The 55,971-nt window shown below is 72.3% G+C and carries 52 protein-coding genes and 1 tRNA gene (2 of these 53 only partly in view); 30 read left to right on the forward strand and 23 right to left on the reverse strand.

Annotation, left to right across the window (positions count from 1 at the left end):
* Positions 1 to 181, forward strand: partial view of a DMT family transporter gene (locus M3147_RS10470; RefSeq protein ID WP_251203420.1) — the 3' end only. The gene continues 809 nt to the left of window position 1, outside the view; the window shows 181 of its 990 coding nt (coding positions 810-990); its start codon lies beyond the left edge, outside the window; the stop codon is at positions 179 to 181.
* On the forward strand, positions 174 to 1,232 hold the full coding sequence (locus M3147_RS10475; RefSeq protein ID WP_251203421.1) for a phosphotriesterase family protein: 1,059 nt from the start codon (positions 174 to 176) through the stop codon (positions 1,230 to 1,232). Before M3147_RS10470 ends, M3147_RS10475 begins: the two co-directional genes overlap by 8 nt.
* A 100-nt stretch (positions 1,233 to 1,332) precedes the next feature.
* On the opposite strand, the gene ku is transcribed toward M3147_RS10475, so the two are convergent.
* Positions 1,333 to 2,286, reverse strand: coding sequence for a non-homologous end joining protein Ku (ku, locus tag M3147_RS10480; RefSeq protein WP_251203422.1), 954 nt, complete (start codon positions 2,284 to 2,286; stop codon positions 1,333 to 1,335).
* Between the two features lie 90 nt (positions 2,287 to 2,376).
* On the opposite strand from ku, the gene M3147_RS10485 reads away from it, so the two are divergent.
* Positions 2,377 to 4,893: an ATP-dependent DNA ligase gene (locus M3147_RS10485; RefSeq protein ID WP_251203423.1), complete on the forward strand. Its 2,517-nt coding sequence runs from the start codon at positions 2,377 to 2,379 to the stop codon at positions 4,891 to 4,893.
* Between the two features lie 24 nt (positions 4,894 to 4,917).
* Here M3147_RS10485 and M3147_RS10490 read toward each other — a convergent pair whose 3' ends face one another.
* Complete coding sequence (locus tag M3147_RS10490; protein WP_251203424.1) at positions 4,918 to 5,184, reverse strand: DUF7218 family protein; 267 nt, start codon at positions 5,182 to 5,184, stop codon at positions 4,918 to 4,920.
* A 117-nt stretch (positions 5,185 to 5,301) separates the two neighbouring features.
* On the opposite strand from M3147_RS10490, the gene M3147_RS10495 reads away from it, so the two are divergent.
* Positions 5,302 to 5,694, forward strand: a complete 393-nt coding sequence (locus M3147_RS10495; protein ID WP_251203425.1) for a DUF7882 family protein — start codon at positions 5,302 to 5,304, stop codon at positions 5,692 to 5,694.
* Positions 5,691 to 5,948, forward strand: a complete 258-nt coding sequence (locus M3147_RS10500) for a hypothetical protein (protein WP_251203426.1) — start codon at positions 5,691 to 5,693, stop codon at positions 5,946 to 5,948. The genes M3147_RS10495 and M3147_RS10500 overlap by 4 nt, the downstream gene beginning before the upstream one ends.
* Positions 5,949 to 5,964: 16 nt before the next feature.
* Here the strand turns inward: M3147_RS10500 and M3147_RS10505 are convergent, their stop codons facing one another.
* Positions 5,965 to 6,288, reverse strand: a complete 324-nt coding sequence (locus tag M3147_RS10505; RefSeq protein ID WP_251203427.1) for a DUF7882 family protein — start codon at positions 6,286 to 6,288, stop codon at positions 5,965 to 5,967.
* A gap of 94 nt (positions 6,289 to 6,382) precedes the next feature.
* Here M3147_RS10505 and M3147_RS10510 point away from each other — a divergent pair, with 94 nt between their 5' ends.
* The 7 genes from M3147_RS10510 (at position 6,383) to M3147_RS10540 (ending at position 14,663) form a co-directional block, all read left to right on the forward strand.
* Entirely contained in the window at positions 6,383 to 7,396 is a 1,014-nt protein-coding gene (locus M3147_RS10510) for a LacI family DNA-binding transcriptional regulator (protein ID WP_251203428.1), read from the forward strand.
* Between the two features lie 317 nt (positions 7,397 to 7,713).
* Positions 7,714 to 9,399, forward strand: coding sequence for a glycoside hydrolase family 13 protein (locus tag M3147_RS10515; protein ID WP_251203629.1), 1,686 nt, complete (start codon positions 7,714 to 7,716; stop codon positions 9,397 to 9,399).
* 113 nt (positions 9,400 to 9,512) lie between these two features.
* Positions 9,513 to 10,871, forward strand: a complete 1,359-nt coding sequence (locus M3147_RS10520; protein WP_251203429.1) for an ABC transporter substrate-binding protein — start codon at positions 9,513 to 9,515, stop codon at positions 10,869 to 10,871.
* Between the two features lie 116 nt (positions 10,872 to 10,987).
* Entirely contained in the window at positions 10,988 to 11,863 is an 876-nt protein-coding gene (locus M3147_RS10525) for a carbohydrate ABC transporter permease (RefSeq protein ID WP_285873787.1), read from the forward strand.
* Entirely contained in the window at positions 11,860 to 12,834 is a 975-nt protein-coding gene (locus tag M3147_RS10530) for a carbohydrate ABC transporter permease (protein WP_439954196.1), read from the forward strand. The genes M3147_RS10525 and M3147_RS10530 overlap by 4 nt, the downstream gene beginning before the upstream one ends.
* A gap of 172 nt (positions 12,835 to 13,006) precedes the next feature.
* Positions 13,007 to 13,082, forward strand: a tRNA-Arg gene (locus tag M3147_RS10535).
* Between the two features lie 177 nt (positions 13,083 to 13,259).
* Positions 13,260 to 14,663 (forward strand): MFS transporter, encoded by a 1,404-nt coding sequence (locus M3147_RS10540; protein ID WP_251203431.1) that lies wholly within the window; start codon positions 13,260 to 13,262, stop codon positions 14,661 to 14,663.
* A gap of 11 nt (positions 14,664 to 14,674) precedes the next feature.
* Here M3147_RS10540 and M3147_RS10545 read toward each other — a convergent pair whose 3' ends face one another.
* Complete coding sequence (locus M3147_RS10545) at positions 14,675 to 15,118, reverse strand: MarR family winged helix-turn-helix transcriptional regulator (protein WP_251203432.1); 444 nt, start codon at positions 15,116 to 15,118, stop codon at positions 14,675 to 14,677.
* Positions 15,119 to 15,238: 120 nt separating this feature from the next.
* Here M3147_RS10545 and M3147_RS10550 point away from each other — a divergent pair, with 120 nt between their 5' ends.
* The 9 genes from M3147_RS10550 to M3147_RS10590 all read left to right on the forward strand — a co-directional run bounded on the left by M3147_RS10550 (position 15,239) and on the right by M3147_RS10590 (position 27,576).
* Entirely contained in the window at positions 15,239 to 15,718 is a 480-nt protein-coding gene (locus M3147_RS10550) for an Lrp/AsnC family transcriptional regulator (protein ID WP_251203433.1), read from the forward strand.
* A 250-nt stretch (positions 15,719 to 15,968) separates the two neighbouring features.
* Entirely contained in the window at positions 15,969 to 17,447 is a 1,479-nt protein-coding gene (locus M3147_RS10555) for an amidase (protein WP_251203434.1), read from the forward strand.
* Positions 17,444 to 18,691 (forward strand): alpha/beta hydrolase family protein, encoded by a 1,248-nt coding sequence (locus M3147_RS10560; RefSeq protein WP_251203435.1) that lies wholly within the window; start codon positions 17,444 to 17,446, stop codon positions 18,689 to 18,691. The genes M3147_RS10555 and M3147_RS10560 overlap by 4 nt, the downstream gene beginning before the upstream one ends.
* Before the next feature lie 59 nt (positions 18,692 to 18,750).
* A complete protein-coding gene (locus M3147_RS10565) occupies positions 18,751 to 20,211 on the forward strand; it encodes an MFS transporter (protein WP_251203436.1) in 1,461 nt (486 codons plus the stop codon).
* The gene (locus tag M3147_RS10570; protein ID WP_251203437.1) at positions 20,208 to 20,966 is read left to right on the forward strand and encodes an SDR family NAD(P)-dependent oxidoreductase; all 759 of its coding nucleotides are present in this window, start codon (positions 20,208 to 20,210) and stop codon (positions 20,964 to 20,966) included. Before M3147_RS10565 ends, M3147_RS10570 begins: the two co-directional genes overlap by 4 nt.
* Before the next feature lie 53 nt (positions 20,967 to 21,019).
* Positions 21,020 to 22,267, forward strand: coding sequence for an aminotransferase class V-fold PLP-dependent enzyme (locus M3147_RS10575; protein ID WP_251203438.1), 1,248 nt, complete (start codon positions 21,020 to 21,022; stop codon positions 22,265 to 22,267).
* A complete protein-coding gene (locus M3147_RS10580; RefSeq protein WP_251203439.1) occupies positions 22,257 to 24,428 on the forward strand; it encodes a hydantoinase/oxoprolinase family protein in 2,172 nt (723 codons plus the stop codon). The genes M3147_RS10575 and M3147_RS10580 overlap by 11 nt, the downstream gene beginning before the upstream one ends.
* On the forward strand, positions 24,425 to 26,215 hold the full coding sequence (locus tag M3147_RS10585) for a hydantoinase B/oxoprolinase family protein (protein ID WP_251203440.1): 1,791 nt from the start codon (positions 24,425 to 24,427) through the stop codon (positions 26,213 to 26,215). The genes M3147_RS10580 and M3147_RS10585 overlap by 4 nt, the downstream gene beginning before the upstream one ends.
* On the forward strand, positions 26,212 to 27,576 hold the full coding sequence (locus M3147_RS10590; protein ID WP_251203441.1) for a transaminase: 1,365 nt from the start codon (positions 26,212 to 26,214) through the stop codon (positions 27,574 to 27,576). The genes M3147_RS10585 and M3147_RS10590 overlap by 4 nt, the downstream gene beginning before the upstream one ends.
* Positions 27,577 to 27,592: 16 nt before the next feature.
* On the opposite strand, the gene M3147_RS10595 is transcribed toward M3147_RS10590, so the two are convergent.
* The 3 genes from M3147_RS10595 to M3147_RS10605 form a co-directional block, all read right to left on the reverse strand.
* Positions 27,593 to 30,154 carry a LuxR family transcriptional regulator gene (locus tag M3147_RS10595; protein ID WP_251203442.1) on the reverse strand — a complete coding sequence of 854 codons (2,562 nt, stop codon included), beginning with the start codon at positions 30,152 to 30,154 and terminating at the stop codon, positions 27,593 to 27,595.
* A gap of 91 nt (positions 30,155 to 30,245) precedes the next feature.
* A complete protein-coding gene (locus tag M3147_RS10600; protein WP_251203443.1) occupies positions 30,246 to 30,416 on the reverse strand; it encodes a hypothetical protein in 171 nt (56 codons plus the stop codon).
* Between the two features lie 102 nt (positions 30,417 to 30,518).
* Entirely contained in the window at positions 30,519 to 30,926 is a 408-nt protein-coding gene (locus M3147_RS10605; protein WP_251203444.1) for a VOC family protein, read from the reverse strand.
* Positions 30,927 to 31,339: 413 nt separating this feature from the next.
* Here M3147_RS10605 and M3147_RS10610 point away from each other — a divergent pair, with 413 nt between their 5' ends.
* The 3 genes from M3147_RS10610 to M3147_RS10620 all read left to right on the forward strand — a co-directional run bounded on the left by M3147_RS10610 (position 31,340) and on the right by M3147_RS10620 (position 34,918).
* Positions 31,340 to 32,734: a thioester domain-containing protein gene (locus M3147_RS10610; protein WP_251203445.1), complete on the forward strand. Its 1,395-nt coding sequence runs from the start codon at positions 31,340 to 31,342 to the stop codon at positions 32,732 to 32,734.
* 450 nt (positions 32,735 to 33,184) lie between these two features.
* Positions 33,185 to 34,507 (forward strand): hypothetical protein, encoded by a 1,323-nt coding sequence (locus tag M3147_RS10615; protein ID WP_251203446.1) that lies wholly within the window; start codon positions 33,185 to 33,187, stop codon positions 34,505 to 34,507.
* A 102-nt stretch (positions 34,508 to 34,609) separates the two neighbouring features.
* Positions 34,610 to 34,918 (forward strand): GNAT family N-acetyltransferase, encoded by a 309-nt coding sequence (locus M3147_RS10620; RefSeq protein WP_251203447.1) that lies wholly within the window; start codon positions 34,610 to 34,612, stop codon positions 34,916 to 34,918.
* A 339-nt stretch (positions 34,919 to 35,257) separates the two neighbouring features.
* Here the strand turns inward: M3147_RS10620 and M3147_RS10625 are convergent, their stop codons facing one another.
* From M3147_RS10625 to upp, 7 genes are all read right to left on the reverse strand, one after another.
* On the reverse strand, positions 35,258 to 35,743 hold the full coding sequence (locus M3147_RS10625; RefSeq protein ID WP_251203448.1) for a MarR family winged helix-turn-helix transcriptional regulator: 486 nt from the start codon (positions 35,741 to 35,743) through the stop codon (positions 35,258 to 35,260).
* Positions 35,744 to 36,083: 340 nt separating this feature from the next.
* Positions 36,084 to 36,224: a hypothetical protein gene (locus M3147_RS10630; RefSeq protein ID WP_251203449.1), complete on the reverse strand. Its 141-nt coding sequence runs from the start codon at positions 36,222 to 36,224 to the stop codon at positions 36,084 to 36,086.
* A gap of 432 nt (positions 36,225 to 36,656) precedes the next feature.
* Positions 36,657 to 37,085, reverse strand: a complete 429-nt coding sequence (locus M3147_RS10635; RefSeq protein ID WP_251203450.1) for a hypothetical protein — start codon at positions 37,083 to 37,085, stop codon at positions 36,657 to 36,659.
* A gap of 23 nt (positions 37,086 to 37,108) precedes the next feature.
* Positions 37,109 to 37,846 (reverse strand): hypothetical protein, encoded by a 738-nt coding sequence (locus M3147_RS10640; RefSeq protein ID WP_251203451.1) that lies wholly within the window; start codon positions 37,844 to 37,846, stop codon positions 37,109 to 37,111.
* Positions 37,825 to 38,502: a hypothetical protein gene (locus M3147_RS10645; protein ID WP_251203452.1), complete on the reverse strand. Its 678-nt coding sequence runs from the start codon at positions 38,500 to 38,502 to the stop codon at positions 37,825 to 37,827. The genes M3147_RS10640 and M3147_RS10645 overlap by 22 nt, the downstream gene beginning before the upstream one ends.
* A 241-nt stretch (positions 38,503 to 38,743) precedes the next feature.
* Positions 38,744 to 39,505: a winged helix-turn-helix domain-containing protein gene (locus M3147_RS10650; RefSeq protein WP_251203453.1), complete on the reverse strand. Its 762-nt coding sequence runs from the start codon at positions 39,503 to 39,505 to the stop codon at positions 38,744 to 38,746.
* A 532-nt stretch (positions 39,506 to 40,037) separates the two neighbouring features.
* Entirely contained in the window at positions 40,038 to 40,670 is a 633-nt protein-coding gene (gene upp, locus M3147_RS10655; RefSeq protein ID WP_243569483.1) for a uracil phosphoribosyltransferase, read from the reverse strand.
* Between the two features lie 59 nt (positions 40,671 to 40,729).
* Between upp and tadA the strand changes: the two genes are divergently transcribed.
* The gene (gene tadA / locus M3147_RS10660) at positions 40,730 to 41,230 is read left to right on the forward strand and encodes a tRNA adenosine(34) deaminase TadA (protein WP_251203454.1); all 501 of its coding nucleotides are present in this window, start codon (positions 40,730 to 40,732) and stop codon (positions 41,228 to 41,230) included.
* Here the strand turns inward: tadA and M3147_RS10665 are convergent.
* Positions 41,197 to 41,820, reverse strand: coding sequence for a TetR family transcriptional regulator (locus M3147_RS10665; protein ID WP_251203455.1), 624 nt, complete (start codon positions 41,818 to 41,820; stop codon positions 41,197 to 41,199). The two genes, tadA and M3147_RS10665, sit on opposite strands and share 34 nt — an antisense overlap.
* Positions 41,821 to 41,935: 115 nt before the next feature.
* Here M3147_RS10665 and M3147_RS10670 point away from each other — a divergent pair, with 115 nt between their 5' ends.
* A complete protein-coding gene (locus tag M3147_RS10670) occupies positions 41,936 to 42,721 on the forward strand; it encodes an SDR family NAD(P)-dependent oxidoreductase (protein WP_251203456.1) in 786 nt (261 codons plus the stop codon).
* Positions 42,722 to 42,805: 84 nt separating this feature from the next.
* Here M3147_RS10670 and M3147_RS10675 read toward each other — a convergent pair whose 3' ends face one another.
* The gene (locus M3147_RS10675; protein WP_251203457.1) at positions 42,806 to 43,768 is read right to left on the reverse strand and encodes a cation diffusion facilitator family transporter; all 963 of its coding nucleotides are present in this window, start codon (positions 43,766 to 43,768) and stop codon (positions 42,806 to 42,808) included.
* 89 nt (positions 43,769 to 43,857) lie between these two features.
* Here M3147_RS10675 and proC point away from each other — a divergent pair, with 89 nt between their 5' ends.
* Together proC and M3147_RS10685 are read left to right on the forward strand one after the other, a co-directional pair.
* Entirely contained in the window at positions 43,858 to 44,703 is an 846-nt protein-coding gene (gene proC / locus M3147_RS10680) for a pyrroline-5-carboxylate reductase (RefSeq protein WP_251203458.1), read from the forward strand.
* Positions 44,700 to 46,004: a beta-N-acetylhexosaminidase gene (locus tag M3147_RS10685; RefSeq protein ID WP_251203459.1), complete on the forward strand. Its 1,305-nt coding sequence runs from the start codon at positions 44,700 to 44,702 to the stop codon at positions 46,002 to 46,004. Before proC ends, M3147_RS10685 begins: the two co-directional genes overlap by 4 nt.
* Before the next feature lie 109 nt (positions 46,005 to 46,113).
* On the opposite strand, the gene M3147_RS10690 is transcribed toward M3147_RS10685, so the two are convergent.
* Positions 46,114 to 46,362 carry a hypothetical protein gene (locus tag M3147_RS10690; RefSeq protein ID WP_251203460.1) on the reverse strand — a complete coding sequence of 83 codons (249 nt, stop codon included), beginning with the start codon at positions 46,360 to 46,362 and terminating at the stop codon, positions 46,114 to 46,116.
* Positions 46,363 to 46,525: 163 nt separating this feature from the next.
* Between M3147_RS10690 and M3147_RS10695 the strand changes: the two genes are divergently transcribed.
* Both M3147_RS10695 and M3147_RS10700 read left to right on the forward strand, forming a co-directional pair.
* Positions 46,526 to 46,912 carry a YciI family protein gene (locus tag M3147_RS10695; protein WP_251203461.1) on the forward strand — a complete coding sequence of 129 codons (387 nt, stop codon included), beginning with the start codon at positions 46,526 to 46,528 and terminating at the stop codon, positions 46,910 to 46,912.
* Positions 46,909 to 48,195, forward strand: coding sequence for a DUF6596 domain-containing protein (locus tag M3147_RS10700; RefSeq protein ID WP_251203462.1), 1,287 nt, complete (start codon positions 46,909 to 46,911; stop codon positions 48,193 to 48,195). The genes M3147_RS10695 and M3147_RS10700 overlap by 4 nt, the downstream gene beginning before the upstream one ends.
* 50 nt (positions 48,196 to 48,245) lie before the next feature.
* Here M3147_RS10700 and rlmC read toward each other — a convergent pair whose 3' ends face one another.
* The 6 genes from rlmC to kdpA all read right to left on the reverse strand — a co-directional run.
* Positions 48,246 to 49,418: a 23S rRNA (uracil(747)-C(5))-methyltransferase RlmC gene (rlmC, locus tag M3147_RS10705; RefSeq protein ID WP_251203463.1), complete on the reverse strand. Its 1,173-nt coding sequence runs from the start codon at positions 49,416 to 49,418 to the stop codon at positions 48,246 to 48,248.
* A gap of 35 nt (positions 49,419 to 49,453) precedes the next feature.
* Complete coding sequence (locus M3147_RS10710) at positions 49,454 to 50,155, reverse strand: response regulator (RefSeq protein ID WP_251203464.1); 702 nt, start codon at positions 50,153 to 50,155, stop codon at positions 49,454 to 49,456.
* Entirely contained in the window at positions 50,152 to 52,650 is a 2,499-nt protein-coding gene (locus M3147_RS10715) for an ATP-binding protein (RefSeq protein WP_251203465.1), read from the reverse strand. Before M3147_RS10715 ends, M3147_RS10710 begins: the two co-directional genes overlap by 4 nt.
* Positions 52,651 to 52,798: 148 nt before the next feature.
* Positions 52,799 to 53,404 (reverse strand): potassium-transporting ATPase subunit KdpC, encoded by a 606-nt coding sequence (kdpC, locus tag M3147_RS10720; RefSeq protein ID WP_251203466.1) that lies wholly within the window; start codon positions 53,402 to 53,404, stop codon positions 52,799 to 52,801.
* Between the two features lie 26 nt (positions 53,405 to 53,430).
* Positions 53,431 to 55,536 (reverse strand): potassium-transporting ATPase subunit KdpB, encoded by a 2,106-nt coding sequence (kdpB, locus tag M3147_RS10725; RefSeq protein ID WP_251203467.1) that lies wholly within the window; start codon positions 55,534 to 55,536, stop codon positions 53,431 to 53,433.
* Between the two features lie 3 nt (positions 55,537 to 55,539).
* On the reverse strand, positions 55,540 to 55,971 hold the 3' portion of the coding sequence (gene kdpA / locus M3147_RS10730) for a potassium-transporting ATPase subunit KdpA (RefSeq protein WP_251203468.1). It continues 1,242 nt past the right edge of the window; 432 of the gene's 1,674 nt are visible here — the last part of the coding sequence; its start codon lies beyond the right edge, outside the window — the gene reads right to left on this strand; it ends in the stop codon at positions 55,540 to 55,542.

The raw sequence follows: 55,971 nt of genomic DNA on the forward strand, positions 1-55,971 counted from the left end.
CGCCTCGACGGCGGGACAGCTCATCGGATCGATCCTGATCGAGCTGGCCGTGCCCTCGCACGGCGGCAGCCTCCACCTCGTGACCGTGGTCGGCGCGCTCGTGGCCCTCGCCGCCGCCGCGATCGCCATGATCCCCGCCCGCAGCGCGGCACCGGCTCGAACGGCGGACACCGGTGACTGAGGTGCGCCCCGCCGTCGTGCAGACCGTGCTCGGGCCGGTCGCCGCGGCCGAGCTGGGCGTGGTGCTGCCCCACGAACACCTGTTCAACGACCTCACCCCGGTGCTCGCCCCAGCCGCCTACCGGGCGACGCGCGCCCTCGTCGGGCAGCGGGTGGCGCCGCGCTGGCAGTCGCTGCTGCGACAGGACCCGTACTGCTGCGCCGACAACCTGGGGCCGAAGCCGGTGGAGGAGGTCGTCGCGGAGGTGACGGGCTTCCAAGCCCTCGGCGGGCGGACGATCGTGGATGCCACGGGCAGCCCCGCCATCGGCCGCGACCCCGAACGGCTGGTCGAACTCGCGCGGACGACGGGGGTGCACGTCGTGATGGGCACCGGCCCGTACCTGGAGAAGCTCGAGGGCTCCCGCATCACGGCGCGCACGGTCGACGAGCAGGCGCGCGAGATGGTCGACGAGCTGAGCCGCGGCGTACGCGGCATCCGTGCCGGCGTCATCGGGGAGATCGGAGTGTCACCCGAGTTCACCCGGGCCGAACGCGCCGCGCTGCGCGCGGCCGGGATCGCGCAGACCGAGCGGCCCGAGGTCGGCATGAACATCCACCTGCCCGGGTGGCAGCGTCGCGGACACGAGGTGCTCGACCTCCTGGTCGACGAGCTCGGCGTCGACGCCGGCCGGATCGCGCTCGCGCACAGCGACCCGTCGGCGCCGGACGTCGCCTACCAGACCGCGCTGCTCGACCGCGGGGCGGTCCTGGAGTTCGACATGATCGGGCTGGACATCGCGTTCCCGGGCGAGGGCGCCTCGCCGGCACCGCACGAGACCGCGGATCGGATCGCCGCGCTCGTGGCCGAGGGGTACGCCGGCCAGCTGACCCTGTCTCAGGACCTCTTCCTGAAACAGATGTGGAGGACGAACGGCGGCAACGGGCTGAGCTTCATCCACTCCGTCTTCCTCGAACTGCTCCGCGAACGGGGCGTCGGGGCGGACGCGATCGAGCAGATGACGGTCACGGCGCCCGCGCGGTGGCTCGCCGGCCCGACGTCGTCGGACTGACGCGCGCCCAGCGCGCGGTGAGCGCCCGCTCAGCGCCCGCTGGCGGCGCGTTCGGCCGAGGTGATGACCAGGTCGACGCCGTCCGCTACGACGCCGTCCGCTACGAGGCCGCCTTCTTCTTGGCGGCGGGCTTCTTGCTCGGGGCGTTCTTCGCAGCGGGCGTCTTCGTCGGGGCCTTCTTCGTTGCCGTCCGCTTCTTCGGGGCCGGGTCGGCTTCGGCATCCGCCTCGTCGTCGGCATCCGCCTCGTCGTCGGCAGAGGCATCCGCCCCGCCGCGCTTGGCCGAGATGGAGCGCCGCAACGCCTCCATCAGGTCGATGACCTCGGCGCCCTCCTCCTCGGGCTCCTCGCCGAAGGTGGCGGCGGTGTCGAGCGCGTCGCCCTGCTCCAGCTTCGCCTCGATGAGGGTGCGCAGCTCCCGCTGGTACTCGTCGACGTACTGCGTCGGATCGAAGTCGGAGACGAGGCTCTCGACGAGCTGCTTCGAGAGGGCGAGCTCCTTGTCGCTGATCTTCACCCGTTCGTCGAGCGCCGGGAACGCGGCCTCGCGCACCTCGTCGGCCCAAAGCAGGGTCTGCACCACGAGCACCTCCTCGTGCACGCGGAGCGCGGCGAGCCGCGTCTTCTGCCGCAGCGCGAGCCGGACGATCGCGGTACGGTCGGTGGACTCGAGGGTCTCCCGCAGCAGCACGTACGCCTTGCTCGACGCGGAGTCGGGCTCGAGGTAGTACGAGCGGTCGAACATGATCGGATCGATCTGCTCGCTCGGCACGAACTCGACGACCTCGATCTCGCGGCTGCGTTCGGCCGGCAGCGCCTTGAGGTCGGCGTCGGTGATGACGACGGTGCGCTCCCCGTCGTCGTACGCCTTGTCGATGTCCTGGTAGGCGACGACCTTGCCGCAGACCTCGCATTTGCGCTGATATCGGATGCGCCCACCGTCCTCGGCGTGCACCTGGTGCAGGCTCACGTCGTGGTCCTCGGTCGCGCTGTACAGCTTCACGGGCACGTTCACGAGGCCGAACGTGACCGCGCCCTTCCAGACGGCTCGCATCCCACCAGTGAACACCCAGGGATGCCTCACCGGAACCCCCTTGCGTGCACCCCCTCGCCTCCCCGGGGCGCGAGCGGGCAGGATGGAGGCATGGCGGATGCAGAGCGCCAGCTCGTCGAGGTCGACGGCCGACGGTTGCGGCTGACGAACCTCGACAAGGTCATGTATCCGGAGACGGGCACGACGAAGGGCGAGGTGATCTCGTACTACGCCGAGATCGCCCCCGTCATGGTGCCCCACGTCGCCGGGCGCCCCGTCACTCGCAAGCGCTGGGTGCACGGCGTCGGCACCGCCCTGCACCCCGAGACGCCCTTCTTCGAGAAGAACCTCGCCGAGCACGCGCCGGAGTGGTTGCGCCGCGGGGTCATCCAGCACTCCGACGGGCCGAAGACGTACCCGATCGCGGGCGACCGCGCGAGCCTCGTCTGGATGGCGCAGCAGGCGGCCCTGGAACTGCACGTGCCGCAGTGGCGTTTCGCCCCGGACGGCTCCGCCCCGAACCCGGACCGGATGGTCTTCGACTTCGACCCGGGGGAGGGCGTCGGCCTCGCCGAGTGCGCCGAGGTGGCCCGGCTCGTACGCGACCTCATCGGCGGGATGGGCCTCGACGCGGTGCCCGTCACGAGCGGCAGCAAGGGCCTGCACCTCTACGCCGGGCTCGACGGCTCGCAGACTTCCGAGCAGGTCTCGGAGGTGGCGCACGAGCTCGCCCGCGCCCTCGAGGCGGATCATCCCGAGCTCGTCGTGTCGAGCATGCGCAAGGCGTTGCGCACCGGCAAGGTGCTCATCGACTGGAGCCAGAACAACGGCAAGAAGACGACGATCGCGCCGTACTCGCTGCGCGGACGGCTCCGCCCCACGGTGGCCGCCCCTCGTGACTGGGCGGAGCTCGATGCGCCGGGGTTCGGGCAGCTGGAGTTCCACGAGGTGCTCGCCCGGGTCGCCGCCTCCGGCGATCCCATGGCGCCCCTCGGTCGCGGGTCGGCTCCAGGCGGCGACGCGCTCGACGCGTACCGCGCCAAGCGCACGGTCGGCGCGACGCCCGAGCCGATCCCGGCGGCGCGCGAGCGAATCGAGACGGCGGGTGCGGATGCCTCGGGCGCGGCGGATGCCTCGGGCCACCGTTTCACGATCCAGGAGCACCACGCCCGCCGCCTGCACTTCGACCTGCGGCTCGAACGCGAGGGCGTGCTGCGGAGCTGGGCGGTGCCGAAGGGGGTGCCCGAGACGCCGGGGGTGAATCACCTCGCCGTGCAGACCGAGGACCACCCGCTCGAGTATCTCGACTTCGAGGGCACGATTCCCGCCGGGGAGTACGGCGCCGGATCGATGACGGTGTGGGACACCGGGGTCTACGAGCTCGAGAAGTGGCGCGACGACGAGCTGATCTTCACGCTCGAAGGGCGCGTCGGCGGCCCGCTCGGGCGGGTGCGACTCGCCCTCATCCGCACGGACGGGGCGGGCGAGAAGAGCAGCTGGCTGCTGCACCGCATGAAGGAGCAGCGCCCCGGGCAGTGGCACGCGGCGCCGGCCGTGCCGGCCGAGGCATCCGTCATCGCGGCGCCGGCCGAGGCATCCGTGCCGGCCGAGGCATCCGTGCCGGCGCCCGAGCCGACTCGGCCCCGCGCACGTGGCGCCCGCCCGCCGGCCATCCCCTACGCGCCCATGCTCGCCGTCGCCGGAGCCCCCGGTCTCGTCGGCGAGGATCGGGCGCTCGAGTGGAAATGGGACGGCATCCGCGTGCTCGCCCGCGTCGAGGACGGCGCGGTACGGCTCGCGAGCCGCACCGGCCGGGACGTCACCGACGTCTACCCGGAACTCGCGGGACTCGCGAACGCGCTCCGCGCCGATGCGGTGGTCGACGGGGAGATCGTCGCGCTCGACGAGGACGGCCGCCCGGACTTCGGCCTGCTGCAGCATCGGATGAACCTCGCCGACCCGCGGGAGATCGCGAAGACCGCACCGCGCATCCCCGTCCGCTTGCTGCTCTTCGACGTGCTCGAGCTGGCCGGGTCGCCGACGGTCGACGAGCCGTACCTGCATCGCAGGGGGCGGCTCGAGCGGCTCCTCCGCCCCGGAACGAGCGTGCCCGTCGAGGTCCCCGCCGCGGCCGACGGCCCGGTCGCGGCGGCGCTCGCCGAGGCCGAGCGGCTCGGGCTCGAGGGGGTCATGGCGAAGCGCCGGGACGCGCCCTATCGATCGGGGGAGCGCAGCGACGACTGGCTGAAGCTGAAGCTCGCGCGCACGCAGGAGGTCGTGATCGGCGGGTACCGGAAGGGCGCCGGGACCCGCACGGGACGGATCCGCTCCCTCCTGCTCGGCCTGCCCGGCGCGCAGGGGCTCGAGTACGTCGGGCGGGTCGGCAGCGGCTTCCGGGAGCGCGAACTCGACCGGCTGCTCGCCCGCCTCAGGGAGTCGGAGCAGGGCGCCTCACCGTTCGTCGACGTGCCGGCGGCGGACGCGGCCGACGCCGTCTGGGTCAGCCCAGAGCTCGTCGGGGAGATCGAGTTCGGCTCATGGACCCGTACCGGCGTCGTCCGGCACGCGCGCTGGCGCGGCCTCCGACCGGACCTCGACCCGGCCGAAGTGCGTCGGGAGGGCGGCTGACCGCGTCGACCGGCACGCCGTGGCTCAGTGGTTCCGCAACGCCGAGATGAGCTCCGACTTGCGTTTGCCGCTGTAGCCCGTGAGGCCCAGTTCCTTGGCGCGCTGCTTGAGCTGCGGGACCGTCCAGGCCTCGTAGTCGCCGTGCGATCCGCCCCTGCGGCCGATCTCGCTGCGGCCCTGCTTCGCCGCGGCGTTCGACACCCGCGCGGCCTTCTCCTTCGAGGCGCCGTCGTCGCGGAGCTTCTCGTACAGCTCCGGATCCTTCAACGAGGCGTTCCTGCGACCGGGCATGGCGTGCTCCTTTCGTCGTTCGTCCCGACGGTAGGTCGATACCCGCCCCGGCTGCAGGGGGTTGACAGCCTCCGCCACCGCTCGCATCGCTGCGCGGGTCGGCGTAGCATCGGCGGCATGGGCACGCTGTACTACGGCGACTCCGGGACGCCGATCGGCATCGAGGACCGCGCGCTCGCGCACCTGAAGGTCGCGATCACGACGAAGCTCCGTCGCAACGAGAGCTTCACGTTCTCCTGGCGGCACGCCGACGAGCAGCCGCGCGGTCGCAGCACCCTGTGGATGCATCCGTCCATCCCCCTGCGCTTCGTGTTCGACGAACCGGAGCGTCCGGAGCTCAGCGTGCGCTGGATCGAAGACCTCATGCGCTCGGCCAACAGCACCGGGGGGATCGAGCTCGTGCCCGAGAACCTCGACACCGGGCCCATCCCGACCGAGTCCGGGCAGCCCGTGCGGGTCGGGGTGGACGTGCAGGAGATCGAGCACACCGACGATGAGGAGTCGAAATGAGCGACGGCGACGACGACGTGCTCCGGGCCGAGGACGCGACGGCCCGCATCGAGATCGAGCGCTGGTGGCCGCACCTGTCGATCGAAGCGAAGCACCGGCTGCTGCAAGACCTGGAAGCCGAGCTCGACGAGGAGGCGATCGCCGAGATCGTCGTCATCGCCGCACGCAGCGGCCGACCGGACGCGGAGCCGCCCGTGCGGCTCGCGCCCCACGAACGCGACTACGTGCGCACGCAGATCGAGGCGGTCGACTGAGCGGACGGCCGGCCGGCTACTCGGAGTCGAACGGTTCCGAATCGTCCGGCTCGAGCACATGCTGCAGGCCGCCGGCGCTGTTCGCCGAGAGCAGCAGCTGCTCGATCCAGAGCCGGTTGAGCTTGGGCGGCCGATTGCCGCTGAAGACGAACTGCACCGGGATCGATTCGTTCAGCCACACCGTCGTGCGCCCTGACCCGCGGTCGACGCCGTGCTCCCAGGTGAACGCGAACGACTCGGAGCGCCGCAGCTTGTTCAGGATCGCGACCCGCAGGTGGGCGAGCGTCCGGTCGTCGATGTCGAACTCGCGCAACGAGGCGCCGTAGACCAGTTTGCCCATGCGCCAAGCCTATTCGGCCTCGCCCGGGCGGAGCGGATGCGCCGGACCGATTGTTCGTCGAGTTCTTGCGCGCACTTCGCATACGATTGCTCGCATGTCGAGACGACTGGCGGATGTCGCACGCAAGGTCGGCGTGAGCGAGGCCACGGTCAGCCGGGTGCTGAACGGCAAGCCCGGGGTGTCTGCGTCCACGCGGGACGCCGTGCTCACGGCGCTCGACGTGCTCGGCTACGAACGGCCGACGAAACTCCGCGGCGAACGCGCCCGGCTGGTCGGACTGGTCATGCCCGAGCTGCAGAACCCGATCTTCCCCGCGCTCGCCGAGTCGATCGGCGGCGGGCTGGCGCAGAACGGCTTCACCCCGGTGCTCTGCATCCAGAGCGCCGGCGGCGTCTCCGAGTCGGACTACGTCGAGCTGCTCCTGCACCAGCAGGTCTCGGGCGTCGTCTTCGCCGGTGGCGCCTACTCGCAGGCGGATGCCTCGCACGAGCACTACGGGCGGCTCGTCGAGCTGAAGCTCCCGACGGTGCTGCTGAACGCCCCGGTCGACGGCCTCGGCTTCGCGACGGTGTCGTGCGACGACGCCATGTCGATCGAGCAGGGCTACGGGCATCTCGTGCAGCTCGGGCACCGGCGCATCGGCATCCTGCTCGGGCCGCGCGATCATGTGCCGTCCAGGCGCAAGCTGGCGGCGGCGAGGCGGATGGCGGAGCGGCACGGCCTCGCCCTCGACGAGGAGCTCGTGGTGCACTCGCTGTACTCGCTCGAGTCGGGGCAGGCGGCGGCCGCGAAGCTGTTGCAGGCGGGCGTCACGGCGATCGTCTGCGCGAGCGATCCGATGGCGCTCGGCGCGGTGCGGGCGGTGCGCCGGGCAGGACTCCGGGTGCCCGAGGACGTCTCCGTGATCGGCTACGACGACTCGGCGCTGATGAACTGCACCGAGCCGCCGCTCACGACGGTGCGCCAGCCGATCGAGGCGATGGGCAAGATGGTGATCGAACTGCTGCTGCGGCAGATGACGAGCGAGCGCGCCCTCGGCGACGAGGTGCTCTTCGCCCCCGAGCTCGTCGTCCGCGGCTCCACGGGCCCGGCCCCCACCCCCGCCTGATTCAGGGTTGCCCGACTTTCATGAAAGTCGGGCAACCCTGCGTGACCACCCTCTCGACTTGCCCGACTTTCATGAAAGTCGGGCAAGTCGGGTGCTGAGTCGGGTGCGGAGTCGGGTGCTGAGGTGGGTGCTGAGTCGGGGGGTGCCGCTTGCGCGGGTGGTGCAAGCGGCTGACGCAATTTCACGCAAGTCGTCGAAACATTTTGTCGATTTGTTGAATAGTTGCATCATCCTGTTGCTCTCATTACGTTGACCGGCAAGACGCCGTCGTCAGACGCGACGGCGCGCCGAACGACGAGGAGCACCAGCGCGTGACCATGCCACTCACCGCCACCACGGCCGGCCCCGGCACTCCGGCCGGCGACGCCGACTGGTGGCGCAGCGCCGTCATCTACCAGGTGTACGTGCGCAGCTTCGCCGACTCGGACGGCGACGGCATCGGCGACCTGCAGGGCGTGCGCAGCCGGCTCGACTACCTCGCCGAGCTCGGCGTCGACGCACTCTGGTTCACCCCCTGGTACCCCTCGCCGCTCGCCGACGGCGGCTACGACGTCGCCGACTACCGGGCGATCCACCCCGCCTTCGGCACCCTCGCCGACGCCGAGGAGCTCATCGAGGACGCGGCCGCCCGAGGCATCCGCACCATCATCGACATCGTCCCGAACCACGTCTCGCACGAGCACCCCTGGTTCCAGGACGCCCTCGCCGCCGGCCCCGGCAGCCCCGAGCGCGAGCGCTTCTGGTTCCGGCCCGGCCGCGGCCCGGCCGGGGACGAGAAGCCGAACGACTGGGTGTCGGAGTTCACCGGCGAGCCGTGGACCCGCACGACGAACCCCGACGGCACGCCCGGCGACTGGTACCTGCACCTCTTCACCCCCGAGCAGCCCGACCTCAACTGGACCCACCCCGACGTGCGGCGCGAGCACGAGGAGATCCTGCGGTTCTGGTTCGACCGCGGCGTCGCCGGCGTGCGCATCGACTCCGCCGCGCAGCTCATGAAGCACCCCGAGCTGCCCGACTACCCGACCGCGCCCGGGCCGGGGGAGCACCCCCACATCGATCGCGACGAGCTGCACGAGCTCTACCGTTCCTGGCGGCGGATCGCCGAGAGCTACGACGACCCCCGCGTGCTCGTCGGGGAGATCTGGCTGCCCGACGCCCAGCGCTTCGCGGCGTACCTCCGCCCGGACGAGATGCACACGGCGTTCAACTTCGACTTCATGACGCGCCCGTGGGACGCCGCCGAGCTGCGGGCCTCGATCGAGCTGATGCTGCGCGTGCACGCTCCGGTCGGCGCGCCGAGCACCTGGGTGCTCTCGAACCACGACATCACCCGACCGGTGACGCGCTACGGCCGTGAGGACTCGAGCTTCGCCTTCCGCAAGAAGCGCTTCGGCACCCCGAGCGACCTCGCCCTCGGAACCCGGCGCGCCCGCGCCGCCGCGCTGCTCACCGCGGCCCTGCCCGGCTCGCTCTACCTCTACCAGGGCGACGAGCTCGGCCTTCCCGAGGTGGAACTCCCCGTCGCCGTGCTGCAGGATCCCATGCACTTCCGCTCCGGCGGCATCGACCCCGGCCGCGACGGCTGCCGGGTCCCCCTGCCCTGGCGCGGGCTCGCAGAACCCTTCGGCTTCAGCCCGGCGGGCGCCGCGGCGGCGCCGTGGCTGCCGCAGCCGGCCGACTGGTCCGGCCTCACCGTCGAGGCGCAAGAGGCCGACCCCGCCTCCATGCTCGCGCTGTACCGGCGGGCCCTCGGCATCCGTCGCGAGGACCCCGCGCTCCGCTCCGGCGCGCTCGAGTGGGTCGACGCGGACCCCGGCGCGATCGCCTTCCGCCGCGGCGACGGATTCCTCAGCATCACGAACCTCGGCGCGGCTCCCATCGAGCTGCCGCCGCACGAGTCGATCCTCCTCGCGAGCGCCCCGCTCGACGGGGGCCGGCTCGCCGCCGACGCCACCGCCTGGCTGCGCATCGCGCCGTCGGGCACGACGACGGCGCCCTGACCCGCACCATCCGCCCGCACCGCCCGCACCACGCACCACGCACCACGCACCATCCACCCGCACCACGCACCATCCGCACCACTCACCGCATCACAGCACCGAAAGGACCGACAATGAAGTCATCACGTACCGTCGCGGCCGGCATCGCCGCGCTCGCCATGGTCGGCGCGCTCGCCGCCTGCTCCTCCGGGGGCAGCGACGGCGACGGCAAGCTCGAGCTCCGCGTCGCCACCTTCCCGCCCGGCGCCGACCAGGCGGCCTACGACGCCTTCGCCGAGCAGGAGAAGCAGTTCGAGAAGGAACACCCCGACATCGACATCATCGGCGTCGAGTACGAGTGGACCGCCCCGACCTTCGCCGCCCAGCTCGCGGGCGGCAGCCTGCCGGACGTGTTCACCGTGCCCTTCACCGACTCCAAGACGCTGCTCGAGAACGGCCAGCTCATGGACCTCACGAAGGAGATCGACGAGCTCGGCTACACCGACAAGTTCAACCCGATCCTGCTCGAGGAGGTCACCGGCAGCGACGGCAAGGTCTACGGCTTCCCCCGCCAGGCCTACGCCAACGGCCTGCAGTACAACCGGGACCTCTTCGAGCAGGCCGGTCTCGACCCCGACCAGCCGCCGGCCACCTGGGACGAGGTGCGGGCCGCAGCGAAGACCATCGCCGAGAAGACCGGCAAGGCCGGCTACGCGACGATGACGAGCAACGGCACCGGCGGCTGGCAGCTCGCGGCGCAGGCCGACTCCCGCGGCGCCGAGCTGCAGACGGCCAACGACGACGGTACCTTCACGTCGACCATCGACAACCCGGCCACGAAGGCGACGCTGCAGTACCTGCACGACCTGCGCTGGGAAGACAACTCGATGGGCGCGAACTTCGACCTCGACTGGGGCAGCATCAACCAGGAGTTCGCCGCCGGCAACATCGGCATGTACACGAGCGGCTCGGACGTCTACACGGCGCTCGTGCGCGACTACGGCATGGACTCGGCGCAGTACGGCCTCACCGTCATCCCGCTCGAGGACGGCGGCGGCGTGCTCGGCGGCGGCGACATCGCCGTCGTCGCCCCCACGGTCGACGATGACACGAAGGCGGCCGCGGTCACCTGGATCGACTGGTACTACATGCAGAAGCTGCTGAACGAGGACGCCGCGGTCGCCGACGCGAAGGCGCTGGCCGCGAGCGACCAGGCCGTCGGCACCCCCGTGCTGCCGGTGCTCGACCAGGCCACCTACCTCGAGTCGCGCGAGTGGATCCAGGACTACATCAACGTTCCGCTCGACCAGATGACCGGCTTCACCGAGGGCATCTTCGACCAGAGCCCGGTCGGCGAGTTCAAGGGCCAGACGCAGCCGATCTACGCCCTGATGGACAACGTCGTGCAGGCGGTCCTCACCGACCGGAACGCCGACATCGACGCGCTGCTGAAGCAGCTCGACACCGACGCGCAGGCGCTGCTCGACCAGTGAGCACCACCGCGATCGATCAGACGGATGCCCCGGCCGAGGCCGGCGCGGGGCATCCGTCGCCCGAGGCGGCGGCGCGCCCCCCATCGCGCCGCCGCCGTCGCACCCCGCTCACCTGGCTGCGCGGGGGAGGGCTCTGGAACCTGGCGTTCCTCGCGCCCATGCTCGTCGTGTTCGGCGTCTTCAGCTGGTGGCCGATCGCCCGCTCGGTGATCATGAGCTTCCAGAAGACGAACCTGATCAGCGACCCCGTGTGGGTCGGCCTCGACAACTTCGCTCGGGTGCTCGCCGACCCGAGCCTCGGCACCGCCGTCGTGAACACCCTGTACTTCGCGGGCCTCGCCCTCGTCTTCGGGTTCCCGCTGCCGATCATCATGGCGGTGCTGATGAGCGAGGTGCGCCGCGGCAAGGGCCTGTACAGCGCGCTCGCCTACCTGCCGGTCGTCGTGCCGCCCGTCGTCGCGGTGCTGCTGTGGAAGGTCTTCTACAACGCCAGCCCCGACGGGGTGTTCAACACGATCCTCGGCTGGGTCGGCATCCCGCCACAGCCCTGGTTGCAGTCCTCGGCGACCGCCATGCCCTCCCTCGTCATCGAGGCGACCTGGGCGGCGGCCGGCGGCTCGATCATCATCTACCTGGCCGCACTCATCGCCGTGCCGCCGGAGCTCTACGATGCGGCCGAGGTCGACGGCGCCGGCATCTGGCGCAAGATCTGGCACGTCACGCTGCCGCAGCTGCGCGGCATCCTCTTCATCATGCTGATCCTGCAGGTGATCGGCACGGCGCAGGTGTTCCTCGAGCCGTACCTGTTCACGGGCGGCGGACCGAACAACGCGACCCTCACGGTGCTGCTGCTCATCTACCGCTACGCCTTCCAGAACAGCCTCGGCGGCGCCTACGGCGAGGCGACCGCCCTCAGCCTGATGCTCGCGATCTTCCTCGGGCTGCTCAGCTGGCTGTACTTCAAGCTCACCGACCGCTGGAGCACCAATTGACCGCGCCCGCCCCCTCCTCCGCCCAGCCGTCCGTGGCGCTGCGGCAGAAGCTCGCCGGGCTCGGCAAGCGCCGCCGCGAGCGCGCCGACGGCGGCACCGACCGCGGCATCCTGAGCGGCCACGACCGGCAGAAGCGGGGCGTGCGCGTCTCGATGGCCGGCGTGCACGTCGTGCTGTTCGTCGGGCTCGTCGTCGCCGGGCTCGGACCGCTGCTCTGGCTCGCCAAGGCGGCGGTCACGCCGACGCAGGACACGCTCAGCCATCCCTTCGAGCTCTGGCCCAACGGGATCGACTGGGCGAACCTCGCGACCGCGTGGAACGACATCCACATCGACCAGTACTTCCTGAACACGATCTGGGTGGCCGCCGGCTCCTGGTTCTTCCAGCTGCTGATCGCGACGACCGCGGGCTACGCGCTCTCGGTGCTGCGGCCGAAGTACGCGCCGATCCTGAACGCCCTCGTGCTGGCGACGTTGTTCGTGCCCGCCGTGGTGCTGCTCGTGCCGCTCTACCTCACGGTGCTGCATCCGCCCGTCATCGACACCTCGCTGCTGAACACGTACTGGGCGGTCTGGCTGCCTGCGGCGGCGAACGCGTTCAACATCCTGCTCGTGAAGCGCTTCTTCGACGGGCTGCCGCGCGAGGTGTTCGAGGCGGCGCGCACCGACGGGGCGGGGCCGTTCCGGGTGTTCTGGTCGATCGTGCTGCCGATGTCGAAGCCGATCCTTGGTGTCGTCTCGGTGTTCGCGGTGATCGCCGCGTGGAAGGACTTCCTCTGGCCGCTGCTCGTGCTGCCGGACCCGGCGGTGCAGCCCCTGTCGGTGCGCCTGCCGGCGGTGCAGTCGCAGACGGAGCTCGACGTGTTCCTCGCGGCGCTCGCGATCTCGACGCTCATCCCGATCGTGCTGTTCCTCGTGTTCCAGCGGCTCTTCCTGAGCGGCGCGGGGCTCGGCGGTGCGGTGAAGGGCTAGGCCCAGTTCCCGAGCGCTGCTCCCGAGTTGCCCGACTTTCATGAAAGTCGGGCAACTCGGATGGGTCGATCGGGATGGGTCGGGGCGCGGCGCTCGATTCGCAATCGGGTCGGCCGTGGGATAGAGTGACGTGGTTGCCTGATCGCAGTGAGTGCGCCAGGCGGCATCTGATGCGCCCGTAGCTCAATGGATAGAGCATCTGACTACGGATCAGAAGGTTGGGGGTTCGAGTCCCTCCGGGCGCACCAAACAGAACGGCCCCAGCTTCGGCTGGGGCCGTTCTGCGTCCCCCCCGGCCCCCCGCCTCCGCCCCCCAGCTGCGAGGTGCACGACGATCGGGGCGACACGCCGACGCCGCACGGCGCGTCGCCCCGATCGTCGTGCACCCGGTCGCGGTCGGCGACGGCGCGCGTCATACTAGTTAAGTGACTGAACTAGATGCGCTGCCGCCGCGGCGCGCGGCGACCGTGCTCGTCGGCCTCACTGTCGGCCTCTTCGGCTCCGCGTCGAGCGCCATGATCGTCGCCAACACGCTGCCCGCGATCGAGGCCGATCTCGGCGCGGACTCGGCCGCCGGCAGCTGGGTCGTCGTCGGCTCGCTGCTCGCGATGACCGTGTCGATCCCGCTCTGGGGGCGGCTCGCCGACGCCTTCGACGGCAAGCGCGTCGTGCAGGCGGCTTTCGTCCTCTTCATGATCGGATGCCTCGGCGCAGGCCTCGCCCCGGGCCTCGGCGGTCTCATCGCGACCCGGGCGCTGCAGGGCGTCGCGATGGGCGGCATCCTCGTCTCGAGCCAGGCGGTCATCGCCCGGGCCGTTCCCGGCCAGCGCCGGGCGGCCTACCTCGGCTACCTCGGCGCGACGATGTCGATCGCGAGCCTCTGCGGCCCGCTCATCGGCGGCGTCCTCGTCGAGCTGCCCGGCGCCGGCTGGCGCTCCGCGTTCTTCGTGCTCATCCCATTCGCCCTCGTCGGGCTCGTCGTCGTCGAGGCGGCGCTGCCGCGGCGGCCCGGGCCGGGCGGCTTCCGCATCGACGCCGCGGGGATCGCGCTGCTCGCGCTCGCCGTCACCTCGCTGCTGCTGCTCGTGACCTTCGGCGGCGTCGGCTTCGCCTGGTGGTCGCCGCAGGGCCTCGCGCTCGGCGCCCTCGGGCTGTTCGGTGCGCTCGCCCTCGTGCTCGTCGAGCGCCGGGTCGCCGACCCCGTGGTCGACCTCGCCGCGCTCGCCGTGCCCGCAGTGCGCTGGAGCGTCGTCGGCAGCGTCGCGATCGGCGCCGTGATGTTCTCCGCGGTGCTGTACCTCAGCCAGTACTGGCAGCTCGGGCGCGGGGTCTCGGCGGCGGTCACCGGCCTCCTCGTGGCACCGCTGCTCGCGGCGACGCTCGTCGCCTCGATCGTGAGCGGCCACCTCGTCGCGCGGGGGCCGCGCGCCCGCGCCGGCACCATGCTCGTCGGCGCGATCCTGCTCACCGCGGGGCTCGCCGGGCTCGCCACGGTCGGGCTCGAACCGCCGGGGTGGCTCATCGTGGCGGCCGCGAGCCTCGTCGGGCTCGGCATGGGGGCGCTGATGCAGACGTTCCTGCTCGTCGCTCAGCTCGCGGTCGGGTCGGAGCGGGTCGGCCGCACCACCTCCCTCGTGAGCATGCTGCGCTCGCTGAGCGGTGCCGCGGGCGTCGCGGTGCTCGGCGCGGTCGTCGCCTCGCTCGCGCCGGGGGAGGGGTATCCGGTCGCCGTGGCGGTCGCCTTCGGCGTCGCGGCCGCGGTCTCGCTCGGCGCGGTCGTCGCCTCGCTCGTGCTCGGCCGCACGCGGGATGCGGCGCAGCCCGGGTAGCTGGTGCCGGCTCAGACCCGGCTGCCGAAGTCCCGGTCGACCTGCTCGTCGAGGGCGAGCTCAAGGGGCAGCGTGTCGAGCGCGGCGAGTGCGCCCGCCGCATCGCCGAGGACCTCGCGGAAGCGGACGAGGAGCAGCCGCTCGGCCTCCTGCAGCCGCTCGATGCCGTGCTCGGTGACGACGAAGACGACGCCGCGGCCATCCGTCTTCGAGGATTCGCGGGCGATCAGCCCCGCCTTCACCATGCCGTTCGTGAGCGAGGTGACCGCCGGGCGCGTCACCGCGGTGGCCTGCGCCAGCTCGTAGGCGCGCCGTCCGGCGTCGCGCGCGCTGTTCAGGGCGCGGTACTGGGCGAGGTTCAGCCCGGCCTCCTCGCAGGCCTGCTGCGCGATGCGGGCGAGCCGGATCACGGTGCGGACGGAGGCGAGGAGTGCGGCGGGATCGTCGGTGTGCATGGCTGCCTTTCGGGTGCGTGGCCCGCCTCGTACCCTACGGCTCCGCGACGGTATCCTGCAGGAGCGCGATCGGAGCGGCCCGCGGGGCCCGGCCGATCCCGACGGAATCGGAGGCCGGGGATGGCGGACGCAGTGACGGGTGCCGGAGCGACCCCCGCGCTCGACGACATCGACAAAGCGCTCATCCGTCTGCTGCAGACCGACGGGCGCATGCCCTACGCGAAGCTCGGCCCGGCGGTCGGGCTCTCGAGCGCCGCGGCCCGGCAGCGCGTGCAGCGGCTGATGGAGTCCGGCGTCATCGAGATCGTCGCCGTGTCCCAGCCGCTGAAGCTCGGCTTCCACATCCAGGCGATGGTCGGCATCCGGGCGGACGGCGACATCCGCGCCCTCGCGGCGGCGCTCGCCGAGGTCGAGCAGCTCGTCTACGTCGTCGTCGCGTCGGGGCACTACGACCTCATCGTCGAGCTCGTCTGCACCGACGCCCGCGAGCTGCTGGCGATCGTGAACGATCGCATCCGCACCCTGCCCGGGGTGACCTCGACCGAGACCTACAACTACCTCTACATCGAGAAGGTCAAGTACGCCTGGGGGACCGCCTAGGCCCTCGCCGCGCTGCGGTCGGCCTCGGGTCGGCCGGTGTTCGGCGACCCCGCGGGCTCGGCTGCGGGCGCTCGCGGACGGCATCGGATCGCTCGAGGCATCCACTCGTCGACCACTGAATCACTCGTGCTCGCGATCGAATCGATTGTTCCGTTATGGATTCGCAATCGAAACAGTGGCGGAAAAGTAGTTAAGCGGCAATACTTCTTTTAGCGCGACCGACCGGAGCGCCGACCACGAAGGAGTGAGCATGATCGGACTACCCGACGACCTCGACGGCCTCGGCCAGGCCGAGCTCGTCCGCGCGGGCGAGGTCACCCCGGCCGAGCTGCTCGAAGACGCCATCGAACGGGTCGAGACCCGCAACCCCGCCGTGAACGCCGTGATCGGCACCATGTACGACGAGGCGCGCCGGGCGGTCGCCGCGCCGATCCCCGACGGGCCGTTCACCGGCGTGCCGTTCCTCCTGAAGGACGGCGGCGGCGTCGGCTACGCCGGGGTGCCGATGACCTCGGCGAGCCGCTTCCTGCAGGACTACGTGCCCGCGACGGACGGCGAGCTCACCCGCCGCTACAAGGCGGCCGGCCTCGTGCCCTTCGGCAAGACCAACCTGCCCGAGTTCGGCCTCCAGCCGACGACGGAGCCCGAGCTCTTCGGCCCGACCCGCAATCCCTGGAACCTCGAGCTCTCCGCCGGCGGCTCGAGCGGCGGCGCCGCCGCGGCCGTCGCGACCCGCATGGTCCCGATGGCCAACGCGAGCGACAGCGGCGGCTCGATCCGCATCCCCGCCTCGAACTGCGGCGTCTTCGGCATGAAGCCGACCCGGCTGCGGATCAGCTCCGCCCGTCGGCACACCGGGCTCAGCAGCCGGATGGCGGTGCTCAGCGAGCACGCCGTCACCTTGAGCGTCCGCGACTGCGCCACCCTGCTCGACGCGACCGCGGGCCCGCTCCCCGGCGACCCCTTCGTCGCCCCGCGCCCCGAGCGCCCCTACGCCGAGGAGGTCGGCCGCGACCCCGGCCGCCTACGGATCGTCTACAGCACCGCCTCGCCCCTCGGCATCCCGCTCCACCCCGACTGCATCGCCGCCGTCGAGGACGCCGCCCGGCTCTGCGAGGAGCTCGGCCACCACGTCGAACTCCGCGAGCCCGAGATCGACGGCGCGGCGCTCATCGGACCGTTCTCCACGGTCTCGGCCGGCGGCCTCGCCTGGGACATCGCCCGGCTCGAACGCCTCACCGGCCGCACCGCGACCGCCGAGCTCTTCGAACCGGCGACCTGGGCCATGATCGAGCAGGGCCGCTCGAGCGGCGTCACGATCCTGCAGTACCTCGACGCCCTCGCCGAGCTGCAGACGCTCAGCCAGCGGCTCGCTGACTTCCAGCGGCCCTACGACGTGTGGCTCACCCCGACGGCGGGGAGCGTCGCGCCGCCGCTCGGCGCCTTCGCGTCGGATGCCTCGGACCCGCTCCGCGGGCAGCGCGCCGCCGGGCTGTTCCTCCCCTTCACCACCCTCATCAACGTGACCGGCCAGCCCGCCATGTCCGTCCCGCTGTACTGGACGGCCGACGGCATCCCGGTCGGCACCCACTTCGTCGGCCCGTACGGCGACGAAGGGCTGCTCTACCGCCTCGCGGCCCAGCTCGAGGCGGCCCGCCCCTGGGCGGGCCGGCGGCCCGACACCGCACGAACCCCCGCACACCGCGCCGAGAAGGAGACGCAGCAGTGACCGACACCGCAGCACGACCGATCACCCCCGTGAACGAGTACGTCCCCGGCCCGCACTGGACCTCGTTCCGCTTCTTCGAGAGCGAGGTGATGGACGACCAGTTCAAGCACCAGCTGGGCCAGATGTTCTACGGCGGCTCCGACCTCGGCGAATGCCTCGAGGTCGCCGGGCGCATCGCCTCGGACGACGAGCAGATGTGGCTCGACGAGTGGTCCTCGCTCGCCGGCCGCATCCAGGAGCGCGCCGAGCAGGCCGAGGGCCGCGGCCACCGCCAGTCCGCCGCCTCGCTCTACAAGCGGGCCGCGACGTACTGGCGCGGCTCGCTCATCCACCACGCGCTGCCCGACGAGCCGCGCACCCGCAGCAACGCGCTCGACGCGTACCGCTGCTGGGATCGCTACCTCGAGCTCTCCGGGTTCCCGGGCGAGGCGCTGCAGATCCCCTACGAGTCGAGCTTCCTGCCCGCCTACCTCTACCGCAGCCCCATCGCGGAGGCCGAGGCGCCGCTGCTCATCTTCTTCCAGGGGCGCGACGCCTGGAGCGAGGACACCGGCTGGGTGTACGAGAACGCCATCCGCCGCGGCTACCACGCGCTCTCCGTGCAGTGCCCGGGGCAGGGCATGGCGATCCGGGTGAACGGGCTGCCGTTCCGCCCCGACTGGGAGAACGTCGTCACCCCGATCGTCGACGTCGCCGTGCAGCTCGAGGGTGTCGACCCCGAGCGCATCGGCCTCATGGGCCTGAGCTTCGGCGGGCACCTCGCGCCGCGCGCCGCCGCGTTCGAGAAGCGGCTCAAGGTGTGCATCGCGAACCCGGGCGCCATCCACTGGGGCGAGTCGATCCGCATCGGCCTGCCGCCCGCCCTCACCGAGGCGTACGCCGACGGCCCCGACACCTTCAACGCCGTCGCCGCGGCGGTGTCGGATGCCTCGCCCGTCGCCTCCTGGTTCCTGCGCGACTCGATGTGGAAGCACGGGGTCGCCACCCCCTACGACCTCATGGTCGAGTTCGACAAGTTCGACATCCGCGAGCTCGCCGGGCAGATCGAGGCGGAGACGCTCGTCATGGACGGCACCGAGGAGGTCTTCGAGGCCGGGCAGGCGCACCAGCTCTACGAGGCGCTCACCTGCCGCAAGGAGCTCATGCTCTTCGACGCCTCGACGACCGCGCAGCTGCACTGCCAGACGGGCGCGTTCGGCACCGCCGGCGAGTACCTCTTCGACTGGCTCGACGGCCGCCTCTGATGCAGTCCCCGCCGGGCCCGACCGGGCCCGGCGGCCTCCCCCGATCGAAGGACGATGACGTGACCGAGATCCCCAACACCCGAAAGCCCCCCGAGCCTGCGGCCGAGCGCACCGTCGCGCCCGCCCACCCCCGCGCCGACGGCATCGACGACGTGGTCGACGCCGTCGCCGACGCCATCCTCCCCGGCCAGCAGGAGTCGATCTCGCTGCGCGAGACGCTCCGCCGCGGCGGCTGGAGCGTCGTCTCGCTCGCCGTGCCGCTCGTCATGATGGAGCAGCTCGTGCGCGACGCGGGGACGACCCTCGCCCCCGACATCCAGCGCTCCTTCCAGCTCGACGACGCGATGCTCATCGCCGTGCTCGCCTTCTCGGGCGTCGCGCTCACCCTGCTCGGCCCGCCGATGGCGTACCTCGCCGACCGGATGCGTCGGCGGTACCTCGTCGTCGGTTCGGCCGCCCTCGGCACCGGCGCGCTGATGTGGGCCTTCTTCTCGACCTCGGTCTGGGAGATCTTCATCGCGATGACGCTGACGGGCCTCGCGGCCGCCTACTCGCAGCCCGTCTTCGGCGCGATGATCGCCGAGGCGTACCCCGTCGAGGGACGTGGCCGGGTGTACTCCCTGCACGCGATGGCGACCCCGCTGGGCCAGCTCATCGGGCCGACGCTCGCGGGCACCATCGCCGTGCTCTCGGGTGCGGGGGAGAACGCCTGGCGCTACTCCTTCCTCGGCCTCGCCGTGCCCTACGCGATCCTCGCGGTCTGCGCGGCGGTCTTCCTGAAGGAGCCGCCCCGCGGCGGCCACGTCTACGCGGTCGCGACCGGCAACTCGATGGTCTGGGAGCAGCCGATCGGCGTCTTCGCCGCATTCCGGCGACTCGTGAAGATCCGCACCTTCCTGTTCCTCTGCATGGGCATCGGCTCGCTCGGGCTCGCGCTCTACGCCGTGCCGATCCAGGTGTCGCTGCTGTTCGGCGACACCTACGAGCTCGATGCGCTCCAGCGCGGGCTCATCTTCTCGCTCACGCAGATCCCGGTCATCGGGGCGATGCTCATCGGCGGCCGGCAGTTCGACCGGCTCTACCTGACGAACCCGGCGCGGACGATGTACCTCGCGATCATCGGCATCGTGGGCTTCGGCGTGGTCATGGTGCTCGGCATCTGGGCGGAGCCGCTGTGGCTGCTGCTCGTCGTCTACGTCGTCGCGATGATGTTCAACGGCCTCACCCTCGTCTCGGTGGGCGCGATCATCGCCTCGGTGACGCCGCCGCGCTACGTCGCGCAGTCGTTCGCCGTGATGACCCTGTTCACCTTCCTCATGGGCGGCTTCTTCGGGGCCGTCATCTCCGGCCTCATCTCGAGCGCCTTCGGCACCCGGCTGGCCATCGCCCTCGCCGTCGGGCTCTCCGCCGCGGCCGCGGCGCTCTTCTACTGGCTCGGATCCCGCACGATCGGCGCCGACGCCCGTCGTGTCGCCGCGGAGATCTCCGCGGAGCTCACCGAGAAGGAGGCCGGTCGATGACCGCACCCCACCCGTTCCGCCTCGACGGCAAGGCCGTCATCGTCACCGGCGCGAGCTCCGGCATCGGGGCGGGCATCGCCCGGCTCGCCGCCCGCTCCGGGGCCGACGTGCTGCTCGTCGGGCGCTCCCGCTCCCGGCTCGCCGAGCTCGTGCAGGAGCTCCGCGAGACGGGGTCGAGCATCGCCTCGATCGCCGTGGACCTCCGCGACGACGGCGCCCCGGAGGCGGTCGCCGCCGCCGCGCTCGAAGCGTTCGACCGGATCGACGTGCTCGTGAACGCCGCCGGGATCTACCGCATGGCCTCCCTCGACGACACGAGCGACGAGATCTTCGACGAGCACTGGGAGGTGAACGTGCGGGCCCCGTTCCGGCTCACCCGTGCCGTGCACCGGCACCTCGAGCCGGGCGCCTCGATCGTGTTCGTCTCCTCGATGTCGGGCCGTGTCGGCTCGCCGAACGACTCGGCGTACTGCGCCTCGAAGGGGGCGATCGAGCTCATCGTGAAGGCGCTCGCGACCGAGCTCGCGCCCGCCGGCATCCGCGTCAACGCCGTCGCCCCCGGCAACGTGCGGACGCCGATCAACGCGGAGCTGATCACCCCCGAGCTCGAGGCCGAGATCCTCGCGACCACCCCCGCAGGCCGGATCGGCGAGGTCGACGACATCGCTCCGGCCGTGCTCTACCTCGCCTCCGACGCGTCGCGCTACGTCGTCGGAGCGAGCCTCGCCGTCGACGGGGGCTTCACCGCCCAGTGAGCCCGCCGCCGCACCGACCCCACCCGACCACCGCCGTTTCCGAGAGGCCGATCATGACCACCTATCCCAGCGGGTTGACCCGACGCGAGTTCGAGCGGGAGCTCGACCGACTCGAGGTCGTCTCGCGCTTCCCCGAGATGCCGAGCAACCTCTTCGACGAGGGACCGCACCTCGTCGACACCCCGCTGACCCCCTGGGGCGACGAGGTGCGCGAGCTCGCCGTCGACGCCTACCGCCGGTTCATCCACGGCGAGACCTGGATCACCGGGGGCGGCGCGCGCGAGATGGAGGCCGAGGTCATCTCGTGGATGGGCGGGCTGATGGGGGCCGAGACCCCGACGGGCTTCCTCACCGCGGGCGGCTCCGAGTCGAACATGTGCGCCATCCTCACGGCAAAGCAGCGCTCCGGGCGCCGCGGCGGCAGCGTGGTGTTCCCCGACAACGGGCACTACTCGCTGCACAAGCTCTGCCGCATGTTCGACCTCGACGCGATCGTCGTCCCGGCCCCCGAGGGCCGCCTGCACGAGGTCGACCCCGCGGCGATCGAGGCCGCCATCCGTCCCGACACCATCGCCATCATCGCGACCGCGGGCACCTGGGCCTTCGGCAGCGTCGACCCGATCGCCGAGATCGGCGAGATCGCCGAGCGGCACGGGCTCTACCTGCACGTCGACGGCGCGTTCGGCGGATACATCCTGCCGTTCCTCGAGCGCTCCGGCTACGACTCGACGATCCCCGCCTGGGACTTCCGGGTGCCGGGCGTGCACTCGATCAGCGCCGACCTGCACAAGAACGGCATGGCCCCGCCGCCCGTGGGCAGCCTGACCTTCCGCGACGAGGCGCTGCTCGCCGCGGCGAAGGAGATCTGCCCGCCGAACGGCACGATGTCGGGCACCCGCGGCGTCGGCCCGATCGCCGGGGCCTGGGCCATGGTGCGCCTCCTCGGCCAGGCCGGGTACGAGGCCGTCTCGCTCGCCTCGATGGCGATGCGCGACGAGCTGAACGCCGGGGTCGAGCGCATCGACGGGCTCGAGATCCACCCGGGCTCGCGCATCAACATGTCGCTCATCCACTCGACGACGCTCGACCTCCGGCCCACCGCCGAGGAGCTGCGTCGTCGCGGCTGGATGTTCGCCGCCCGCTCGGTGCCCGCCCCCGTCGGGATGGTGCTCGTGCCGATGCCGCACAACGTGGGCCGGATCGCCCCGTTCCTCGCCGACCTCGAGGAGGCCGCCGGCCTCGCCCGGCCGCTCGGCGCCGAGGACCTGAGCGCGGCGGGGGTGTCGTCCTATGGCTTCTGAACCGCAGCCGCAGCCGCAGCCGCGGCCGGGGCGGACGCCGGCGCGGGCGCTCCCGCTCCGCCTCTCCGTCGACATCGGCGGCACCTTCACCGACCTCGTCGTCGAGGAGGGCGGACTGCTCCGCCTCTACAAGGCGCCGACCGTGCCGAGCGACCCCGTGCAGGGCATCCTCGACGTCATCGGTGTCGCCGCCGCGGCCGAGGGCGTCGGCGTGCGCGACTTCCTCGCCCGCGTCGCGAGCCTCGCGCACGCCACCACGCGCGGGCTGAACGCCGTGCTCACCGGCACCGCCGCGCGCACCGCGCTCCTCGTGACGAGCGGGCACCCCGACGTGCTGCTGCTCCGCGAGGGCGGCCGCCGCGACCCCTACGACTTCACGGTGCCCTACCCGGAGCCGTACGTGCCCCGCCGGCTCACCCTCGAGCTGCCCGGCCGCATCCTCTCCACCGGGGAGGAGCTCGAGCCGCTCGACCTCGCCGCCGTCGAGGCGGCCTGCGACCGGCTGCTCGAGCTCGACGTCGAGGCCGTCGCCGTGTGCCTGCTCTGGGCCACCGTGAACCCCGCGCACGAGCTCGCGGTCGGCGAGGTGCTCGCCCGCCGGCTCGGCGGCATCCCGTTCAGCCTCTCGCACGCCCTGAACCCCTCGCTGCGCGAGTACCGGCGGGCCTCGTCCACCGCGATCGACGCCTCGCTGAAACCCCTCATGTCCGACTACGTGGCCGCCCTCACCGGGCGGCTGCGGGCGGCCGGGCTCGCCGGGCGGATCCTCATGGTCACCTCGATGGGCGGCGTCGTCGAGGTCGAGGACGCCGCGGCCGCGCCGATCGTCACCCTGAACTCGGGGCCGTCGATGGCCCCCGTCGCCGGGCGCGCCTACGCGGCCGCCGACACCGGCTCCGACGCGGTGATCATCGCGGATGCCGGTGGCACCACGTTCGACGTCACGCTCGTGCGGCGCGGCGAGATCCCCTCGACCCGCACCGCCTGGGTGGGCGAGGAGGGCACCGGGCACCTCACCGGCCTGCCCTCGATCGACGTGAAGAGCGCCGGCGCCGGCGGCGGCAGCATCGCCTGGGTCGACCCCGGCGGGCTGCTGCACGTCGGCCCGCAGAGCGCCGGCTCCCAGCCGGGCCCCGCCTGCTACGGCCGGGGCGGCACCGCCGCGACCGTCACCGATGCCGCGCTCGTGCTCGGCTACCTCGACGCGGAGCACTTCTCGAGCGGCCGGATGCGGCTCGACGTCGAGGCGGCCCGCCGGGCGATCGAGCACGACGTCGCCGGCCCGCTCGGCCTCGGACTCGTCGAGGCGGCCTCGGCCGTGCTCGACCTCACCACCGAGCAGATGGTGCACGCGATCGAGGAGATCACCCTGCAGCAGGGCATCGACCCCTCGGCGGCGGTGCTCGTCGGCGGCGGTGGGGCCGCGGGGCTGAACGCCGCCGCGGTCGCCGGTCGGCTCGGCTCGCCCTCGCTCGTGATGCCCGCCGTCGGCGCCGCGCTCGCCGCGGCCGGTGCGCTGATGAGCGACTACACGGCGGTCTACTCCTCGACGATCCCGGCGCTCACCTCGGCGTTCGACGCCGAGCGGGTGAACGCGGGGCTCGCGGAGCTGCTCGCCCGGGGCCGCGCCTTCGCCGAGCGGATGGGCGGCGGCGCCGCGACCATCGGGCTCTACGCCGAGGCGCGCTACCCGCAGCAGATCTGGGAGCTGGAGATCCCGCTCCGCGACGAACGCTTCGCCGGCGCGGACGACGTCGCGGGCTTCGTCGCGGACTTCCACGACGTGCACGAGGAGATCCTCGGCATCCGCGACGATGGCTCGCCCGTCGAGGTCGTGAGCTGGGGCGCGCGCGTGCGCGTGCCGCTCGAGCGTGCCGAGGGCGTGCTCTCCGCGCGGCTGGAGTCGGGCACGCTCGCGACGAGCCGGACCGCGTACGTGCGCGGCGCCGGCATGGTCGAGGTGCCGGTGCGCCCGCTGTCCTCCCTCACCCCGGGCCTCGCCGAGCGCGGCCCGATCCTCATCGAGTCGCCGTTCACGACGATCGTCGTCGCCGACGCCAGCGCCGTCGAGATCGCGCCGAGCGGCTCCCTCGTGATCACCCCCGCCGGCCAGGCCGCCGGTGCGGCCCCCGTGCCCGACCTCGAGGAGAGCGTCCGATGACCGAGCGACCCACCGCCCCCGCGCACGACGGCGCCCAGCTCGCGGTGCTCAGCCACCGGCTGGAGGCGATCGTGCGCCGGATGGCGAACACCCTCGCCCGCTCCGGGCGCTCCGGGGTGCTGAACACGGCGCGGGACTTCTCCTGCTGCATCCTCACCGCCGACGGCGAGGTGCTCACCACCGGGCAGAGCCTGCCGATCCACGTGATGGGCGGGCCCGACCTGCAGGCCGAGGCGCTGCGCGAGTTCTTCCCGGTGATGCGCCGGGGCGACGCCTTCCTGCACAACTCCCCGTACCACGGCAACACGCACGCGGCCGATCACGCGATCATGGTGCCGGTCGTCGACCGCGACGGCGTGCACCGCTTCACCGTGGTCGCGAAGGCGCACCAGGCCGACTGCGGCAACTCGGTGCCGACGACGTACATGGCGAGCGCCCGCGACGTGTACGAGGAGGGCGCCCTCGTCTTCCCCGTCGTGCGGGTCCAGCAGGACTACGCCGACCTCGACGACATCCTGCGGATGTGCGAGATGCGCATCCGCGTGCCCGAGCAGTGGCGCGGCGACTACCTCGCGATCATGGGCAGCGCCCGGATCGGCGAGCGGGCCCTGCTCGAGCTCGGCGAGGAGGTCGGCTGGGACGCCCTCGACGGCTTCTCCCGCGACTGGCTCGACTACAGCGAGCGCCGAATGGAGGTCACGATCCGCGCGCTGCCCGCCGGATCGACGACGAAGTCCACCGTGCACGACCCGTTCCCGGGGGTGCCCGACGGCGTGCCGATCCAGGCGACCGTCACGGTGCTGCCGGAGGAGGGCCTGATCGAGGTCGACCTCCGCGACAACCCGGACTGCGTGCCGTCGGGGCTGAACCTCAGCCAGGCGACGTCCCGCGCGGCGGCGTTCATCGGGCTGTTCAACAGCATCGACCACACCATCCCGCACAACCAGGGCAGTTTCCGACGCGTGCGGCTGCTGCTGCGGGAGAACTGCGTCGTCGGCATCCCGCGCCACCCGGTGAGCTGCTCGGTCGCGACGACGAACCTCTCGAACCGCGTCGGCAACCTCGTGCAACGCGCGATGGCCGAACTCGGCGCGGGCCTCGGCATGGCCGAGGTCGGCACCGGGATGTCGCCGGCGGAGGCCGTCGTGTCGGGCATCGACCGGCGGGCCGGTGCCACGGCGTTCGTGAACCAGATCTTCACCGGCACGAACGGCGGCGCCGCCGGCCCGCACGCCGACGGCTGGCTCACGATGGACGACCTGGGCTCGGGCGGCACGCTGCTCCTCGACAGCGTCGAGATCGACGAGCTCAAGCAGCCGATCGTGATCCACGAGCGCCGGCTCGCGGTCGACACGGAGGGTGCGGGGCACCGCCGGGGCGCCCCGGGCACGATCGTCGAGTACGGGCCCATCGGCGGACCGATCGAGGCGATCTACGCCAACGACGGCTCGATCAACCCGATGGCGGGGGCGCGCGGCGGACGCGCGGGCGCGCCCTCGCGTCAGCAGAAGCGGACGCGGGACGGATCGCTCGTCGCGCTCGACATCTGCGGTCCGGAGGTGATCGAGGTCGGCGAGCGGCTCGTCGCCCGCACGAGCGGCGGCGGCGGCTACGGCGACCCGGCGACCCGCGAGCCCGAGCTCGTCCTCGCCGACGTGCGCGAGGGCTGGATCAGCGAACGACGTGCGCGCGAGGTGTACCTCGTGCAGATCCGCGACGGGCGGATCGATCAGGACGCGACCGGGCAGCTGCGCTCGGCCAAGGAGATGTGGAGGAACCGCGGATGACCGCGACGACGATGGACCGGACCCGGCTCGGGCAGCTGCTCGCGCGCGAACGCGGGGAGTTCGTCCGGCGCACCCCGGAGTCGCGCCGGCTGCACGAGGCGGCCGCGCCGCACCTGCTCGGCGGAGTGCCGATGACGTGGATGGCGAAGAGCGCCGGCCCGTACCCGCTGTACCTCGACTCGGCCCGCGGCGCGCGGGTCACCGACGCCGACGGCACCCGCTACGTCGACTTCTGCCTGGGCGACACGGGCGCGATGGCCGGGCACTCGCCGGCGGCGACCGTCGAGGCCGTCGAGCGGCGCTACGGTCGGCTCGGCGGGGCGACCGCGATGATGCCGACCGAGGACGCGGGCGTCGTCGCCGGCATCCTCGCCGAGCGTTTCGGGGTCGCGGAGTGGAGCTTCTCGCTCTCGGCGACCGACGCGAACCGCTGGGTGCTGCGGCTCGCCCGGGCCGTGACCGGGCGGCCGCGCGTGCTCGTGAACAGCTTCAGCTACCACGGCAGCGTCGACGAGTCGTTCATCGTGACCGGCCCGGACGGCCCGAGGGCCAGGCCGGGCAACGTCGGCCCCGCGTACGACGTGACGCGCACGAGCCGGGTGGTCGAGTTCAACGATCTCGCCGGGCTCGAGCGCGAGCTCGCCGCGGGCGACGTCGCGGCGGTGCTGATGGAGCCGGCGCTCACGAACATGGGCATCGTGCTGCCGGAGCCCGGCTACCTCGCCGGGGTGCGCGAGCTCACCCGGGCGGCCGGGACGCTCCTCATCAACGACGAGACGCACACCTTCTCGGCGGGGCCCGGCGGCTGCACGGCGGCGTGGGGGCTCGAGCCCGACCTCGTCACCCTCGGCAAGGCGATCGCGGGAGGCATCCCGATCGGCGCCTACGGCCTGAGCGCCGAGCTGGCCGATCGGATCTGGTCGGACCCCGAGACCGACCTCGTCGACACCGGCGGCGTCGGCGGCACCCTCGCGGGCAACGCGCTGAGCCTCGCGGCCGCGCGCGCGACGCTCGAGCGGGTGCTGACGCCCGAGGCGTTCGCCGGCATGACCGCGCGGTCGGGGGAGTACACGGCCGGGGTGCAGGGGCTCATCGACCGCTTCGCGCTGCCGTGGACCGTCACGCAGCTCGGGGCGCGCTCCGAGTACCGCTTCGCCTCGCCCGCCCCGCGGAACGGCACGGAGTCGTACCTCGCGACGGACACGGAGCTCGAGGACTACCTGCACCTGTTCCTGCTGAACCGGGGGATCTTCCTGACGCCGTTCCACAACATGGCGCTCATGTGCCCGGAGACGAGCAGCGCCGACGTCGAGCTGCACCTGGACGTGCTCGCCGCCGCGCTGTCGGATCTCGTCGGCTGAGGCCGAGGCTCGGTGTTCAGCGGAACAGGTCCGCGCGCTCGAGGTAGTCGCGGAGGTGGCTGCGCCGCTCGGCGCCGGTCTTGCGCATCACCCGGTGCAGGTGGCTCTCCACCGTGCGCACGGAGAGGACGAGCTCGTCGGCGATCTGCTGGTTGCTGAGCCCCGACGCGGCGAGGCGCGCGATCTCGCGTTCGCGCTCCGTGAGCTCGACGAAGAGGGCGCGGAAGCGGGTGGCGTCGTAGCTGCCGGGCACGAGCGACTTCCTGAGCTGCTCATGGCGCGCGGTGAGCTCGGCGGCCGACTCCGCCTCGCCGAGATCCCGGTAGAGGGTCGCCGCGCGGGACATGGCCGAGAGCGCGAGACCGAAGCGCCCGTCCCGGGCGAACATCGCGCCCGCCTCGGCGAGCTCCGCAGGATTCTGCGCGACGAGGGCGGTGAGGTAGCGGAGCAGGTCGCCGACGAGCTCACCCTCGACCGCGCTGATCCGCTCGCGGACCTCGGCCAGCCGCTCCTCGCTCGGATCGAGTTCGACGACGGTGGTGAGCGCCATCGCGGCGGCCAGCCGGGCCCCGCGTTCCCAGAGCTGGTTCGCGCTCTCGAGCGTGATGCTCGCGGCCCTCGCCTGATCGCCCTCGCTCGCCGCGGTCTGCATCCACGCCCAGCCGCGCGCCTGGCTCGGCAGGGGGCCGTCGGCGAGCGGGATGCGCTCGAGCTCCGCGTTGCGGGCCTCTGCGAGCTTCCGCTGCCCCCGCCGCGAGGCGATGACGCTCGACATGATCGTGAGCGCCAGATGCGCGAAGGGCGGGCGCCCGAGCGGCTCGCCGAGGATCGAGACGACCTCGATCAGGTCCTCCGCGTCGCCGTAGCGCCCGTCGATGACCGCGCAGAAGACCGCCACCGCGCCGAAGCCGCGCATCCCGAGCGGGTCGAACCGTGCCCGCGACTCGTCGAGGGAGCGCACGGCGTGCCTCGCGGCGGTCGAGGTGTCGCCGCGGGCGATGAGGTTGCTGAGCGCGACCACCGAAGCGCGGAGGTCCAGCACGGGCCCGTTCAGCACCCGGATGGCCGCCAGATGCCGGTCGGAGTCGTGGAGACGACCGTGGCAGGTCGCGACGTACGCGAGGGCCCGGTGCACGGCGACGGCCACCTCGCCCGGCATCTCGGGATCGAACGGGTCGGGCAGCACGCCGAGGTCCGGGTCGCCGAGCTGGTCGATCTCGAGTTCGACGGCGCGCGCGAGCAGGAACGGCCCGAACTCGGGCAGCTCCTGGGCGGTGGACCGAAGTCGTTCCAGCGCCCGCTCGGGCTGGTGCCGTGAGTAGGCCAGATAGTCGGCCTCGGCCGCGCACCATCGCGCCCTCGCCTCCTCCGAGCCGGCGAACGACGGCGGCGCCTCGAGCAGCGCATCGATCTCGGCGGGGATGCTCGGGGCCTCGAGCAGCGTCTCCAGGAAGTTCACCGCCGACTCGGGAGTCTGCGCCTGCGCCCACTCGTTCCGGGCGACGAGCGTGCGGGTGCGCTGCTGCTCGTGCACGAGTCGGATGAACTGCGCGCTGTGGTCGTCGTCGAACGCCGTGATGGGTGCGTCGCCGAAGCGCAGGGTGTTCTCGGGATCGAGCGTCTCCTCGATCGCCTGCGCGAGTCGCAGCCGGCGGGCGGGTCGCGGTGTGTGCCGGAAGTACTCCACGAGGAGCGGCGGCTGGACGCTGACGAGCAACCGCGACCCCGAGGAGAGCAGCTCCACGAGCCCGAGCTGCTCCAGCGCCTCGAGGTGCGTCGCCGAGGCGAGGTGCGAGATGCCGGCCGCATCCACGACGCCGAGCATCGAAAGGGTCTCGAGCAGGTCGAGCTGGGCGGGTTCGAGCCCTTCGAGCTGCACCTCGACCAGCGCCGAGAGCGAGGGCGACCACAGGTCGTGCGTCGCCGTCCAGACGCCGTCGCGGGCCTCGAGCGCACCTTCGCGCGACGCGGCGTCGACGAGCGCGAAGGCGAGCCCGACGTTGCCGCCGGACTTGGCGTAGATGCGGGACAGGGTCGCCGCGTCGACGGGCGCGCCGAGTCGGTCGACGATCGCCAGCTCGAGCTCGTCGTACCGCAGCTGCGGCAGTTCCAGGGTGAAACTCGTCTCGATGGTGGAGGACCGCACGCCGGTCGGCGTGTGGCGCGCGCCCCGCCCCCGCAGCCGGATGATCACCACCGGCAGCCGGTGCCGGCGCTGCACGGCGCAGATGATCCCCCAGCTGACCTCGTCGAGATCGTCCCAGTCGTCGACGATGAGCAGCGAATCGTTCGACTGGAGCCGGTCGGACAGCTCCTGCACGACCGTGGGGATCGCCGACGGGCGGCTGTCCTTCGCCGCGTCGATCCCCGCCAGTGCGAGCGCCATCATCGGGAAGCTCCGCAGCGAGGCGACCGCGCGCACGTCGACGACGTGCCAGGAGCGGTTCAGGAAATGGTTCCGCAGCCGCTCGGCGAACCGCGTGCGCCCGCTGCCGCGCGCGCCGACGACGTCGACGCACGCCCCCTGCGTGATCATCTCGGCGGCCTGAGCGAACAACTGGTCGCGCGTGCTCACCATCGACTCCCCTCCGTCCGGGAAGCGTCCCCCCGGAGCGCCGTGCCTGCATCGTACGGCCGCGGGAGGTCGGCGGGGAAGGGGGCGGTGGGCCTCATCGCTCGCCGGCGCGCACGGCTGCGCGGCGACGCTCGCGGGCCCGCTGCCAGTCCGCGTAGTCGTGGTCGCGTCCGAGCGAGCAATCGCACCGCAGCAGGATCGCCTCGCCGGTCTTCGGATCGACGAAACGCTCGACGTGGGGGAGCGCGAAGCGGGTTCTGGGCATGCAGCACAGTGTCCGCCGCCCCGGGCGCGCGACGTCGTCGTGCCGCACGGACTCCGGGACGCCGAGCGAAGAATGCCGTGGTCGGGCGCCGGGCCTCAGTAGTCAGCGGGCCGCCCGGCCGACCAGCTCCCAGACGACACCGAAGCGATCCTCGATCATCGCGTAGCAGCCGCCCGACCGCCCGGTCGGTGTGACCTCCGTGAGCACGACGCCGCCCTCGCCGAGCACGGCGGCGGCCTGGCCGAGCAACTGGTCGCCGAGCTCGAGCCGGATCGCGAGCCGGCGCCCGGTGCTGATCGGGAGGTCCGTGAGCGCGTCCGACATCCGGATCCGCTCACCGGCCACCGCGAGCTCCGCGACCATCACCCGTCGGCCGAAGCGGGGGCGGTCCCAACCGGGAGCGTCCTGGAAGCGGACGAGCCGCTCGATGTCGGCGTCGAAGGCGGCGACGTACGTCTCGATCGCCGCCGTGCATTCGTCGGTGAAGGTCAGGAGCGGGATGACGGCCAAATTGATCTCCCAGTGCGGTCCGGTGCCGGGCGTCGGGTCGAACCGAGGCTATGCGCTGCACCACGGACGGGTGGGGCCGCGACGATCGTTGCGTAGTCGGGGCGCGCCCGGTTCAGTAGTCCCCGCCGCCACGGCGGTGGCGGGCGGGTCGGGGCTCCGCACCCGGGCCGGGCGCGGGGCGGTGCCGCGCGCCTCGCAGAAGTCGGCCCCGACTACTGAGAATGGCCGGCTGCGCCACTGAAGCCCGGACGGCACCCGGTGCGCGCCTCGATCGTGCGCGTAGCTTCGCTTCCGGTCGTGGTCGGGCGGCCCCCCCCCGACGCCCCGACCGCGAGCGGAGGGCCCGACGGCCCTGATCGGGCCCTCCGCGTCCCACAGGCGAACCGCCGTCACCATCCACCCGAAGGAACGACATGCTCACCTCGCTCCCCGTTGCTCGGCGCGCCCGCCTCGGTGCGCGCCTCCGCCCGGAGCGCCGCCGTCGCGGCGCGCGCGCCGCACTCGCCGCCGCGGCCGCGACCGTCGTGCTGGGCGCGGTCGGCGCGCTCGCCGGCGCGGCTCCGGCGAACGCGGAGCCCCAGGCCACGATGAGCCGCACCCTGCCCGAGTACGCCTACTTCGCCTGGAACGAGGCAGGGACCGGCACGTTCCACGACTTCTGGGCGTACCTCTTCCCGTTCGACGTCGTCGACGACGCGGGCGCGACGACGACCATCCAGGTGTACTGCGCAGATCGCATGGTCGGCGTCGACCTCTCCGGCGCGCACCCCTACGCCCAGTCGTCGTGGGAGGACTTCACCGGGACCGGGTTCGGGACGAACGCCGCAGAGGTCCTCTGGGTGATCGAGCACGGGTACCCGACTCGCACGGGTGCGGAGGTCCTGTCCGCGGCCGGTGTGACGGGGACGACGAATCAGAGCTCCGACAAGATCGCGCTGGCCGCGACGCAGATCGCCATCTGGAACCTCACCAATCCCGAGGTCGCGGACACCAGGTTCCCGTCGGCCGATTCGATCGCGGTGGCGGGCAACGCGGGGCACGCGACGCTCGCGGACTCCACCGCCATCCTCGCGGTCGTGCGCCAGCTCCTCGACTCGGCCACCGGCGACGGATCGCAGCCGGGGCCGGCGCTGCAGGTCGTCCCGCCGAGCGACGGCGCCCCCGTCTCGGGCCGGGTCGGGCCGTTCGTCGTCCGCACCTCGGCGAGTTCCGCGAGCGTGAGTTCGACCGCGGGCGTCGTCGTCGACGCGGACGGCGCCCCCGTCGCCACCGCGGGCGACGGCGACGCGCTCTACGTCCGGGTGGACGGGATGACCGTGGGCGACCCGGTCCCGCTCGAGGCGACGGCCTCGGACGTGCACGCGCGCGCGGGCACGCTCTGGATGCCCGCCGACGGCGGTCGCTACCAGACCCTGATCACGGCGAAGGACTCCGTCGGGTACACCGCGAGGGACGCGGCGGAGATCGCCCTCGAGGCGGCGGTGACCCCGAGCGAGCCGGCGGGACCGGGCGACGACGACGGCGGAGACGACGATGGCGGAGCGGTCCCGGGAGACGGCACCGGCGGCGACGTACCGGATGCGCCCGGCGACGGGGCAGACGTGCCCGACGGGGGAGCCGAGGCTCCCGGCCACGGCCCCGCTGGGCCGTCGGCGGCGCCCGACTCCCGTGCCGGCTCGTCGGCAGCGTCGAGCACTCCGACGCTGGCGCACACCGGGTCGGAGCTCGGCGCCGGCCTCGGCGCCGCCCTGCTCCTGCTGGTCGCGGGTCTGCTGCTGGCGCGCGGCCGCCGGCGTCGGGCCGGCTGACCGCTCGCCTGCCGTCGGAGCGCACCCTCATCCTGCGACGGCGAGGAATCGTCACGATGCGATAGACTTCGCGAGCAGTTCTTCCGGGTGCGCGCGCCGGCCGTCCGGCTCGTCGTTTCGAGTCCCGCCCGCCGCCCCGGTCTCCCGTCCGTCGCTTCCGCGAGGGGCGGGATTCTCGCTGTTCGGTGGCTCTGCTGCCCCGGATTCTCGGGCTTTGCCCCCCGTTTTGGGTGGATTCTCGACGATTCGGGCGTGGGGGCGCCGATAGGCTCGATTTGTCTGATTCCCGTGAACGAGAGTCTGGATATGAGGGGTGCGTTTGTCGGGGCCACCCCGGCACCAACACTCCGGGCACACTCCCTGCGGCGTCGCACGGCGGCCCCGGAATGCGCCGGTCGTGAAAGTCACGTCCGGCTGAAGAGCGAGCGTTCGGGCGCATCGGCTCCGGCCGTGCGTGCCGAGGTCGGGGGCGGGATCGAGACCGCCGCAGACCCGCTCGCCGAGATCGCCCTGCGTTCCACCCGCGCCCTCCGCCGAGTGTTCGTGATGGGCATCGCCCTCGCCTTCGGCATCGTCTTCGCCCGGCTGCTGAGCGTCGAGGGCCGGGGCCTCGGCTTCGACGCGTCGGGGCACGGGCTCGGCGGGTGGGACACCCCGGACGCCGCGGTCATGCCGCTCGCCGCGCTCGGCGCGATGGCCGTCGCGATGCTGCTGCTCGTCGTCTCCGCCTCCGAGGAGCGGCTCGCCGCGGTGATGCGCTTCGGCCTCCCCGGCTTCGACGATCGCGCCAGGGCGATCGCGAACGGCATGGTCTGGGCCGGGATCGCCCTGCTCGCCGTGCACTTCGCCGCGCCCGCCTTCGAGTGGATGCCGGGCGGGCACAAGGCGGCCGGCGTGCTGCTCGGCACCGTGCTCGGAGCAGGCACCGCCCGCCTGCATCACCAGGCGATCAGCCACGAGGCGTACCGCACCTTCAACCTCGTCTCCATGCTGCTCGCGGCCGGCAGCCTCGGCGCCATGTCGATCACCCCCACGGGCGAGTGGTGGACCCTGAACTTCAGCACCCTCGGCACGAGCGACGACCTCGCGGCGGCGAGCTTCAACGTGGGCATCGTCATCGCGGGGCTCGGCATGGCCGTGCTCGGGCCGGCGCTCACCCGGGCGCTCGGCGAGGCGCGATTCGCGGTGCGGCGCGGCGGGCTCGGCGCCGCACGAGCGCTGATCGCGGTGATCGGCGCGAGCCTCGCCGGGGTCGGCCTCGTGCCGATCGACACCGACACCCTGCTGCACAATGTCTTCGCCTGCGCCGCCGCGGCCGGGTTCGCCGGGCTTGCCGGCTGCGTCCGGCTCTTCGCCAAGCGGATGCCGCGCACCCTCGTCGTGCTCTCCTACGCGTTCCTCGCGCTCGAGATCGCCGCGATGTTCGCGTACCAGGTGATCGGGCTGTTCAACCTGACGGTGTTCGAGATCGTCGCGTTCACCCTGGTCTTCGCCTGGCTGATCGCGCTCGTCGCCACCACGCACGCGCACCCGCAGGCGGAGCCGTCCGACGTCGGCGTCGTCACGGGCGCTGTCTCGGCCCGCGCTCACGCCGTGCACCGCCGCCGTATCGCGCCCGCCGGCTCGGCCGCGCTCACCCGCCCCGCCGGTCGCGACGAGGAGGCCCGCCTCCGCGGCCCGGGCTCGCACGGCTCGGACCGCCTGCGCCGGCTCGGACTGCGCGGGACGGATGCCGCGGCGGACGACCCCCCGGACCACGCGGCACTCGTCTGAGGCATCCTGGGCGGCGACCGGGAATCCCCGCGCGCCGGACGCGTTGCACCAGAGGACGAACGCTGCGCACGATCGCGCGGCCGAGCGGAAGCGGAGGAACGCATGAGCGAGGACATCCAGCTCGCGGAGGCGGCCGAACGGTCGCGGTACGAGATCCGGTCCGACGGAGTGGTCGCGGGCTTCGCGATGTACCGGCGCTCCGAGGGGCGGACGACCTTCACGCACACGATCGTGAAGCCCGAGTTCGAGGGGAAGGGCATCGGCAGCAGGCTCGCCCGCTTCGCCCTCGACGACACCGTCGCGCGCGGCGAGCGGATCGTGCCCGAGTGCCCGTTCATCCGGGCCTACCTCGAGCGGCACCCCGAGTACGCCGACTCCGTCGACCCGGTGGAGTCCGCCGGCCGGGCGTGAGCGCCTCGCCCCATCGCGGAGATCCGTGTCACGACGGGCGCGCGACGGCAGTCCCGCCTGGGCGTGTACCCCGTTCCGGGGGCGGCACGAGCCGCGCGGCGGGGATACGATTCACCCAAACCCGAGTCGGGAACCCGAACCCGACATGCCCGCCATCCGTGGTGGCCGCGGTGCGCCCTCGCGCGCCCCGCTCGGGAGGTTGCTCGTCGAGCTCAGTTCGGGTCGCTCGGCGGGGAGGGCCTCCCTGGAGGCCGCGGTGGGGCGGGAGGTAGGGTTCCCGCCCCACCGTCATTCGCCCGCCGCGCGGCCGGGCCGCCCGGGCCGTCCCGGGCCGGGCCGTCAGGCCTCGTCGCCCTCGTCGTCCGGTGGGATGACGGGTGCACCGGCCTCGGCGGCACCCAGGCGAAGGCGGGTGGTCAGTCGGATCAGCGTGCGCAGCTCATCCTCGTCGAGGGACGCGCCCATGTGCTCGGTGATCGCCTGCATGTGCTCGACCGCGACGCGGCGGAACAGATCGAACCCCTCCGCGGTGATGGACACGATGGTGCCGCGGCCGTCGTCGGGGTCCTCGCTCTTGCGGAGCAGCCCGCGAGCGGCGAGTCGGTCGACGAGCCGGCTCACGCTCGGCTGCGTGATGAGGACCGAGCGGTTCAGCTCCTTCAGCCGGAGCCGCCGGCCCGGGGCGCGGGAGATGTTGAACAGCACGTCGTACTCGTTCATCGAGATGGTCGAGGACGGGAAATCCCGCTGCAGGGCCCGCATCACGGTCACCTGCGCGCGGAACAGCGACTCCCAGGCCGCGACGGTGAGCTGCCGGTCGACCACGTGGTGCTCCCTTCATCAGCGCGTGCGCGCGCTACCCAGAATAGGGGCCCCAGACACGGTTGAGGGCCGGTCGTAGAGGCTGACGACCGGCCCTCGCCCTTGCACCAAGAGTGTCCTGCAATCACATTCCGCACCGCCCGCCACAGCAAACGTGCGGTGCGATACCGAATATATAACAGATAGATAACGGGCGCCAGAGCTGCCTGAAAATCTCTGGCCGCTCCCAGGCTGACCGTCGGGCGCGGAGGAGATCCGCGCCTCGGGAGGTCGATTGCGCGGACGTGGGGTGGCGCTACCACGAGGCAGAGCTCAGGTCTGAGCAGGAGGCTCTAGCCGATGCTCAGCGGGTTCTCGTCGAGATCGAGCAGCTGCAGCAGGAGCTCACCTCGGAACCGGCGCTCTGCTCGGCGAGGTAGAGCCGTTCGCCGACGCGCTTCGGCGCGAACGCGATTTCCTGCGAACTGTCCGAGGTGACGCGCATGCTCGACGCGCAGCGCCAGACACGCCTGGGATCACTTCTCCTCGATGGCGATGGACATCTCCGTGGGCTTGACCAGTCTCGAACTGGATGGCGTCGTTCATGGAGGAGCTGGGGCTCCGAGCGTGGATCGGAGACTCACCCAGCGGACACACGTCGTCTGCTTCTGCAGTCGACGGCGGCCGCGAGCCGAACCAGCCTCTCTCGTCAGCCCACCGACCGCGTGTTCGACGCGTGGCGCGACGTGTTCAGGTCCCGTCGGACGATCGCCGAGAAGCTGGGCCTGCCCACGAGTGCTTTACTCGCCCATGACGCATCACCCGCACCCCAGCCAAGGTCTCGCACTCCAGCACACCTATGCCCTCGCGGCGTTCTCCCGGCGGCTGCGAGGCCACTCTGCCGCGCTCCGCTTTGCCATCCGAGGGCGCGGCCAGGCTATCCGCTCTGGGCCTGGATCAGTGCGCGCAGTTCCTCTTCCGGGCTGGCTGATGTCAGGGCCTGGTGGCCGCGGGGGAGGAGTACGACGTGATGGTATGCCTCGGATCCGCGGGAGAGGCGCCCTGCGAGGAGTGCGTGCTCCCAGATGAGCACGCACTGCAGGTAGAACGGGTCGAGCGCGTACCGGGCACGAGGTGTCGTGATTGTCCCTCGCACCGTGACGCCTGGCACCTCGGAGATGCCTGCAAGGTCCTGAATCACGCCGAGCACGGTCTCTGGTCGGTAGTGAGCACCGTCACCCCGTGGGAAGAGTCGGAGGAGCACATTGACGGCCAGGTCAATCGGCTCGGCGGCTTCCAGTCCAGCGAAGCCCTCGTACAGCCGAGGTTCGGGGGAGACGGCTTCGGATCGTCGAAAGAGGCCCATGGGCTGAATCTACTGGTGCGCGTTCACCCGTGGGCGTTGACGAGTTGGGTGAGGTGATCGAATGAGGCTCTGGCGAAGCTGACCTCGCGTGTGTCGAGCTGCGCCCACCATGGGTCGTTCACATCGGTGAGGCGCTCCAGCGCTGGGCGAAGGTGCTGACGGTCGCGCCGGCTCAGGATGGGTCCGAGATCTCGGCGGGATGCTGCAGCGAGCAGGACGACGAGGTCTTCGAGGTGGCGCTCGCGATCGCGGGTATCGACGGTGTAGGCAGCCGCCTTCGCGACGATGGCGCCGGTCGAGTCGGGCACGTCGACGACGACGGAGGCGCCGCCGGATCGTCCGGTGACGGTGTAGTGGTCGCGGCGCTCGAGCGCCTGCTTGGCGCCAGGTGAGCGGAGCACGCCGCGGCCGCGCCACCGGAACGCGTCGCTCGCGGTGCTCGGCACCATCACGTCGACGATGTCGTGCTCACGCTTGAATCGGTGGAACGGCCCCGACCCGGTCGGTTCGAGCGCTTCAAAGCCGGCAGCCTGCAAGGGGCCCGCGACCTCGGAGATCCTGGCGGCAGTGATGTCGATCAGGACGTCAAGGTCAGAGGTGTGCCGGACCGGATCCATGCCAGCGCGGATTGCATGGGCGTGCACCATGAGCCCGCCGACGAGCACCCACCGCTCAGAGGGAACGGCCTGAGCTACCTCGACGAGGAGCATCCACTCGGCGGCACGGTCGTCGACCTCGATCAGGTGAGCTTGGCCAGCCACTCGTCCCGCATTCGCTTGAGCGCGTCGAGCCCGACGCGACGGACCCTGGTCGTGGTGCTCCGCAGGCAGTCGGCCGCGATGAGCGCGATCGGCGTCTCGCCTTCGATGCGGGTCTGGCCGCTGCGGAACCCGTGCACGATGATGTCGCCGGTGACGGCCTCCACAAGGTCATGCTGCTCGAGGAGGACGCCGAACGGTTCGCGAGCGTAGCCCCGGATCGGCTGACCGCGCAGCTGATCGAGGACGCGCACGTCGACCTCGGATTGGAGACGGTCGAGGGCGCTCTCGCCGGTCAGTGCGAGCGCGCGCCGGACCGCGTCGCGGTTGCGCGCCTCGAAGCGCGCGGTGACGATCGACGCGCTGATGCGCTTGCCCAGGATCTCGTGATCATGGCGGAAGATCCGCCGCCCGACATCGAGGCTCAGATGCTCGTCGTCGCCTGAGAGGGTGGTGATGATGCCCCAGACGACATCCTCGGACCAAGGACGACCCGGGACCGCGCCGATCGAGAGGCGCTCATGCACACTGGTGAGCTCGATCGAGAGGCCGGCCGAGGTCTTTGTGCCCCTGAGAAATCCCTCGCCCCAGAGCTCAGCAACTCGACGCCTGGTGACGCCGAGCTGATGTGCCGCGTCTGCGGCCGTCACCATGCTCATGGTGCTAAACCCTTCTCGATTGAGAATAGTTTAGCTATATGTGGCACCGAGAGGGGGGTAAAGGCGTCTCATCGGACGACAAGTTTTGGTGAGAACGGACACTGACCGTCGGGCGCGGAGGAGATCCGCGCCTCGGGAAGTCGATTCAGGCCGAGCCATCCTCCCGCGGAGCGAATCCCCTCCGGCGCGAGCCGGGCGGCAGGGCGGCAGGGAGCGGCAGGGCGTCAGTGCGGCGGCGGGCTCAGAAGACGTCGGGGCTCGGCGTGGAGGCCTGACGGATCGAGACGTCGGCGTGACGGTCGAAGCGGTAGCCGAGGCCGCGCACGGTGCGCACGATGTCCTGGTAGTGCGCGAGCTTCGAGCGCAGGCGGCGCACGTGCACGTCGATGGTGCGCTCGCTCGGGGCCTCGTCGTCGGCGTTCCAGAGGCTGTCGATGAGCTCGTGCCGGTCGATCGTGCGGCCCTCGCGCAGCACCAGGTACTGCAGCAGCTCGAACTCCTTGTAGGTGAGCCCGGCGGGCTCGCCGTCGAGCAGCACGCGCTTGCGCGAGATGTCGATGATGACGCCGTTGGGGTGGCGGTCGCTGTCGTCGCGCACGTCGCCCTGGGCCTCGCGCTGCTTGGCGAGCGCGGCCGGGTCCTGGAGCGCGAGACGCACGACGTCGACGTCGCGGCCGCCGGCGCCCTCGGGGGCGAGGGCCACGGCCGCGTAGGTCTCGGCGGAGGGGGCGACCTCGGCGGTCAGGCGGCGGAGCGCCTCGACGATGCGGTGCAGCGTCGTGCCGTCCTCGGTGGCCTTGCCCTCGTCGATGCCGACGTAGAGCACGAAGCCGCGGGCCTCGGTGCCCTCGGGTACGGCGCGGACGCGGGGGGCGGGGGTGAGCTCGGCGGCCGGGGCGGCGAGGCGGGCGATGGGCGCGCCGTCGGCGATGGCCCGGACCGGGGCGGCCGAGATGCTGGGGGCGGTGCGGGCGGTGGGGGCGGAAGCGAGTGCGAGCGACATGACGGATTCCTTGCGTTGCGGGTGCAGCGATCGACCCCGTCGGCGGGGTCTGCGAACTGGCCGGAGTGGGCCGGGCGAGCGCCTGGGCGGCGGCTCAGAGGAGTCCGGGCGATCTGGATGCGGATCGGCAGCGGGACTCGGCGAAGAGGTCGCGGGTCAGCGGCACATTCGACAACACATGCCTGCACGCGCCGACATCATCATGTCGGCAGTCCTGTTCACCTCGCGGGTGGTCAGGGTGCGTGCGGTGTCGGTCATGGTGGAGAGTCAATCGGAGCCGCGAGCATGTGTCAATTCGTGACCCGTGGATGACGGGGTGTGACGTCGCACGCGGTGCATCGGCATCCGGCCGCCACGAAACCCTCTCGCCCGCCGCCGGCAAAGATCGAAGAATCAGCGATCGATCACGTCTGGAAAAAATCTTCTGCAGGCTGCTTGCGAGACTACGCGGGCCCGCTCGAAGATCCTTCGCGTATAGCACGACGGGCGCCTCGATCGAGGCGCCCGTCGTCGAACAGGGGAGGGGGATGGCTCAGACGGTGCCGTAGAGCCGGTCGCCGGCGTCGCCGAGGCCGGGCACGATGAAGCCCTGCTCGTTCAGGCGCTCGTCGACGGCGCCGAGCACCACGGTGACCTCGCGGCCGTGCAGCGCCTCCTCGACGGCCTTCAAGCCTTCGGGGGCGGCGAGGATGCAGATGGCGGTCACGTCGGTCGCACCGCGCGCGAGCAGGAAGTCGATCGCCGCGATGAGCGATCCGCCCGTCGCGAGCATCGGGTCGAGCACGAAGCACTGCCGGTTGCTGAGGTCGTCGGGCAAGCGCTCGGCGTACGTCGTCGGCTGCAGCGTCTCCTCGTCGCGAGCCATGCCGAGGAACCCGACCTCGGCGCTCGGCAGCAGCTTCACCATGCCCTCGAGCATGCCGAGCCCGGCGCGCAGGATCGGCACGATGAGCGGCTTCGGCTCGGCGATGCGCACGCCGGTCGTCACGGCGACGGGCGTCTCGATCTCGACCTCGGTGACGCGGACGCCACGGGTGCCCTCGTACGCGAGGAGCGTCATGAGCTCTTCGACGAGGGAGCGGAACACCGGCGAGGGGGTCTCGCGGTCGCGGAGCACCGTCAGCTTGTGGGTGATGAGCGGGTGATCCGCCACGTGGACTCGCATGGCCCCGATTCTACGGCGCGGTAGCGTGGCAGCCGAGAGCGGATCGAGCGGAGGCGCGGATGGAGCGGGCGGAGCACCGGGAATGGATGCGTCGCGCGCTCGCCGTGGCCGAGGGGGCGCTGAGCTCGGGCGATGTGCCGGTCGGGGCGATCGTGCTCGACCCCGAGGGCCGGGTGATCGCCGAGCGCCGCAACGAGCGCGAGCAGACCGGAGACCCGACGGCGCACGCCGAGGTGCTCGCCCTGCGCGACGCGGCCGCCGCCCGCGGCGAGTGGCGGCTCGAGGGCTGCACGCTGGTCGTCACGCTCGAGCCCTGCGTCATGTGCGCGGGCGCGATCCTCGCCGCACGGGTGCCGACCGTCGTGTTCGGCGCCTGGGACGAGAAGGCGGGGGCCGCGGGCTCCCTCTACGACGTGCTGCGCGATCGCCGGCTGAACCACCGGGTCGAGGTCTACGGCGGGGTGGAGGCGGAGGCCGCCGCGGCGCAGCTGCTCGCGTTCTTCGGTGCCGCCGAGCACCGCCCGCCTCAGACGCCGAGTGAGATGCCGCTCGACAGCTGAGCGAAGGCCCGCACCGCGAGGGCGGCGGGCGCGCCTGCCGCGCCGTCGGGGTCCTCATCGTGCGCGGCCCACTCCTCGAGCCCGAGGCGGATGGCGTCGGTCGCCGCCGCCGCCAGCAGCCGCACCTCGAAGGCATCGGCGTCCGGGCCCGCGAGCTCGGCGATGATGGCGCGCAGTCGCACCTCCGAGTCGTGGTTCACCCGGCGCCAGACCGTCTGCAGGGCGGGGTCGACGTCGGCGGCTCGGAGCAGACCGTGGGTCCAGCGCAGCGCCTCGCGCCCGGCGTCGTCGACCGGGGTCAGCACGCGCGAGATGAGCTCGGGGAAGGCGGTGGTCGGATCGCCGGGGCCGGATGCCGCGAGCGCCGCCTGCCAGGTGCCCGCGCCGACCGCGAGGAGCGGGCCGACGGCGTCCTCCTTCGTGCGGAAGTAGCGGTAGAAGGTGCGCAGCGACACCCCGGAGGCCGCGGCGATCGACTCCGCCGTCACCTGGTCCGCACCGTGCTCGGCGAAGAGGACGGCGGCGACCTTGGCGATCTCGAGCTGGGTCGCCGCCTTCCGGCGTTCAGTGAGGGTCGGCGTGCGTTCCACGTCTGGAAGCGTACGGGAAATACGCGGGCCGGCGTCGGTGTTTGACACTATGGCACGTTATGCCAAACAGGCGTAACGTGTAGCAAAACCCCTGGGACTCGAAAGGTCGAACACCATGAACCGCTACGAAGGTCGCCGCGCACTCGTCACCGGCGGCGGATCCGGCATCGGACAGGCCACCGTGCTGCGCATGCTCGCCGAGGGCGGCCGCGTCGTCGCCGCCGACGTCAGCACCGCCGGGCTCGCCGACACCGTCGCGAAGGCCGGCGACGCCGCCGAGCGCCTGCACACCGTCGCCATGAACATCGCCGACGAGGCATCCGTCCGCGCCGGCGTCGCCGCCGCCGTCGAGTGGCTGGGCGGGCTCGACGCACTCGTGAACGCCGCCGGCATCCTGCGCTCCTCGCACACGCACGAGACGAGCCTCGACGCCTTCGAGCAGGTCGTCCGGGTGAACCTCGTCGGTACGTTCCTCGTCATCCGCGAGGCGATCCCCGCCCTGCTCCAGGGCGAGGGCGCCGCCGTCGTCAACTTCAGCTCGACCTCGGCGGCGTTCGCGCACCCCTACATGGCGGCCTACGCGGCCAGCAAGGGCGGCGTGCAGTCGATGACCCATGCGCTCGCGGCCGAATACGCGAAGCAGGGCATCCGCTTCACCGCGGTGCAGCCCGGCTCGATCTCCTCCGGCATGACCGACGGCTCCGGCCAGAGCAAGCAGAGCCAGGGCCCCGGCCTGCCGGACGACGCCGACATGATGCTGTTCATGAAGCTGCAGCCGGCCCTCGGGCAGGGCTTCGCCGGCCCCGAGACGGTCGCGAGCGTCGTCGCCATGCTCGCGAGCGACGACGGCCGCTTCATCACCGGCACCGAGGTGCGCATCGACGGCGGCACCCACTTCTGAGCCGCGCCCGCCACACACACACACACACGAGTTGCCCGACTTTCATGAAAGTCGGGCAACTCGTGGTGTGTGTGGGGGTGGGGGCTACTCCAGGCCCTTGATGACGATCGCGTCGGTCGGCGGCGCCGTGTGGTGCGGGTCGACGTACACATCGGGCTCGATGTAGATCACCCGGGCCGCCGGCACCGCCTGACGGATGCGCTGCTCGATCACGTTCGTCGCGGCGGCGACCTCCAACAGTCGCTGGTCGGCGGCGAAGCCGAGCTTCGCCGCGACGAGCAGCTCGTCGGGGCCGAGGTAGAGGGTCTTCATGTGGATGATCCGCTCGATCTCCGGACCCGCGGTGATCGCCTGCTCGATCTTCTCGACGTCGGCGTCGTTCGCACCCTCGCCGACGAGCAGGCTCTTCGTCTCGATGCCGAGCACGATCGCCACGACGATCAGCAGCGTGCCGATCATAAGCGTGCCGATCGCATCGAACAGCGGATTGCCCGTGATGATCGTGAGGCCGACGCCGAACAGGGCGAAGACGAGGCCGAGCAGCGCCGCGACATCCTCGAGCAGCACGACCGGCAGCTCCGGCGCCTTCGCCCGGCGCACGAACTGCACCCAGCTCTGCCGACCGCGCAGCGGGTTCGACTCCGTGATCGCCGTGCGCAGCGAGAACGACTCCAGCACGATCGCGATCACGAGCACCAGGATCGGCAGCCACGGCACCTCGAGCGCATGCGGGTTCTGGATCTTCTCGATGCCCTCGTAGATCGAGAACAGGCCGCCGACCGAGAACAGGATGATCGCCACGACGAAGGCGTAGACGTAGCGCTCGCGGCCGTATCCGAACGGGTGCTCCTTGTCGGCCGCGCGCCGCGCCTTGCGGCCGCCGAAGATCAGCAGGAGCTGGTTGCCCGAGTCGGCGAAGGAGTGCACCGCCTCCGCGAGCATCGAGCTCGAACCCGAGAACGCCCACGCGATGAGCTTCGTGATCGCGATGCCGAGATTGGCGAGGAAGGCCGCGATGATGGCTTTGGTTCCGCCCGATGCGCTCATGGGTCGATTCTAGGAGTCGAGGATGCCGCAAGCGTGATGGACGCGTGAGGGCAAGCATGATGGGCGAGGCCCGCTTCTAGGATGGGCGCATGACTGCCGACGCGTCTTCCCTTCCCGTCATCGCGTTCCTCGGCGCCGGCTCCATGGCGCGGGCCGTGCTGCACGGCCTCCTGCAGCCGGGCGTCGCCGTCGACGGCATCCGCGCCACCAACCGCACCGCCGAGAAGGCCGCCGAGCTCGCCGAGCTGCCCGGCGTCACCGCCTTCGCGACGGAGCAGGATGCCGAGGCCAACCGCCGCGCGGTCGCGGGCGCCGGACTCGTCGTCGTCGCCGTGAAGCCCGCGATGGTGCCCGACCTCCTGCGCGAGATCGCCGATGCGCTCGACCCGGGGACCGTGGTCGTCTCCGTCGCCGCCGGCGTCACCGTCGCGACGTTCGAGTCGATCCTGCCCGAGCACGTCGCCGTCGTCCGCACGATGCCCAACACCCCGGCCGTCGTCGGCCGCGCCGTGACGGGCGTCTCGGCCGGCACGCGTTCGAGCGAGGCCGAGCTCGCGCTCGTCGTGCGGTTGTTCGAGACCGTCGGCGAAGTGCTCGTCGTGCCGGAGACGCAGCTCGACGCGCTCTCCACGATCTCGGGCTCCGGGCCGGCGTACGTCTTCTACCTCATCGAGCAGCTCACCTCGGCGGCCGTCGCGAAGGGCTTCACGCCCGAGCAGGCGGCGACGATGGTGCAGGGCACCTTCCGCGGAGCGAGCGAACTGCTCGCGGCCTCGGGGGAGGAGCCCGCCGAGCTCCGTCGCCGCGTGACGAGCCCGAAGGGCACGACCGAGCGGGCCGTCGCCGTGCTCGAATCGGCCGGGCTCGAAGCACTCTTCACCCGGGCGACCGACGCCGCCCTCGCCCGAGCGCGCGAGCTCGCCGCCGGCGCATGAGCGCCGCCGTCCCCGCTGCCGGCGGCCTCCGCTTCGAGGGGGAGCCGCGCTTCGCCTGGCGCGGCGTCATGCTCGACGTGGCCCGCCGCTTCCGGCCGCTGCCCGAGCTGTACCGCTTCGTAGACCTGCTCGCCGCGCACCGTCTGAGCGTGCTGCAGCTGCACCTGACCGACGACCAGGGCTGGCGCTTCGAGGTGCGCGCGTACCCGAGGCTCACCGAGGTCGGCGGCCGCCGCTCCGAGACGCAGCTCGGCCACGGCCCGGCGTCGACCCTCGACGGGGTGCCGCACGAGGGCTGGTACCGGCAGTCCGAGCTGCGCGAACTCGTGGCCTACGCGGCGGAGCGGGGCATCCGCGTCGTGCCCGAGATCGACGTGCCGGGACATGCGAGCGCCGTCCTGGCCGCCTACCCCGAGTTCGGCGTCGGCGGCGCGGCCGAGGTGGCGCGGCGGGTGCGCGAGCCGTGGACCCGCTTCGGCATCAGCGACGAGGTGCTGAACGTCGAGGAGGAGACCCTCGCCTTCATCCGAACCGTGTTCGACGAGCTCTGCGACGTCTTCGACGACGAGATCGTGGGGATCGGCGGCGACGAGGTGCGCAAGGACCGGTGGCGCGCCGACCCGCGGACGCAGGAACTCATGGCCGAGCGCGGGATCGCCGACGAGGAGGAGCTGCAGTCCTGGTTCCTCGCGCGGGTCGCCGACGGGCTCCGCGCCCGAGGCCGCCGCGCCGTCGGCTGGGACGAGATGCTCGAGGGGCGGGATCCGGCGCCCGACGCGATCGTCGCGTCCTGGCGCGGTCCGGTCGGCGCCCGGCTCGGTGCGCGGCTCGGCCACGAGGTCGTGCTCTGCCCCGACCTCTGGACCTACTTCGACTACCGCCAGTCTGACGACCCGGCCGAGCCGATCCCGGTCGGGACCGTGCTCTCCCTCGAGGACGTGGCGGACTTCGACCCGCTGCCCACCGCCGAGCCGGCGTGGTTCGCCGAGCGCGTCGTCGGCGTGCAGGCGAACGTCTGGACCGAGCACCTCGACGGGCCGGACCGGCTCGACTACGCGGTGTTCCCGAGGCTCGGGGCGTTCGCCGAGGTCGCGTGGACGGGGCATCCGCTCGACCAGGCGGACTTCGCCGCCCGCCTGCCCGCGTACCTCGCCTGGCTCGACGAGCGGGGCGTGGGCTCCCGGCCGCCGGCCGGCCCGCGGCCCGAGCAGCAGCGGCCCGGCGTGCCGGGCGTGCCACGTGAGCGCGCCGCCCGCATCGCCGAGCTCGAACGACTGACCGCGGGACTCGCGAACGCCTGAGCGCGGCGCCGGATGCCGCGTCGCGCCCCGCAGGAACGCGGAACGCGGGGCCGGCCAGCGATGGCCGACCCCGCGTTCGGGTCTCCCGGGACGGTCCCGGGTCTCTGGGCTAGCCCGCGTGCTTCGCGTCGCGCGAGCGGATCGCGCGTGCGGCGGTGCGCACGAGCCGGAACGCGATGAGCATCGCGCCGGCGATGGCGACGGCGGCAGCTCCGGAGAGGAGTCCGGCGAGCGTCGCTCCGTCCGTCGCGGGCGCTGCGCCCGAGTCGAGACGGCCGAGGTAGCCGAACGTGAATCCGATGATGAACAGCCACGTCGCGACGATGATGGTCGCGGGGATGGTTCCGATCCTTCGCATGTCACCTCCTTTGCATGACCTGCCAGTATAGCGGATGGATCTGAGGAAAGCCCTGAACAGGGTGCGTTTCGTTTCGGGTGTCGATTTTCTGGGCCCGAGTTCGTCACCATGGTGTGACGATCGTCGTCACGGCCCGCGAGCGGGCTGAGAGCTGGGAGACACCATGACCGACACGTACGTCTACCTCATCCACGAGCCCGATTGGGACTCCGACGCCCACCTCTCGGGCACGGGCGTGCCGGGCGGCGACCCCGAGGCGAACTTCCCCGCGCACAAAGCGTTCCAGGAGGCGGTCGAACGGCTCGGCGCCCGACTCGTCGGTGGTTCCGCGCTGCAGAACGCGAAGCACGGGGGCCGGGTGACTCCCGGTTCAGGCGACCGCGTCGAGGAGGACGCCGTGTACTCCGACGGCCCGTACCCGGACACGAGCGAGGTTGTCTCCGGCTTCTACCTCGTCGAGACCGACGACGAGGCGCTCGCCCGCCGCATCGCCGCGCTCGTGCCGACCGGCGGCCACATCGAGTGGCGCAAGGTCTTCCCCACCTCGTGACCGGGTCCGCCGCCGGCCTCGGCGAGGACTTCGCCGACGCCTGGCCGCGCGTCGTCCGTGCGCTCGCCGCCTACACCGGCAGCCTCGACGACGCCCAGGAGTACGCCGCCGAGGCGATGGCGCGCGCCGTCGCCGAGGCCGGCGGCGGACGGTCCATCGGCTCGCTCGCCGCCTGGTGCACCGCCGTCGGCAAGCGCGCCTTCCTCGACGACCGTCGCCGGCGCGCCGCGGAGCAGCGGCACGTCGAGCGCGAGGCTGCCGAACTCGCCGGACGCCCGCGCGAGGCGGAGTGGGCGGAGCCCGAGGCATCCGCCGGAGTGATGAGCGGCGACGCGCTCGACGACCGGCTCGCCCTGCTCTTCGTCGCCTGCGACCCCGCGCTCACCGAGCAGGCGAGGCTCGTCCTCGCCCTCCGCGTCGTCTGCGGCCTCGACGTGCCGCGCATCGCCGCGCACCTCGGCGTGCAGCCCTCGGCCGCCGCGGCCCGCCTGACCCGCGCGAAGCGGGCCCTCGCCGAGGCGCGCGGGAGTTTCCGGGTGCCGGAGGGGCCGGAGCGGCGGGCGCGCCTGCCCGTCGTGCTCGCGAGCGTCGCCGGCATGTTCACCGTCGCCCACCGCGACGTGCTCGACCCCGGCTCGCCGCTCGACGATCTCGGGCGGCAGGCGCTGTCGATCGCCGACGCGCTCGTCGCCGAGTTCCCGGACGACGCCGAGGTGCGCGGACTCCGCGCCGTCGTGCGGCTCGGGCTCGCCAGACGGCCCGGGCGGGTGGATGCCGCGGGCGCGGCGGTGCCGCTCGACGAGGCCGACCGGCGGCGCTGGGACGGTCGGCTGATCGAGGCCGGCCTCTCGGACGCCGCGGCCGCCGCCGAGCGGGGCGACGGACGCTTCGTGCTCGAGGCCGCCATCGCCGGGCTGCACACCGCGGCGCCGAGCTTCGCCGAGACCGACTGGGAGCGGGTGGTCACGTTCTACCGCGCCCTCGAGCGGGTCTGGGGCGCCCCCTCGGTGACGGTCGCCCGGCTCGTCGCCGAGCAGCACCTGGCGCTGTTCAGCCCGCCCTCGGGGGAGCGCACCGCGGCGCTCCGCGCTGTCGAGCGCGAGCTGCGGGTGCTCGCCGACGGCGCCGCGCCCTACGCCGCGCTCGACGCGCGGCTCGCGCTCGCCGACCTCGCCCGGCGCACCGGACGTCGCGAGGAGGCCGCCGAACGCTACGCCGCGCTCGCCGCGGAGGTGCCGACCGAGGCGGTGCGGCGGCTCTGCGAGCGACGCGCGGCGGGGTGAGGCGCGTGGATCGGGCGGCCGGATGAGGCCGGCCGCGCGACGCCCGGCGATCAGCGCCGCTCGAGCAGCACCATCACCTCGAAGTGACTCGTCTGCGGGAACATGTCGAACACCCGCGCCCGCAGGGGCCGGTACGACGGCATCGCCCGCAGGTCCTTCGCGAGCGACGCCGCGTTGCAGCTCGAGTAGAGCACGTGCGAGACGTCCTCGCGCTGCTCGAGCCAAGCGGCGAGCTCGGCGCCGATGCCGCGCCGCGGCGGGTTCACCACGACGAGATCGGGTGCGCTCGCCGCGGCGAGGGCGAACTCCGTGGCGTCGCCGGCGGCGAAGCGCAGCCGACTGAGCGCGGCATCCGTGCGGCTGAGCTCCGCCGACGCGACCGCCTCGACGCTCGTCTCGATCCCGGTGATCTCGACACCGCCGTTCTCGACACCGCCGTTCTCGGTGTCCCCGTCCTCGACGCCGCCACCCGCGAGGTGCAGGGCGAAGCCGCCGACGCCCGAGTAGAGGTCCCACGCGGAGTCGGGCGCGAGCCCCCGGATCCAGTCCCTCGCCTCGGCGTAAAGCGCCGCCGCGATTGCCGTGTTCGTCTGGAAGAAGCTCTGCGGCCGCAGGTGCATCGTGACGTCGTTGAGCCGCATCGGCAGGGTCTCCTGCTCGGTGAGCACGAGCTCGGACTCGCCCTCGAGCACCGCCTTGTGCTCCGGCAGCAGGTTGACGGTCACGACGCGCGCCTGCGGCAGCTCGGCGAGGAGCGCGGGCAGGTGCTTGCGGATGCGGGCGACGGGCTCCGTCGAGCGCAGCACGAACCGCACCATCAGCTCGCCGTCGGGCGATTCGGTGACGATGAGGTGCTTCAGCTCGCCGCGGCGGGCGGCGACGTCGTACGGGGCGATGCGCGCGAGCGTGATGAACCGGGCCAGCACGGGGAACGCCGCCCGGTGGCCGGGCGAGCAGATCCCGCAGGCCTGCAGGTCGACGCCGTGCCCGTCGGCGTCGAGGATGCCGATCGTCGGTGCGTCGACCGTGCCGCCGACGACCATCTTCGCCTTGTTGCGGTAGTCGCGCTCGCCGGACGCGACGGGCGGATGCCACGCGCCGACGCCGAACGGCGCGAGCAGCTGCTCGGCGTGCGCCTGCTTCGCGGCGAGCTGGTCGGGGTACGGCTGTCCCATCAGGGCGCACGAGGTGCAGCGCCCGGCGTCGAAGTAGCCGCAGTCCACCCGTCAAGCGTATGCCGCGCGCGGTGCGGCCGGCGCTAGGGCTCGAAGCGGTAGCCCATGCCGGGCTCGTTCAGGAAGTGCCTCGGCTCGGCGGGCACCGGCTCGAGCTTGCGGCGCAGCTGCGCCACGTACAGTCGCAGGTACCCGGCATCGTTCGCGTGGTACGGCCCCCAGACCTCCGACAGCAGCATCTCCCGGGTGAGCAACCGGCCGGGATGCTTCAGGAAGAGCTCCAGCAGATGCCACTCGGTCGGCGTCAACCGCACCGTGCCGGCCGTGCCGCCCGAGGTGCCCGCCCCCTCCGCCCGACGGATCGTCTTCGCCGCGAGATCCACCTCGAGCTCGCCGATGCGATGCACCGCGCCCGTGTCCTCCTCGCCCGCCGGGCGGCGCGAGCGGGCGCGGATGCGGGCCAGCAGCTCGTCCATCGCGAACGGCTTCGTCACGTAGTCGTCGGCGCCCGCGTCGAGCGCCTCGACCTTCTCGCCCGAGTCGGTGCGCCCGGAGAGCACGAGGATCGGCACGCTCGACCAGGCCCGCACGGCGCGGATCACGTCGAGGCCGTCGACGCGCGGCATGCCGAGGTCGAGCAGGATGAGGTCCGGATGCCCCGAGGCCGCCTGCTCGATCGCCTCCGCGCCGTCGCGGGCGTGCAGCACCTCGTAGCCGCGCGCCGCGAGCGTGATGCGGAGCGCACGCTGCAGCTGCTCGTCGTCGTCCGCGAGGAGGATCCTCATCGCATCGGCCCTTCCTCCTCCGCGGACGCCGCGGGCAACGTCACCACCATCGTGAGCCCGCCGCCCGGGGTGTCCTCCACCTCGAGCGTGCCGTCCATCCCCTCGACGAACCCTTTCGACAGGGCGAGGCCGAGGCCGAGGCCCGTCTCATTGTCGGTGTCGCCGAGCCGCTGGAAGGGGACGAACACGCCGTCGCGGCGCTCGGCCGGGATGCCGGGGCCGCGATCGACGACGCGCAGCTGCACCAGCCCGCGGAACCCCGACGCCGCGATCCGCACCCGCTCCCCAGGCGGCGAGTGCCGCACCGCGTTCGCGAGCAGGTTCACCACCACCCGTTGCAGCAGTCCGGCGTCCGCGAGCAGCGGCGGCACCCCGTCGGCGAGGTCCAGCTCGACCTCGCCCGGGCCGAGACCGAGCTCGTCGAGGGCGGGGAACACGACATCTGCCGTCTCGACCGGGGAGAGCCGCACGGCGAGCGCGCCCGCCTGCACCCGGCTGACATCGAGCAGGTTCGTCACGAGCTCGGCGAGCGCGTCGAGGCTCTCCGCCGCGGTGTCCAGCAGCTCCGCCCGCTCGCCGGCGGGCAGCTGCAGCTCCGGCGAGCGCAGTGCACTGATCGCCGCCGACGCCGAGGTCAGCGGACGGCGCAGGTCGTGGCCGACCGCGGCGAGCAGCGCCGAACGCACCTTGTCGGTCTCGGCGAGCTCCGAGGCCTCCTCCGCGGCGGAGGCGAGGGCGCCGTGCTCGATCGCCGCGTCGAGCTGGGTGGCGATCACCTGCAGCAGGCGGGCCTCCGAGGCATCCAGGTCCGGACCGTGCAGCTCGAGCGTGCCGCGCTCGCCGATGGGCACGAGCGAGACCCGGTCGTCGCGGGTCGGCTCGCCGTCGGCGACCAGGGGCGCTCCGTCGACGAGGAGCCGCACGCCCGCGAGCCCGAACGCCTCACGGGTGCGGGTGACCATCGCCTGCAGGGCGTCCTCGCCGCGCAGCACGCTGCCCGCCATCGTGGCGAGCAGCTGCGACTCCGCAGCCGCCCGCTTCGCCTCGCGGGTGCGACGTGCGGCCTGGTCGACGACGTAGCTCACGAGGAGGGCGTTCGCGACGTAGAAGACGAGGGCGAGGAACTGCCGCGGATCGGCGATCGTCAGCGTGTGCACGGGGGCGACGAAGAGGAAGTTCAGCGTGATCCCCGACAGCACCGCCGCGAACAGGCCCGGCCAGATGCCGCCGATCAGGGCGACCACGATGACGAGCAGCTGGTAGGCGAGCACGTCGCTCGTGATCGAGGTCTCGGTGTGGAACAGCAGCAGCACCCAGCTGAGCAGCGGGCCCGCGACGAGCGCGACCGCGAAGCCGATGAGGAGGCGCGTGCGGCTGAGCGCCCCGCCGATCCGGGGCAGCGACAGCGCCGCCCCGGCCGCCGCGTGCGTCACGATGTGCACGTCGATGTCGCCGGACTCGCGGATCACGGTCGCGCCGATCCCCGGCCCCGAGAAGGCGGCGGCCAGCCGCGAGCGACGACTCACGCCGATGACGAGCTGCGTGGCGTCGACCGAGCGGGCGAACTCGACGAGGGCGTGCGGGACGTCCTCGCCGACGACCTGGTGGAAGGTGCCGCCGAGCTGCTCGACGAGCGTGCGCTGGGCGTCGAGGGCGCCCGGATGCCTCGCCCGCATGCCGTCCGGCCGTGTCACGTGCACGGCGATGAGCTCCCCGCCCGAGGAGCGCGAGGCGATCCGCGCGCCGCGGCGGAGCAGGGTCTCGCCCTCCGGGCCGCCCGTGAGTGCCACGACGACCCGCTCGCGCGCCTCCCACTTGTGGCTGATGCCGTGCTCGGCCCGGTACGCCTTCAGCGCGGAGTCCACCTCGTCGGCGAGCCAGAGCAGGGCGAGCTCGCGGAGCGCGGTGAGGTTGCCGAGGCGGAAGTAGTTCGAGAGTGCGGCGTCGATCCGCTCGGCCGGGTAGACGAGCCCGCCGGACAGCCGATCGCGGAGCGCCTGCGGCGCCAGGTCGACGACCTCGATCTGGTCGGCTGCCCGCAGCACCCGGTCGGGGATCGTCTCGCGCTGCGGCACTCCCGTGATCTGCAGCACGACGTCGCCGAGTGACTCGATGTGCTGCGTGTTCACCGTCGAGATGACGTCGATGCCGGCGTCGAGCAGCTCCTCGACATCCTGCCATCGCTTCTCGTGCCGCGAGCCCGGGGCGTTGGTGTGCGCGAGCTCGTCGACGAGGGCGACCTCGGGCCGGCGGGCGAGGAGGGCGTCGAGGTCGAGTTCTTCGAGCGGCATCCCGCGGTGCAGCTCGACCCGGCGCGGCACGAGCTCGAGCCCCGCCGTCATCGCCGCGGTCGCCCGCCGCCCGTGCGTCTCGACGAAGCCGACGACGACGTCGCGGCCCTCGCCGAGGAGGCGCTTGCCCTCCTCGAGCATCGTGTACGTCTTGCCGACGCCGGGCGCGGCGCCGAGCAGTACCCGCAGCCGACCGCGTTTCATGTCGTCATCCTCCCACCTGCGTTTGCCTCGCCCTCGATCCGAGTTGCCCGACTTTCATGAAAGTCGGGCAACCCCGATCCAATCCCGAGTTGCCCAACTTTCATGAAAGTCGGGCAACCCTGGTGGGGACGGCGAGGCAGGATCCGGGTCACAGCTCCGCGAGCGCGAGGTTCAGGCGCAGCACGTTCACGGTCGGGTCGCCGAGGTAGCCGGCGTCGCGGCCCTGCACGAACCGCTCGACGAGGGCGGCGACCTCGGCCTCGGGCAGCCCGCGCGCCTCGGCCACGCGGGCCACCTGCAGCCGGGCGTACGCGGGGCTGATGTGCGGGTCGAGCCCCGATCCCGACGCCGTCACCGCGTCGGCTGGGATCTCGCCGCGCTGGACGCCGTCGGCCTCGCCGACCGCCGCCTGCCGCTCGGTGATCGCCGCGACGAGGTCCGCGTTCTCGGGCCCGAAGTTGCTGCCGCTCGAGGCGCCGCCGTCGTAGCCGTCGCCCGCGGCCGAGGGGCGCGGCTGGAACCACTCGGGCAGCGGCGCGCCCTCGGCATCCGCGAACGGCTGCCCGACGAGGGCCGAGCCGACGACCGCGCCGTCGGCGTCGCGGACGAGTGAGCCGTTCGCCTGCGCCGGCAGCGCGAACTGGCCGATGCCCGTGACGACGGCGGTGTAGCCGACGCCGAGCACGAGGGTGAGCACGAGCATCGCGCGGAGCGCGACCCAGTGGGTGCGGAGGGTGGAGCGGGTGGTGCTCATGGGACGGTCCTTCCGTTCCTGGCGGGTCAGAACCCGGGGATGAGGCTGACGACGAGGTCGATCAGTTTGATGCCGATGAACGGCGCGATGATGCCGCCGAGGCCGTACACGAGCAGGTTGCGGCTCAGCACGGCGCTCGCCCCGCCCGCCCGGTACCTCACGCCGCGGAGCGCGAGCGGGATGAGGAAGACGATCACGATCGCGTTGAAGATGATCGCCGACAGCACGGCCGAGGCCGGCGAGTGCAGCTGCATCAGGTTCAGCGCCGCGAGCCCCGGGAACACGCCCGCGAACATCGCCGGGATGATCGCGAAGTACTTCGCGAGGTCGTTCGCGATGGAGAAGGTCGTGAGCGCCCCGCGGGTGATCAGCAGCTGCTTGCCGATCCGCACGATGTCGATGAGCTTCGTCGGGTCGGAGTCGAGGTCGACCATGTTGCCGGCCTCCTTCGCGGCGGAGGTGCCGGTGTTCATCGCCACGCCGACGTCCGCCTGCGCGAGCGCGGGCGCGTCGTTCGTGCCGTCGCCGGTCATCGCGACGAGGTTGCCGCCCTCCTGCTCGCGGCGGATGAGGGCGAGCTTGTCCTCGGGCGTCGCCTCCGCGAGGAAGTCGTCGACGCCGGCCTCCTTCGCGATCGCGGCGGCCGTGAGCGGGTTGTCGCCCGTGATCATGACGGTGCGGATGCCCATCGTGCGCAGCTCGGCGAAGCGCTCGGCGAGGCCGTCCTTCACGACGTCCTTCAGATGCACGACGCCGAGCACGCGGGTCGCGCCGTCCGGCGCGCGCTCCGCGACGACGAGCGGCGTGCCACCGGAGCTCGAGATGGTCTCCACCCGCTCGTCGAGCTCGGCGAGCAGCGAGGAGGGCTGGCGCCCGGATGCCTCGACCCACGCGAGCACGGCGGAGCCCGCGCCCTTCCGCACGATCCGCCCATCGGCGAGGTCGAGCCCCGACATCCGCGTCTGCGCCGTGAACGGCACCACTTCGCCGGCCGGCTGCGCCGCGCCCGAGGCGGGGAAGGCGACGCCACGCTCCGCCGCCAGCTCGACGATCGAGGCGCCCTCCGGCGTTGGGTCGGCGAGGGAGGCGAGCGCCGCCGCGCGGACGAGCTCGCTCTCCTCGACGCCCGGCAGCGGCACGAAGGCGCTCGCCCGCCGGTTGCCGTAGGTGATGGTGCCGGTCTTGTCGAGCAGCAGCGTCGTCACGTCGCCGGCGGCTTCGACCGCGCGGCCCGACATGGCGAGCACGTTCCGCTGCACGAGCCGGTCCATGCCGGCGATGCCGATCGCCGAGAGCAGGGCGCCGATCGTCGTCGGGATGAGGCAGACGAGGAGCGCGACGAGCACGGGGATCGACGCGGGCAGCGCCGCGTACGAGGCGATCGGGTTCAGCGTGAGCACGACGACGACGAAGACGATCGAGAGGCTCGCGAGCAGGATGTTCAGCGCGATCTCGTTCGGCGTCTTCTGCCGGGCGGCGCCCTCGACGAGCGCGATCATCCGATCCACGAAGGTCTCGCCCGGCTTCGAGGTGATGCGCACCACGATGCGGTCGGAGAGCACCCGCGTGCCGCCCGTCACGGCGCTGCGGTCGCCGCCGGACTCGCGCACGACCGGGGCGGACTCGCCCGTGATCGCGGACTCGTCCACCGAGGCGATGCCGTGCACGATGTCGCCGTCGCCGGGGATGAGCTCGCCCGCCGTGACGACGACGAGGTCGCCGAGCTGCAGTGCGGCCGAGGAGACCTCGACCGTGCGGCTGCGCTCGGCGCCGGGGTCGGCGACCTCGTCGTAGCGTTCGACGCGGTGCGCGACGGTGTCGCTGCGAGTGCGGCGGAGCGACTCGGCCTGCGCCTTGCCGCGGCCCTCGGCGACGGACTCGGCGAGGTTCGCGAAGAGCACGGTCAGCCAGAGCCAGGCGGCGATCGCCCAGGTGAACGACCAGGGCACCTCGCTGCCGCCGGAGGCCTGCGGCCCGCCGAGGACGGGCTCGGCGATCGCGAGCACCGTGGTGAGCACGGCGCCCACCTCGACGATGAACATGACGGGGTTCCGCCACATCAGGCGCGGGTCGAGCTTGCGCAGCGCGCCGGGCAGCGCGTGCCCGAGCTGGGCGGTGGTGATGAGGGACATGGGTCAGTTGAGCCCTTCTGCGAGGGGTCCGAGGGTGAGCACGGGGAAGTAGGTGAGCGCCGTGACGAGCACGGTGACGCCGATGAGGAGCCCGACGAACTGCGGGCGGTGCGTGGGCAGGGTGCCGGCGGTCGCCGGGACCTTCCGTTGCGCGGCGAGCGAGCCGGCCAGGGCGAGCACGAGCACGATCGGCACGAAGCGGCCGAGCAGCATCGCCACGCCGAGCGCGATGTTGAACCACGGGGTGTTGGCCGTGAGCCCGGCGAACGCCGAACCGTTGTTGTTCGCGGCGCTCGTGAAGGCGTAGAGCACCTCGCTCATGCCGTGGATGCCGGGGTTCCAGATCGAGGTCGACTCGACGTCCTCCCTGACCCCCGGGAGGGCGAAGCTCAGGGCGGTGCCCGTGAGCACGAGCGTCGGCGTGACGAGGATGTA

This window comes from Agromyces mediolanus (genome assembly GCF_023715325.1).
Classification (GTDB): domain Bacteria; phylum Actinomycetota; class Actinomycetes; order Actinomycetales; family Microbacteriaceae; genus Agromyces; species Agromyces mediolanus_A.

Excerpts from the sequence above, each read along its gene's own strand:
- M3147_RS10500 (WP_251203426.1), top strand. The coding sequence starts at position 5,691 with ATGAGCGACGGCGACGACGACGTGCTCCGGGCCGAGGACGCGACGGCC.
- M3147_RS10485 (WP_251203423.1), top strand. The coding sequence starts at position 2,377 with ATGGCGGATGCAGAGCGCCAGCTCGTCGAGGTCGACGGCCGACGGTTG.
- M3147_RS10635 (WP_251203450.1), bottom strand. The coding sequence starts at position 37,085 with ATGGGCCTCTTTCGACGATCCGAAGCCGTCTCCCCCGAACCTCGGCTG.
- M3147_RS10610 (WP_251203445.1), top strand. The coding sequence starts at position 31,340 with ATGCTCACCTCGCTCCCCGTTGCTCGGCGCGCCCGCCTCGGTGCGCGC.
- M3147_RS10575 (WP_251203438.1), top strand. The coding sequence starts at position 21,020 with ATGACCACCTATCCCAGCGGGTTGACCCGACGCGAGTTCGAGCGGGAG.
- M3147_RS10695 (WP_251203461.1), top strand. The coding sequence starts at position 46,526 with ATGACCGACACGTACGTCTACCTCATCCACGAGCCCGATTGGGACTCC.
- M3147_RS10580 (WP_251203439.1), top strand. The coding sequence starts at position 22,257 with ATGGCTTCTGAACCGCAGCCGCAGCCGCAGCCGCGGCCGGGGCGGACG.
- M3147_RS10685 (WP_251203459.1), top strand. The coding sequence starts at position 44,700 with ATGAGCGCCGCCGTCCCCGCTGCCGGCGGCCTCCGCTTCGAGGGGGAG.
- M3147_RS10545 (WP_251203432.1), bottom strand. The coding sequence starts at position 15,118 with ATGCACACCGACGATCCCGCCGCACTCCTCGCCTCCGTCCGCACCGTG.
- M3147_RS10710 (WP_251203464.1), bottom strand. The coding sequence starts at position 50,155 with ATGAGGATCCTCCTCGCGGACGACGACGAGCAGCTGCAGCGTGCGCTC.
- M3147_RS10520 (WP_251203429.1), top strand. The coding sequence starts at position 9,513 with ATGAAGTCATCACGTACCGTCGCGGCCGGCATCGCCGCGCTCGCCATG.
- M3147_RS10595 (WP_251203442.1), bottom strand. The coding sequence starts at position 30,154 with ATGGTGAGCACGCGCGACCAGTTGTTCGCTCAGGCCGCCGAGATGATC.
- M3147_RS10570 (WP_251203437.1), top strand. The coding sequence starts at position 20,208 with ATGACCGCACCCCACCCGTTCCGCCTCGACGGCAAGGCCGTCATCGTC.
- tadA (WP_251203454.1), top strand. The coding sequence starts at position 40,730 with ATGGAGCGGGCGGAGCACCGGGAATGGATGCGTCGCGCGCTCGCCGTG.
- proC (WP_251203458.1), top strand. The coding sequence starts at position 43,858 with ATGACTGCCGACGCGTCTTCCCTTCCCGTCATCGCGTTCCTCGGCGCC.
- M3147_RS10505 (WP_251203427.1), bottom strand. The coding sequence starts at position 6,288 with ATGGGCAAACTGGTCTACGGCGCCTCGTTGCGCGAGTTCGACATCGAC.
- M3147_RS10495 (WP_251203425.1), top strand. The coding sequence starts at position 5,302 with ATGGGCACGCTGTACTACGGCGACTCCGGGACGCCGATCGGCATCGAG.
- M3147_RS10510 (WP_251203428.1), top strand. The coding sequence starts at position 6,383 with ATGTCGAGACGACTGGCGGATGTCGCACGCAAGGTCGGCGTGAGCGAG.
- M3147_RS10555 (WP_251203434.1), top strand. The coding sequence starts at position 15,969 with ATGATCGGACTACCCGACGACCTCGACGGCCTCGGCCAGGCCGAGCTC.
- kdpB (WP_251203467.1), bottom strand. The coding sequence starts at position 55,536 with ATGTCCCTCATCACCACCGCCCAGCTCGGGCACGCGCTGCCCGGCGCG.
- kdpC (WP_251203466.1), bottom strand. The coding sequence starts at position 53,404 with ATGAGCACCACCCGCTCCACCCTCCGCACCCACTGGGTCGCGCTCCGC.
- M3147_RS10490 (WP_251203424.1), bottom strand. The coding sequence starts at position 5,184 with ATGCCCGGTCGCAGGAACGCCTCGTTGAAGGATCCGGAGCTGTACGAG.
- M3147_RS10650 (WP_251203453.1), bottom strand. The coding sequence starts at position 39,505 with ATGTCGCTCGCACTCGCTTCCGCCCCCACCGCCCGCACCGCCCCCAGC.
- M3147_RS10675 (WP_251203457.1), bottom strand. The coding sequence starts at position 43,768 with ATGAGCGCATCGGGCGGAACCAAAGCCATCATCGCGGCCTTCCTCGCC.
- M3147_RS10550 (WP_251203433.1), top strand. The coding sequence starts at position 15,239 with ATGGCGGACGCAGTGACGGGTGCCGGAGCGACCCCCGCGCTCGACGAC.
- M3147_RS10670 (WP_251203456.1), top strand. The coding sequence starts at position 41,936 with ATGAACCGCTACGAAGGTCGCCGCGCACTCGTCACCGGCGGCGGATCC.
- M3147_RS10515 (WP_251203629.1), top strand. The coding sequence starts at position 7,714 with ATGCCACTCACCGCCACCACGGCCGGCCCCGGCACTCCGGCCGGCGAC.
- M3147_RS10600 (WP_251203443.1), bottom strand. The coding sequence starts at position 30,416 with ATGCCCAGAACCCGCTTCGCGCTCCCCCACGTCGAGCGTTTCGTCGAT.
- M3147_RS10690 (WP_251203460.1), bottom strand. The coding sequence starts at position 46,362 with ATGCGAAGGATCGGAACCATCCCCGCGACCATCATCGTCGCGACGTGG.
- M3147_RS10715 (WP_251203465.1), bottom strand. The coding sequence starts at position 52,650 with ATGAAACGCGGTCGGCTGCGGGTACTGCTCGGCGCCGCGCCCGGCGTC.
- M3147_RS10630 (WP_251203449.1), bottom strand. The coding sequence starts at position 36,224 with ATGCGCGTCACCTCGGACAGTTCGCAGGAAATCGCGTTCGCGCCGAAG.
- M3147_RS10590 (WP_251203441.1), top strand. The coding sequence starts at position 26,212 with ATGACCGCGACGACGATGGACCGGACCCGGCTCGGGCAGCTGCTCGCG.
- M3147_RS10585 (WP_251203440.1), top strand. The coding sequence starts at position 24,425 with ATGACCGAGCGACCCACCGCCCCCGCGCACGACGGCGCCCAGCTCGCG.
- upp (WP_243569483.1), bottom strand. The coding sequence starts at position 40,670 with ATGCGAGTCCACGTGGCGGATCACCCGCTCATCACCCACAAGCTGACG.
- ku (WP_251203422.1), bottom strand. The coding sequence starts at position 2,286 with ATGCGAGCCGTCTGGAAGGGCGCGGTCACGTTCGGCCTCGTGAACGTG.
- M3147_RS10620 (WP_251203447.1), top strand. The coding sequence starts at position 34,610 with ATGAGCGAGGACATCCAGCTCGCGGAGGCGGCCGAACGGTCGCGGTAC.
- M3147_RS10645 (WP_251203452.1), bottom strand. The coding sequence starts at position 38,502 with ATGAGCATGGTGACGGCCGCAGACGCGGCACATCAGCTCGGCGTCACC.